We start from the raw sequence: 57,671 nt of genomic DNA, 5'->3' as shown, positions 1-57,671 counted from the left end.
GCCAGGACGAACAGGAGCGCCGCCACCGCGAACGGGATGCCGACGACCAGATGCCGCGGCCGCCGGATGAGAACCCCGAGGCCGAGGAGCAGCAGAACCGAGACGGCGATCGTGATGGGGTAGCCACGAGGCGAGGCGAGCACCGCCTCGCCGAACGCCTGGGCGGTGCTCTGCCACGGTCCCCACCTGGACATGTCCCAACCGGTCCGCGAGAACGTCCACAACGCGATTCCGACGGCAATGATTCCGAGCGCGATTGCTCCGTTCACGATCCACATTCGCAGCGCGTGCTCGCGAACGGCCGTGCAGAGGAGGATGTAGAGCGCGACGGCGGTGCCGAAGGCGAACAGGGCGAGGAAGGCATTTGGGTGGCCCAGGCCGACCGCACCGCACACGACCAGCAGGAGGACTGCTTGCCGAGTGCGCGTCGCAGCGGTGCGCGCGCGCAGAAGGAGGAGAACAGCGGCGATGCCTGCGCTCAGGTTGGCGTACCCCATCGTGTTGGGATAGAGCACCCCGAAGAAGAAGAGCAGGATCGGGAACGCTCCGAAGCCGGTCGACAGTGCAGCCGATGCCGCGAGCGCCGCGGCGCGCTCACGGAACAGGACGGCGGCGAGCGCCATCGCGGAAGCGGGCCAGACGAAGGCGCCGATCGCTATGTTCGTCGAGTTGACAGCGACGGGTACGGTTGCCCCGGTGAGTTCGGCGGCGAGGGTCACGAAACTGTGCCACGCGTTCGGGTAGAAGCCGATGTCGGAGGTCGCCCCGATTGTCAGTGCGCCCGCGCTGCCCGCGTCCAGCGCGTACCGGATCGAGTTGAGATGGACGATGTTGTCGAAGGTCTGCGAGATGTTGTCGGGCCCGACGAACACGTACGTCAATTGGAGGACGATCACCGTCCCCGCGAGGACCAGGCCGCCGACGAGAGCGACGATCCTGCGCGGATGCGGACGATGGACATCTTCTGGTCCGACCCATCGGCGCAGCGCATAGGCCGCGCCCGCGGCCACCGCGGTGACGATGGCGACCGGAATGAGCGACCACCGCAGACCTAGGAGCGGAGCGATATTCGCGGCCACGGCTACGATCGCGGTCGAGATCGCGGGCACGAAGAGATAATGCGCGATCGTCTGCGGACTCCAGCCCGCGAGGCGTACCGCGAGCCCGGGGACGATGAACAGCCCGATTGCGACAACGAATGATGGCACGGCGATCGCCCAGTCCGTGCTCATTCAAACCCCGTTCTGTTCTGACAACAGTCAGCCATCGTATCCGAGGCGGCTGAGCGCCTCCCGATCCGGAGGCCCGCCACGTCACGGATAGAATCGTCTGGGCTGTGTCCTCGCGCCCGCCCTGTCGAATCGGCGGGGCAATCTTCACGAAAGCATCCGTATGGACCTCCTCATCGTCGGCTCCGGCTTCTTCGGCCTCACCATCGCGGAGCGGGCCGCGGCATCCGGTCGCAAGGTCACCGTGATCGACCGTCGCCACCACATCGGAGGCAACGCGTACAGCGAAGACGAGCCGACGACGGGCATCGAAGTCCATCGATACGGCGCCCACCTCTTCCACACGTCGAACCCCGGTGTGTGGGACTACGTCAACCGATTCACCACGTTCACGAACTACGTGCACCGCGTGTACACCAACCACAACGGAGTGGTGTTCCCGATGCCGATCAATCTCGGCACGATCAACCAGTTCTTCCAGGCCGCGTACTCGCCTGCGGAGGCGCGAGCCCTCGTGCACGAGCTGGCGGGGGAGTTCGACGCGAAGGATGCTGCGAACCTCGAGGAGAAGGGCATCGCGCTGATCGGGCGACCGCTCTATGAGGCCTTCATCCGCGATTACACCGGCAAGCAGTGGCAGACCGACCCGAAGGAACTCCCCGCCGAGGTGATCAGCCGGCTTCCGGTCCGCTACAACTACGACAACCGCTACTTCAACGACACGTGGGAAGGGCTGCCCACCGACGGCTACACCGCATGGCTCGAGCGGATGGCCGATCACGACAACATCGAGGTCAAGCTGGACACCGACTTCTTCGACGAATCCCAGCCGCTCAACAAGAAGTCCACTGTCGGTCAGGTGCCGATCGTGTACACGGGACCTGTCGACCGCTACTTCGACTACACCGAGGGCGCGCTCTCGTGGCGCACGCTCGACTTCGAGCAGGAAGTACTCGAGATCGGCGACTTCCAGGGAACCCCCGTGATGAACTACGCCGATGCGGGCGTGCCGTACACCAGGATCCACGAGTTCAAGCACTTCCACCCGGAGCGCGGGGATCGGTACCCCACGGACAAGACCGTCATCATGCGCGAATACTCGCGCTTCGCGTCGCGCGACGATGAGCCGTACTATCCCGTGAACACACCGGAGGACCGCTCCGGGCTGGTCGCCTATCGCGACCTCGCGAAGGGCGAGAAGGACGTGCTGTTCGGCGGTCGCCTGGGGACCTACCAGTACCTGGACATGCACATGGCCATCGGCGCTGCGCTGTCGATGTGGAACAACCAGCTCGCGTGACCGCGCCCGCATAGACTCGTTTTCGTGAGCACTGCCGCCGTCGGCGCCCCCGGATCGCCCCGGCGCTACCTCCACTCGCTGTGGCTGCTGTCTGCGCGCGATCTCAAGGTGCGCTACGCCACCAGCGCCCTCGGGTATCTGTGGTCGATCCTCGATCCGCTCGTGATGAGCGCGATCTACTGGTTCGTGTTCACTCAGGTGTTCCAGCGCACGGTCGGGCACGAGCCCTACATCGTCTTCCTCATCACCGCGCTGCTGCCGTGGGTGTGGTTCAACTCATCGGTATCGGACTTCACCCGCGCGTTCAGCAAGGACGCGCGCCTCGTCAGGTCCACAGCGATCCCGCGCTCCATTTGGGTGAACCGCATCGTGCTCAGCAAAGGCATCGAGTTCCTGTGCTCGCTGCCGGTGCTCGCGCTCTTCGTCGTCTTCTCCGAGTTCTCCGAGCACCCCGCCCAGCTCAACTGGGGCCTGCTCTGGATTCCCGTCGCGATCGCCCTGCAGGCCGTGCTGCTCGTCGGGCTCGGGCTTCTCGTCGCTCCGCTCTGCGTGATGTGGACGGACCTCGAGCGCACCACGAAGCTCATCCTGCGCGCCTTGTTCTACGCGTCACCGGTGATCTACGGCGTCGAGGACCTCCCAGGCGCCTTCGAGACGCTCGCGGCGTTCAATCCGCTGTCGGGTATTTTCGCCCTCTACCGGGTCGGATTCTTCGCCGAGGAGTGGGATCCGTGGGTGATCGGCATAGGCGCGGTCATGTCGTTCCTCTTCCTCGCCCTCGGAGTCCTCGTCTTCCGGCGGCTCGAACGCCCCGTGCTCAAGGAGTTGTGATGACGGCATCCGGTCTCGCGATCGAGGTGCAGGGCCTCGGTGTGCGCTTCCGCCGCAACCGGCGGGGGCGGCGGAGCATCAAGGACCTTTTCTCCGACTCGACGCGCCGTTCGAAGCCGGGGGAGTTCTGGGCTCTCCGCGACGTCAGCTTCGACGTGAGGCCAGGTGAATCGATCGGCGTGGTCGGCCGCAACGGCCAGGGCAAGTCGACGCTTCTCAAGCTCGTCGCCGGTGTGCTTCTCGCGGACGAGGGCACTGTCTCGGTCAACGGCGGTGTGGCACCGCTCATCGAGATCACCGGCGGTTTCGTCGGCGACCTCACGGTCCGTGAGAACGTACGACTGACATCAGGGCTGCACGGGATGTCGAAGGCCGAAGTCGCCCGCCGCTTCGACGGCATCATCGACTTCGCCGAGCTCGAGGACTTCGTCGACACACCATACAAGCACCTCAGCAACGGCATGAAGGTGCGCCTGGCGTTCGCCGTCGTGTCACAGCTCGAGGAGCCGATCCTCCTCGTCGACGAGGTGCTCGCGGTCGGTGACAAGGCCTTCCGAGAGAAGTGCTACAAGCGCATCGACGAGCTCCTCGCCGATGGCCGCACGCTCTTCTTCGTCTCCCACAGCGAGCGCGACCTGCGTCGCTTCTGCACGCGCGGGCTCTACCTCGACAAGCACCGTCTGGCGATGGACGCGCCGATCAACGAGGTGCTCGACCGCTACAACGCCGACTACCCGACGGGCGTCTGAATGCGTTTCGTCTCGCTGGTTCCTCGCTCGCTCAACGACCGGTAGTCGTGGCGGCCTCAAGCGGCGGCATCGGCTGCCACGAGGCATCCTTCGCGATCTTGCGTCCGTCGCGAAGACCGCGGAACAGGTTCGACGTGCCGCGGAACGTGCGCTCGACGAACACCAGGCGGATGAGCTCCTTGCCGAACGTCAGGCTGGTCCCGAGACCGAACAGAATCGGGTTGTAGACGTCGAGTGAGCGGTAGTACTTCTTGATGTACGCGCGGTTGCGCATGATGTAGTACCGGTACGCGTTGCTTGAGGCGTTCATGTGGCGGATGCCCATGTCCCATTGCTTGATCTCGCGCGTGCGGCGCAGCACGAACTCGTCGACGATGACCGACTGGGTCTTGCGAGACGCCAGCCAGCCGTACATCTGGTCGTCCCAGTAGATGAAGAACCGCGGGTCGGGCAGGCCGATCTGTTGCACGATGTCGCGGTGGATGAACATTCCCTCGAAGCATCCGGAGTTCATGGGCTTGTAACCAGACTCGTCGAACTCGGCAGGAGCGAAGGGGATCGGGATGCCGAGGGGCTCTGCGACACGGTACTGCCAGTAGAACGCGCTGCCGTCGTAGTCGTAGCGGCGGCCCTGGATGCTCTTGAAGCGGGGCGCCCACTTGCCCATCTTGGCCAGCCCGTCGGGGAGGACCTCGACGTCGTCGTCCATGAGCCAGATCCACTCGGAGCCCAGCTCGTAGGCGACGCGCATGCCCTCGCTGAAGCCTCCAGAGCCGCCGGTGTTGGTGTCGAGTCGGCGATAGACGAGGCTCGAAGGTTCGAGGCTTTCGCGGAACGACTCGACGACGTCGGTCGTGTCGTCGGTCGAGGCGTTGTCGATGATCACGATGTGACCGGGCTTCGGGTCCATCGTCGTCATGCTCGTCAGGAGACGCGACAGGAGGCCAGACCGGTTGAAGGTCACGACGGCGATGGTCGCCGTCGACGGGTCGAACGTGCGAGCGTCGTTGCTCATCGGGTACCCGCCTCGAAAGTCGACCGCCAAGCTGCTTCGGAAGTCAGTTCGTCGCCGGCCGACCGGTAGCGTGCCGCCAGACTCGGCCAGTCGCGCTGCAGTCGACGGTGGAGGCGAATACTGTCGAGGAGCATCGACCGGAATCGGCGGCGGTCGCGCGTGTAGACGTTCTTGCCGGATCCGTCCGCGGAGTTCACCAGGGCGCTGTCATAGATAGGAAGGCGCCACCAGTGCGCGTCACCCTTGCCGAACTCCACTTCCGGCTGACGCAGGTTCTCGGGCTTCGGTTTGTGGAACCAATGAGAGAAGAGCGTCGTGGCAGTGAAGAGCCGCAGCCGGAGCCCGGTGGGACTGTCGAACTCGTTGCGCCGCGCGGTCCTGAACACGATTCGTCCGCGCCGGGATCGCATCGGCACGCCACTGTCGCGGTGTACGACCGTCTCGGGGAAGTCCTTAGCCGTCGCCCGCGCGCGGGGCATCGCGGTCGCCAGGTTGCCCCGCATGTGCTCTGGGCCCGAGAGAACGTCTCGCAGCGCCTGGTGCCGCAGCGCCACTGGGTAGTACTGCATCATCATGAGGTGCTTCAAGTCGACGCGGCGGCTGTGGCGGATGAGCGTCCCGCCGCCCGGCACGTCTGAGTGAAGAAGCCCCGCGACGATGCGATTTCGCGCGTGGAAGTACGCCTGCCAGTCGATCGAATCGTCCTTGCCGACCCATGACACGTGCCACAGGGCGACGCCGGGCATCGACACGGTGGGATAGCCCGCCGAGCGGGCACGGAGGCAGAACTCTGCGTCATCCCACTTGATGAACGCGGGGAGCGGCAGACCGATCTCGCGGATGATCGAGACGGGGATGAGGCACATCCACCACCCGTTGTAGTCGGCGTCCAGGCGCTGGTGGAGCATCGGGGTCTGCCGAAGATTCGCGACGCTGAAGTCGTGCGGCAGCTTCTCCTGATAGAGCGCCCGCCACATGAACGGCACATCGTCCACGACCTCTGCCCATGCGTGGAGCTTCGGGCGGTCGAGGAGGTCGAACATGTGCGCACCGACGATGGTCGGAACGCTGGCGTAGCGGCCGAACACGACCGAGCGCCGGATCGACTCGGGCTCGATGCGTACATCGTCGTCCAGGAGCTGGACGAAGTCGCTCTCAGGGCGCGCGAGCGTCTCGGACATGGCCCGGGCGAACCCCCCGGATCCGCCGAGGTTCGGCTGCGTGATGACCTGCAGAGTATCCCCGAGGCGCTCCGCGACGTCGGAGTACTCCGGCTGTCCGTCGACACGGCGATCGCCCTGATCGATAAGGAAGATGCGGTCGACGACATCGAGCACCTCAGGAGAGTCCGCGAGGTTCTGCAGCGTCCAGATGCAGTAGTCGGGCTTGTTGAACGTCGTGATGCCGATGGACGCCTTGCCCTCGCGGACCGGCTCCTGCTCGGTGGTCCACTCCGCGCCCTCGAAGATCACATTCTTCTCGTCGGCGACGATGTCGAACCAGATGAAGCCGCCGTCGCTGTACTGGTCCAGCACGAGGTCGAACGTCGATTCCGAGGCGCCGTCGACCTCGCGCGTCTCGATTCGCTGACGCACGCCCGAACCGTTCGACCGGTACACCAGTACGGTGGCAGGACCGGTCGTGCGCACGGTGAGCGTGACGTTGCGCACCGACGTCCAGTGCTGCCAGTACGAAGCCGGAAAGGCATTGAAGTAGGTGCCGAACGAGACGCGTCGACCAGCGACGATCCGCGCAGTGCTGCGGGAGAGGATGTTGCCCAGCTGAGCCCTGCTCGAGACGCGCACGGGCTCCTCGTCGATTACCGACCAGGTCTCCGGGTCGACATAGAGCGGAAGCAGATCAGGGTCGCGATCCAGGGGGAAGACGGCGTTCTGAAGGACGTGGGTCACGGGGATGATCTCCGGAGAAGGTTGGCGGGGCGCCGAGACGTCGGGCCGGAGAGAAGCCTACCCTGCTGTCCCTTGCTCTCCCTGGGCGTGCGGCAGCCCTGACCCCTCCGCAGAACCCCCATCCCCAGCATCCGTCCCGCGGTCCAGCGTCTCGCGCCACGAACGCGACTGGCCCGCGCGCACCGCGCACAGGACGAGCATGAGCCACCCGAGCCCTGTGAGCGTGAAGCTCTCGAACATCGAGTCCACGAGGAGCGCCACGAGCATCAACGGCGTCCACGCGTAGACGACCGACCGCCGCTCGCCGGCGACCAGCCACGACCGCCCGAGCGCCAGCGCCCCGAGCGCGAGGAACAGCACCAACCCGACCCAGCCGAGCTGCAGCGCGACATCGAAGTACGCGTTCAATCCGGTGGCGTGGTCCTTGTTCAACCAGAAGTTGATGGCGTTGAAGGGGTACTCGCCCCGGTCCCAGGCGCCGAACCAGCCGAAGCCCTGCACGGGCTTCTGGCGGAGGATGTCGACCATGAAGTTCCACAGCTCGACGCGCATCGAGAAGTCGGTGCCGGCGCCGAGCAGCGCGATGATCTGGTGCCGTGCCGTGTAGCCCACGACCACTCCGACCACGACAAGGGCGCCGAGAGCGAGCTGCAGGCCGGCGCGGCGCTCGGGGCGGGTGTGGCGCACGAGGGCGAGGGCGCCGACGGCGAGTCCGACGCCCAGGGCGAGCACGACGACAGTGGGGGAGTCGCTCAGAGCCGCGAGGCCCCCCGCCAGCACCACCGACGCCACCGAGACGCCGGGGCGCACCGACTGCGTGCGGTACTCGATGAGGAAGGTGATGAGCGCCATCACGGCGACGAAGCCGAGCAGGTTGCGTGTGCCGAAGATGCCCTGCACCGGTCCGAGCTCGGCGATCTTGCCCTGGATGCCGAGGAACGTGAACGGCACGTCGAGCAGGATGCCCGAGAGCACCTCGAGCGCGAGCGAGACGCCGAGGAGCACGCGCAGCACATCGCCGAGAGCGCGCACCGTCTGCAGCGTGTCACGGACGTGGCCGATGACGACCGCGAGGAACGCGAGTGCTGCCATCGACACCCAGTTCCAGAACGAGGTGGTGGCATCGCTCGACCAGAAGATGCTGGCGAAGGCCCAGGCGATGAACATCAGGACCGTCGTCGGCACGAGCCTCAGCAGCGAGAGCTCGCGGCGGCGCGAGATCATCACGGCGAGACCGAAGACGCAGAGCCCGGTGACGATGGTGACGTAGGTGACGCGGCCCGCGATCCGCTCGATCGCGTACGCCGAGAAGACGGTGGCGAAGACGACGAGAGTGAACGCGCGGGCGAAGGATGCCGAGGCCAGCAGTGTGCCCAGCCACCCGGGCGCTGCGGCATGCGGCGAGTCGGTCACGCGCCGCGCCCTGAAGCCCGGGGCCGGCGGTCCGCCGTGGCCGCGGTGGTCCCCGGCTCGCGTCCACCGGGTTCATCACGCGCGACGGCCTCGCCGCGCTCGATCGCGGCCGTCTCCTCGGCGGGGCCGACGCCGACGTGCGGCGACTGCTTGATCTTGGAGCCGAGCATCACGAGGAACAGCCAGCCCCACAGCAGCAGCGGGCTCGACTCGGCCAGTCCCTGAACCAGGAGGATGGCGCCCACCAGCGTGGGCAGCAGGGTCAGCGGCGAGTAGGGGCGATCGGCGCGGAGGTCCCACCGCGGCCTGTCGATCGCGAAGAACCATGCGCGCCACACGAACGCGAGGTAGAGGAGCGCGAGCAGCACGACGCCGATGATGCCGAGCTGCATCGAGACGTCGACCCACATGTTGTGGGCCTGCATGACGAGTTGCCCGTGGTCGATGATGCGGATGTCGAACGCCGGGTCGGCCGTGACCCAGGGAGTCGCGAAGCCCCATCCGGTCCACGGGCGCTCGCCGGTGCGCGCCAGCACCTCCTCCCAGATGCCCTCGCGGCCCGTGAGGTCGGCGCTGCGGCCCAGGGACGAGAAGATCAGGTCGCGCGTGAGCCACAAGGCCAGCAGTCCACCGACGCCCACGACGACGTAGGCGACGTAGTACTTGGTGCGCTCGCCGGGTTTCGTCGCCGTCCTCATCAGCAGCACCGTGACCAGCACGACGACCACCGCGGCGGCGGTGAGGTACGCGGTCGCCGACCCGGCGCGCACGAACAGGAAGGCCGACAGCCCGATCCAGATCCACAGGAAGGTGCGTCGCGGGGCACCGGAGGCGAGACGGATGCCGAACACGATGATCGCCAGCAGGGCCACCGGGGCGAGCAGATTGGCGTTGCCCATGATGCCCTGGATGCGCTTGTCCCACTCGAACAGGTTGCCGCGCGACCAGTACTCGATCGGGTCGTCGGCTTTCTCGATGATCCAGCCCGGCATGATCGGCCCGCGGATGAACACCCAGACCCACAGCTCGAACACGAAGGAGAGCGCCACCACCCATTTGAGGGCCGAGGCGGCGGCGCGCACGAGCTCGCGCCAGGTCAGCACGCTGCCGATGAAGAGCGCCTGCAGCGTGGTGATCCACAGGAGAAGCAGTGTGAGCGCGGTCGTTCCGGGCCAGGCCGACCACGTCAGCGAAAGCGTGGCCCACGCGACGTACGCGACCACGAACCAGGGCAGTCGCCGCCACTGCACGGGGGGCCGCAGCACGATCCACAGGACGGCAGAAAGAACGCCGCCCGCGATCGTGATGACCGTCGCCGCCGTCTGACCGAAGGCATTCACCCACGCGGTGCCCGACAGCGACATGAAGAGCACGAAGATGCACCAGCCGCGCAGCATGAGGTGGCCGGTGTTCTCGCGGACCGGCGGTTCCGGCGGCGCCGACGCCGGATGCTTCGAATGGACGGCCATCGCTCTCAGGTTACCCCGGGCGTTTCGACTCGCTTCGCTCGCTCAACGAGCGGGGGAGGACGGGGCAAGGTTCCCCCGGCTGGCTAGGCTGTTCGGGTGCTGATCCCGCTCGCGAACGACCCCCGTGATTACGCCTGGGGCTCGACTTCCCTGCTCGCCGATCTCGAGGGGCGCGAGGCGTCCGGTCGTCCCGAGGCGGAGGTGTGGTTCGGCGACCACCCCGGCGATCCGTCCGAGACCGCCGACGGTCGCACGCTCGACCAGTGGATCGCGGACGAGGGCGCCGCATCGGGTGTCGGCGAACCGCTGCCGTACCTGCTCAAGCTGCTGGCCGCAGCATCCGCTCTCTCCATTCAGGCTCACCCGTCGAAGGCTCAGGCCGAGGAGGGCTTCGCGCGCGAAGAGGCCGCGGGGATCCCGCGCGACGCCGGCGATCGCACCTACCGCGACGCGAACCACAAGCCCGAGCTCATCGTCGCGCTGAGCGACCAGTTCCGCGCGCTCGCGGGTCTTCGCGACCTGGCGGCGACACGACGGCTCGTCGCAGAGCTGGGGCCGGGTGCAGCGCCGCTCGTCGAGCGTCTGCAGGCGACGGATGCCTCACTCGCGACCGTCATCGGCTGGCTGCTGTCCGACGGCGCCGACGCCGCTCGCGACGTGATCGCCGCAGCCGTCGCCGCCGAGTCCGACGAGTTCGCCGCCGAGCTCGCACTCGCACGCACGCTGGACGCGGCGTTCCCCGGCGACCCCGGAATCGTCGTCGCGCTCCTCATGAACCTCGTGACCCTGCAGCGCGGCGAGGGCCTCTTCGTTCCGGCAGGTGTGCTGCACGCCTACCTCGAAGGCCTCGGCGTCGAGCTGATGGCGGCGAGCGACAACGTCCTGCGCGGCGGCCTCACCCCCAAGCACGTCGATGCGGCGGAGCTCGTCAGCGTGCTCGACCCGACGCCGGGCCTGCCGCCCGTGATCCGGCCTCGCGAGGTCGCGGCGGGCGTGCGCCGGTACGACGTCCCGGTCGCCGACTTCGCGCTGCTCGCGGTCTCGCCGAGCGCCGAGGGCGTCGAGGTGGCGCTCGAGGGTCCGGCGATCGCGGTCGCGACGGCGGGCGCTCCGGCGGTGGTGGGACTGACCAGCGCAGAGGCGACGACGCTCTCCCCGGGTGCCGCCGTGCTCGTCACTCCGAACGAGGGCGGCCTGCGCGTGCGGGGTGGAGGCGAGCTGTTCATCGCGCTTCCCGGACGCTGACACGCCGCGCCTCTCCGCCGCCTCATCGCTTTCTCATCGGACCGTTATGACAGAGCGACACGCCGTCGGCGCGTCGTGAAGGTTCAAGAGACGGTTGAGCATTTACTATCTGCGACTTGACCTCGTCGAACTACACGGGTGTAATTAGCCGTACAACACGCACCAGCGTGGAGCAGGATCACGGGGGGTGAGAACGACATGACGGTTTCGCAATTCCGTTCCGGCGTTCCCGACGACTGGTTCGTCGATCCGGTTCAACTGGGGGTTCCGGGGGTACGCCGCAACATCGATGCGGAAGAAGACAATCCGCTCGCCTGGCAGACCGACGCACTGTGTGCGCAGACCGATCCGGAGGCGTTCTTCCCCGAGAAGGGCGGCTCCACGCGTGATGCGAAGCGCATCTGCACGTCGTGCGACGTGCGAGGCGAATGCCTCGAGTATGCGCTGCAGAACGACGAGCGGTTCGGCATCTGGGGCGGTCTCAGCGAGCGCGAGCGTCGCAAGCTGAAGCGTCGAGCGGGCTGACGCGCACGCTGGGCGGCCGGTCGATCCGGCCGACCCGGCGCGTGCGCCCGGCGTGAGCTTCGAGCGCGACCTAGGCTGACCAGGACATGCCCACCGCCACGTCGAACACCGTCACCTCCAACCGCGTCCACGCCATCCTGGTGGTTCGTCCCGATGGTCGTACCCCGGCGGCATTCCATCTGAAGCGCACCCTTGCGGCGCTTCGCGAGCAGACGCGTCCTGTCGACATCCTCACGATCGTGGTGTGCGGGGGCGACGACCATCTCTTCGAGATCGCGGATGCCGCGGGCGCCGAGTTCGTCTTCCGGGCCGGCGCGTCGACCGCCTACGCCGCAGCGACCGCCCTGGTCGCGCCGCGTCTCGACGGCGACGCCGTATGGCTCCTCGCGCAGGACACCGCGCCGGAGCCCGACGCGCTCGCGCGCCTCGCCGGCGCGCTCGAGCTGTCGCCGTCGGTCGCCTTCGTCGCGCCCAAGCTGGTGCGCTGGGACGACCGCACGGAGATCGTCTCGCTCGGGGTCGGGATGACGCGGTTCGGCCGCACGGTCGGGCTCGCCGACGACGAACTCGATCAGGGTCAGCACGACGCGCGGGAGGACGTGCTCGGCGCCGACGTCCGCGGCATCCTGATCCGTGCAGACGCCTGGAAGCGGCTGGGCGGGCTCGATCGGGGACTCTCCGGCGCCGACGAGGGGCTGGACCTCGGCGTTCGGGCCCGGCTGGCAGGCGGGCGCGTCTCGCTCGTGCCGAGTGCACTCGTCGCCACGGCGGGCGACGGCGTCGCGGGTCTGCCGACACCCCTCACTCCTCAGCGACAGCGCCGCGCCGTGTATGCGCAGCGCGTCGCGCAGCTGCACCGCCGGCTCGTGTACGCGCCGGCGGTGGTCGCACCGCTGCACTGGCTCACCATCCTTCCGCTCGCGCTGTGGCGCTCGATCGTGGATCTGGCCCGCAAACAGCCCGGACGCATCGCCGCGGAGTGGGCGGCGGCGGCCGTCGCCGTCGTTCGCCTGGTGCCCGTCTGGCGCGCACGCCGTCACCTCGCGCACACGCGCACGGGGTCATGGGCGCAGGTGGCGCCCCTGCGCACGACGCGGGGCGAGCTGCGTGAACGACTGGACGACGACCCCGAGGTCATGCTCGGTGGTCACCGCCGCAGCGATCTGAGGTTCTTCGCGGGCGGCGCGGCGTGGCTCGTGCTCGCAGCGCTCGCCGTCTCGGTCGCGGCGTTCCCTGCGCTGCTGGCGTGGCCGGTCCTCGGTGGGGGAGCGCTCCAGCCGCTGGCGACCACGGTGGGGCAGCTCTGGGACGACGCGATGTACGGCCAACGGGCTCTCGGCATCGACACGATCGGTCCTGCCGATCCGTTCGCCGCCGTGGTCGCCGTGCTCGGCTCGCTCTGGGCCTGGGCGCCGTCCCGCGCGCTGGTGCTGCTCTGGGTGCTGGCTCTGCCCCTCGCCGCGCTCGGAGGATGGTTCGCCGCGACGCGGGTGACCGAACGGGCGAGCCTTCGACTTCTCGGGGGAGCGGTCTGGGCGCTGTCGCCCACGCTGCTGGTCGCCCTGACGCAGGGGCGCCCGACCGGCGTGATCCTCCACCTGCTGCTGCCGTGGCTGTTCTATGCGGGCGCGGTCGCGCACCGCTCATGGGCCGGCGCCGGTGCGGCGTCCATCTTGCTGGCGGGGGTGGCGGCCACCGCTCCTTCGCTCGCGCCGGCGATGCTGGTGGTGTGGGTGGGCGCGGTGCTCGCCGCCGTCATCCTGCGCGCGGGTCGTGGCATCGCACGTCTGATCTGGACGCTCATCCCCTCCGCCGCGCTGGCGGTCCCGCTCGTCTGGAACGCCCTCGCGAACGGCCAGGCGTGGAGCCTCGTCGCCGACCCCGGCGTGCCGTGGGCGGGCCCGCAGGTGGCCGCGGATGCCGCCGGGCGTGCGCTGCTGGCAGCCGGCATCCCGACCCCTGACCTCGCCGGGTGGGCGACGATCCTGCCTGACGGGCCCACGTGGTGGGTGCCGCTGCTCACCGTGCCGCTCGCGCTGCTCGCCCTCGCCGCACCCCTCACCCAGCGCTGGGCAGCCGGGATCGTGCTGCTCGTCGTCACGGCGCTCGGCCTCGGTACCGCGTTCGCCGCCGTGGGGATCTCGGTCGCGTTCGCACAGTCGATCACCGTGCCGCTCTGGCCGGGCGCCGGGTTGAGCCTCGCGTGGCTCGGCGGCCTCGGCGGTGCACTCGTGGCGCTCGACGCCGGGCTGGCGCCCCGCGTCGCGCTGGTACGCGGCGTTGCGGCTGCGCTCGTGTTCGCGGCCGCGGTGGCGCTCGCGGTTCCCTCGCTCACCGCATTCACGCGAGGGGTGGCCACCATCGCCGACGGTCCGGCGAGCACGCTTCCCGCGTTCGTCGCCGCGGAAGGGCGCGAGGATCCCGACGTCGGGACGATCGTGCTCACCCCCCAGGCGGACGCCGGGGTCGCCGCCCAGGTGGTGTGGGGCGCGAGCGAGACCATCGGCGGGCAGACGACGCTGCTGTCCACGCGCACCGAGCCGACCCCGCAGGACGACGAACTCGCGAAGCTCGCCGCCGATCTCGTCACCCCTTCCTCGGAGGACGTCGTCGGACAGCTCGCCGCCCGGGGAGTCGGCTTCATCCTGCTCGCACCGAGTACGCAGCCGGAGGCGGATGCCGCGCGCACGATGCGGCTCTCGGCCATGACCGCGCTCGGCCAGCGGGACACCCTCGTCGTGGTGGGCGACACCGCCAAAGGCGAGTTGTGGCGCGTCGTCGACGAGATCGCGCCGAGAGCCGAGGAGGCGGCATCCGTCTCGATTCTGGGCCGCTGGATCGCGTTCGGACAGCTTGCGATCTTCGGCATCGCGCTGCTGCTGGCCGTGCCGACTGCCGCTTCGATCCGCGAGGCGCGGCGCACCCCGCGTGTCGTGGGACCCCACTGGCAGGAGGGCCGATGAGCGACCGACGCGTGTTCCGGTGGGCGACGACGAGCGCCCGCCTGCTGATCGGCACGGCCGTATCGGTCATGGCCGTGGTCGCGGTGGTGACCGCGGTCTCGGTGCCGTGGCCGACGGTCGTGCGCGAACCCCTCAGCATCCCCGCGACTCCGGCACCGGCCGCATCGGTGATCGCCTGCGACGGCGGGTTGCTGTCGATCGGACGCAACCCCACCGCAGCGTCCACGGTGACCCTCGCCGCGCCCCAGTCGGTCATCGGAGGCACCGCCGACGGCGAGGGAGCCGCGGAGCAGCAGCTGCAGACGACCGGGGTCGGACCCGGCCCGCTCGCGTACACGGCGGAGCCTCGTGGCGGCCAGGCGGTCGACATCGCCGCGACCGGTGCGGCGACGGCCAACGCCGACGACCTCTCGGGCTTCGCGGTCTCCGCCTGCCGCCCGCCGCTCCTCGACTCGTGGCTGGTCGGCGGATCGGGAGCCACCGGCGCCGCGGATCTGGTGCTGCTCGCCAACCCGGGCGCGGTTCCCGCCACCGTGCAGCTGACGGTGTACGGGGTGGACGGAGCGGAGACGCCGCCCGGCGGCGCCGACCTCGTGATCGCACCGGGAACGCAGCGCGTGGTGCCGCTGGCCGGCCTCGCGCTCGGTGAGGAGACGCCGGTCGTCCGCGTTTCGGCGATCGGTGCGCCGATCCACGCATCGCTGCAGACGAGCATCACCCGCACCCTCACACCCGGCGGGGTCGATCAGGTCGGGCCGATCGCCCACACCGAGGACACGCAGGTGATCACGGGGATCACGGTCACGCGTCCGACCGACGAGGACGGCGCGACGAACGAGACGACGGTGCTGCGGATGCTGTCGCCCAACCTTCCCGCGACGGCGCGCGTGTCGGTCAACTCCGCGGGCCGCACCGAGACGGTCGGAGAGCCCCAGGAACTGTCCCTCGAGGCCGGCAAGCCGCTCGAGCTCGCCCTGAACGGGCTGCCGCCCGGTGCCTACACGGTCACGGTCGAGGCGGACGCCCCCGTGGTCGCAGCCGTGTGGCAGGCGACGGGCATCGCGGCGGGCGACGACTTCGCCTGGTACACCCCGGCCCCCGAGGTGACGGTGCCGTCGCTGTTCGCGACGCCCGGTGGCCCGACGCCCTCGCTCACGGTGGTGAACCCTTCCGGTGAGCCCGTGACGGTGAACGTGACTCCGACGGACGGCGGTTCGGCCATCAGCCTGACCGTTCCGGCGAACGGGTCGGTCGCGGTGCGTCTGGCGACCCGAACGCTGTACCTGTTCGATCCTGCGGCTCCGGTGCGCGCAGGATTGTCGTTCGCGGGCGATGGCGCGCTCGCCGGTGTGCCGGTGTGGCCGGCCGACGTCGCGACCCCGGAGATCGTCGTCTACCCCTGACTCGGAGCCCGACCCCGGGGAGTCAGAAGTACCTGAAGCGCTCCGGCCCGAGGTCCCACGGGTCGCGATCGAGATACTCCGCCGCCGCACGGAACACGGCGCCCTCCACGAGCATGCGCCGGTGCAGATCGTCGTCGCGATGCATGTGGCTGAGGCGCTCGATCGGCAGGCGATAGAGGATGATGCGGCCCTCGTCGGGCAGCACCGTCCACCGCGGGATCCCGTCGTCGCCGGTCGCGGCGGGCATGTCGGCGACCTCGAAGCGGACGTCGCGCAGCTCCGGCCAGGCCGACCGCAGGAATTCGGCCGCGGTGCCGACCGAGAGGTCGAACCGGTCGACGCGGGTGTCGAGCGGGGGCAGCGGCGGGCGGACGACGGAGCTGCGCCCTTCGCGTCCGTGGCGTCCGTGACGGGACGCGCGCCGCGGCGCACGCTCGCTGGTCTTGCTCCGACGCCACGCCATGCCCCCATCCTAGGTCTGGTAGGGGCGTCCTCAGCTGAGGGTCAGAGCCGAAATGAGGGGCGGCCCGCCGCGATCGGCTCCGCAGCTCGGCTCTCGTCCTCAGCTGAGGATCCGGCGACGCGGAACAGTCGCGACGTCGTGCGGCGCGGCATCCGTTCCCCTGTCGGTCGTGCGCGATAGCGTCTACCCGATGCGCGAGAGAGTCTGCTCCAAGGTCGGATGCGCCCGTGAGGCGGTGTCCACGCTCACCTACGACTACGGCGACCAGATGGCGGCTCTCGGCCCGCTCGGCGCCGCCGGCGATCCGCACGCCCACGACCTCTGCGCGATCCACACCGACCGCCTCTCCGTACCCAAGGGCTGGGTCGTCGTCCGGCACGAGACCCTCCGGGCCTGAGCCGGCGTGGGAGAATGGGCGGATGCCGACCCACACGCCCGTCGCCACGCCTGCTGCCACCGAGGTCACCGAGTCCCGTGAGGGCTTCGAGTACGAGGTCGCCGACCTCTCGCTCGCCGAAGCGGGGCGCCATCAGCTGCGCCTCGCCGAGAACGAGATGCCGGGGCTCATGGCACTGCGCGAGGAGTTCGGAGCGTCGCAGCCGCTGAAGGGCGCACGCATCGCGGGGTCGCTGCACATGACGGTGCAGACCGCCGTGCTCATCGAAACCCTCGTCGCCCTCGGCGCGCAGGTGCGCTGGGCCAGCTGCAACATCTTCTCCACGCAGGACGAAGCCGCCGCCGCCGTCGTCGTCGGCCCGGCAGGCACGGTCGATGCCCCCGCCGGCGTCCCGGTCTTCGCGTGGAAGGGCGAGACGCTCGAGGAGTACTGGCGTCTCGCCGACCGCATCTTCGACTGGACCGCGGAGGGCTTCGACGGCCCCAACATGATCCTCGACGACGGCGGCGACGCGACCCTCCTCGTGCACAAGGGCGTCGAATTCGAGAAGGAGGGTTCGGTTCCGGATGCTGCGGCCGACGACTCCGCCGAGTACCGCATCGTCCTCGAGACCCTGCGCGCCAGCCTCGCGCGCGATCCGCAGCGCTTCACGCGCATGGCCGAGGGTCTTCTCGGCGTCACGGAGGAGACCACCACGGGCGTTCACCGCCTCTACGAGCTCGCGGCATCCGGCGACCTGCTGTTCCCCGCGATCAACGTGAACGACTCGGTGACGAAGTCGAAGTTCGACAACAAGTACGGCATCCGCCACTCGCTGCCCGACGGCATCAACCGTGCCACCGACGTGCTGATGGGCGGCAAGGTCGCGTTCGTGTGCGGCTACGGCGACGTGGGCAAGGGCGCCGCGGAGGCCCTGCGCGGGCAGGGTGCGCGCGTCATCGTCAGCGAGGTCGACCCGATCTGCGCGCTGCAGGCCGCGATGGACGGCTACCAGGTCGCGCGGCTCGCGGATGTCGCCGACCAGGTCGACATCCTCATCACCGGCACCGGCAACAAGGACGTCGTGACCGTCGACGACCTGCTGGGGCTCAAGCACCTCGCGATCGTCGGCAACGTCGGCCACTTCGACAACGAGATCGACATGGCGGGCCTCGAGTCCCTCGCCGGGGTCGAGAAGATCGAGATCAAGCCCCAGGTGCACGAGTGGCGTCTTCCGAACGGGCGCAGCGTGCTGGTGCTGAGCGAGGGCCGTCTGCTGAACCTGGGCAACGCGACGGGCCACCCGTCGTTCGTCATGAGCGCGTCGTTCACGAACCAGGTTCTCGCCCAGCTCGAGCTCTTCACCAAGCGCGACGAGTACCCGACCGCGGTCTACGTGCTCCCCAAGCACCTCGATGAGAAGGTCGCGCGCCTCCACCTCGACGCGCTCGGCGTGCAGCTCACCGAGCTCACCCCCGAGCAGGCGTCGTACATCGGCGTGCCGGTCGAGGGCCCCTACAAGCTCGAGCACTACCGGTACTGAGCGCGGGCCCCCGTGCTCAGCGCTCGGGGAATCCGCGCGGCGGCGCCGACACCGGCCCCGCGAGGGCGTCCGCGCGTGCGGTCTCGAGCCGCAGCGCTCGCAGCTCGCGCTCCCGGCGTACGGCGACGACCCCGATGAGGAACGTCTCGGGGTCGACGGACGGCACCGGTGAGACGTGCTCGGCGGCTTCTCGGGCGAGGGATGCTGCCACCCGCGCGCGTGCGGACGGCTCCATGCTCGCCGCCGATCGGGCGAACTGCGCCAAGCGCCGAGAGAGGCGTTCGGGGAGTCGCGCGACGTCCGCGACGGCGGCCCATTCGGCGAGCTGAGGCGGGATCCCGAGTTGCGGGTCGGGCAGGCGCGGCGTGCGCGTGCGCTCGGAGTAGGTTCCGGCGAGGAGGTCGCCGAGGCGCTGCGAGCGAGGGGTGAAGGCACCGACGAGCGCGGCGACGGCGCCCACCGTGAACCACAGCTCGAACACGCCCACGAGGGCGCGGATGAAGGCGTGACGGAAACCCGAGGCGCCGCCGTCGGCCCGCACGATGCGGCCGCCGACGGCGAGCTTGCCGAGGCTGCGCCCATGGCTGGTGGTCTCGACGACGGTCGGGATCACCACCATGACGAGCACGAGCAGCACGATCGTGAGGATCGGCATCACCGCCTCGTCGACGGCGCCGATCCCCGCGAGCCAGGTGATGCCCCACACCACCAGGAGGAACACCACGACGCCGAGGATCATGTCGATGATCACCCCGAGTGCACGCATGAAGAAGCCGAGCGGCTGCACGTCGAGCGCGACGGCCTCGCCGGTGAGCACCTCGTCCTGGTGGATGTCGACGATGGCGGGCTGCTCGGCGGGCATGGCTACAGTAAAGCGCATGGACCTCGACGCGCTGACGGCGGCTCGGCGCGAGGAGTGGGCGCGCCTCGACGAGCTCAGCCGCGCCCGCCGTCTCTCGGGCGCCGAGGTGGACGAGCTGGTCACCCGGTATCGCGCGGCCTCCGCCGACCTCGCCGATGCGAAGACGTCGGCGGGACGCAGCGTCCAGGGTGATCACATCTCGACCATGCTGGGCCGCGCACGGCTGCGACTGACCGGCGCGCCCGAGAACGTCATGCGCCAGATCCCGCGCTTCTTCGCGCTGCAGCTGCCCGCCGCGCTGTACCGCGTGCGCTGGACCACGCTCGCGATCGCCGTCGGCTTCGTCATCGTGATGGTCGTCGTCGCGCTGTGGGTCTCCGGTGACCCTGCGCTGGTCGCGAGCCTCGGGAGTCAGGCGCAGCTCGAGCAGTACGCCGAGAACCAGTTCACGGACTACTACAGCGAGAACCCCGCGGCGGTGTTCGCCGGCACGGTGTGGACGAACAACGCCTGGATCGCCGCGCAGTGCGTGCTGTTCGGCATCACCGGCATCTGGCCGATCATGGTGCTCGTGCAGAACGCGGTGGGCGTGGGCACCGCAGCGGCGATCATGGCGGCGTTCGACCGCGGCGACGTGTTCGTGCTGTACATCCTCCCGCACGGCCTGCTGGAGCTCACGTGCATCTTCGTGGCCGGGGCTGCGGGGCTGCAGATCTTCTGGGCCTGGGTCGCCCCCGGGCCGCGCTCGCGCGGCGAAGCGCTCGCCGCGGCGGGTCGTTCCCTCGCGACCATCGCGATCGGCCTCGTCATCGCGCTGGGCGTGTCGGGCGTCATCGAGGGCTTCGTGACGGCACAGCCCTGGCCCTGGCCGGTCAAGATCGGCATCGGTGCTGCCGCGCTCGCCCTCTTCCTCGTCTACATGCTCGTGGTCGGCCGCCGTGCGCACCGGCTGGGGGAGACCGGCGACCTCACCGAGTACGAGGCAGGCACCCCGACGCTCGTCGCGGGCTGATTCCCGAGACGGATGCCGCATACCACTGTTTTGAGTCACTCAAAACAAAGCTAAGCTCAGCGTATGACCCCGCACACCGACGTCGATGCGCGCGCCGTCGACACGGCGGCGCGCCTGCGTGCCGCCGGCCTGCGGGTCACCGATTCGCGGCGCGCCGTCGTCGATGCGCTGATCGAGCGTCCGCACGCGAGCGCCGACGAGCTGTTCGCCGTCGTCGCCCGGACGCTCCCCGCCACGAGCCTGCAGTCGGTGTACAACGCCCTCGGCGACTTCGTCGACGCCGGCCTCGCACGCCGCATCGAGCCCGCGGGACGCCCCGGTCTGTTCGAGCTGCGCGTCGACGACAACCACCACCACCTCATCTGCTCGCAGTGCGGCGCCGTCGAAGACGTCGACTGCGTCGTCGGAGCGGCACCGTGCCTGACGCCCGCCGACGCGCATGGTTACGCCGTGCAGGTGGCCGAGGTGACCTTCTGGGGCATCTGTCCCGCATGCTCGACGGCCGACGCCGGCGCGGGCGCGCGGGCCGAGGCCGCAGCATCCTGATCTGTCCGATTCCCAGCCCATCCGATTGGAAGGAAGCCATGACCGACACCAACGACACGATCCCGGAGATCGGTGAGAACCCGACCGACGCCGATCAGGCGGTCACCCCGATCGACACGCCGGTCGACGAGCGCGAGGACGGCGAGACCCGCCCGCGCCCGAACGAGACCGAAGGCTGCCCCGTCATCCACGGCGGTCAGCCGCATCCGACCACGGGCAACGCCAACAGCGTCTGGTGGCCGAACCAGCTGAACCTCAAGATCCTCGCCAAGAACCCGGCGGTCGCCAATCCGCTGGGTGAGGACTTCGACTACAAGGCGGCCTTCGAGTCGCTCGACCTGGCCGCGGTCAAGGCCGACATCGCCGAGACCCTCACCACGTCGCAGGACTGGTGGCCCGCCGACTTCGGCAACTACGGCCCGCTCATGATCCGCATGGCGTGGCACAGCGCCGGCACGTACCGCGTGACCGACGGCCGCGGCGGTGGCGGCGCCGGCCAGCAGCGGTTCGCGCCGCTGAACAGCTGGCCCGACAACGTCAACCTCGACAAGGCGCGCCGCCTGCTCTGGCCGGTCAAGAAGAAGTACGGCCAGTCGCTGTCGTGGGCCGACCTCATGATCCTCGCGGGCAACGTGGCGCTCGAGTCGATGGGCTTCGAGACCTTCGGCTACGCGGGTGGTCGCGCCGACGTGTGGGAGCCGGACGCCGACGTGTACTGGGGTCCCGAGACCACGTGGCTCGCCGACGAGCGCTACTCGGGCGACCGCGACCTCGAGCGGCCGCTCGCCGCCGTGCAGATGGGTCTCATCTACGTGAACCCGGAGGGCCCGAACGGTGAGCCCGACCCGCTGAAGTCCGCGCGCGACATCCGTGAGACGTTCGGCCGCATGGCGATGGACGACGAGGAGACCGTCGCCCTGATCGCCGGTGGCCACACCTTCGGCAAGACCCACGGCGCCGCACCCGACACGAACGTCGGCGACAACCCCGAGGCTGCCGGCCTCGAGGAGCAGGGCCTCGGCTGGAAGAACGGCCACGGCACCGGCCACGGCGACGACACCATCACGTCGGGCCTCGAGGTGACGTGGACGTACCACCCGACGCGCTGGGACAACGAGTTCTTCCACATCCTCTACGCCTACGAGTGGGAGCTCATGCGCAGCCCGGGTGGGGGTCACCAGTGGCGCCCGATCAACGGCGGCGGCGCCGACATGGTGCCCATGGCGCACTCGAACGGCCGTCGCGAGCCCCGCATGCTCACCAGCGACCTCGCCCTGCGCACCGACCCGGCGTACGACGCGATCTCGCGGAAGTTCAAGGACGACCCCGAGGCCTTCGCCGACGCGTTCGCGCGCGCCTGGTTCAAGCTGACCCACCGCGACATGGGCCCGATCGAGCGCTACCTGGGCACTGAGGTCCCCGCCGAGGAGCTGCTCTGGCAGGACCGCGTGCCCGCGGTCGACCACGAGCTCATCGACGCGGCGGACGCGGCGGCGCTGAAGGCGCAGATCCTCGACAGCGGGCTGAGCGTGTCGGAGCTCGTCGAGACCACGTGGGCGGCAGCATCCTCGTTCCGCGGCAGCGACAAGCGCGGCGGCGTCAACGGCGCCCGCATCCGCCTCGCCCCGCAGAAGGACTGGGAGGTCAACAAGCCCGCCCAGCTCGCGACGGTGCTCGCGAAGCTCGAGCAGATCCAGGCGTCGTTCAACGACGCCCAGGCCTCCGGCAAGAAGGTGTCGCTGGCCGACCTCATCGTGCTCGCGGGCAACGCGGCGGTCGAGAAGGCGGCGAAGGACGCCGGCGTCGACGCCGAGGTGGTCTTCCACCCGGGCCGCACCGACGCCACGCAGGAGCAGACCGACGTCACGTCGTTCGCGTTCCTCGAGCCGACCACCGACGGGTTCCGCAACTACTACGGGCCGCAGGCGTTCATGCCCGAGGAGCACCACCTCATCGACCGCGCGAACCTGCTCACGCTGAGCGCGCCGGAGCTGACGGTCCTCGTCGGCGGCCTGCGCGTCCTCGGTGCGAACTGGGACGACTCGGAGTACGGCGTGTTCACCGACCGCAAGGGCGTGCTCACGAACGACTTCTTCGTGAACCTGCTCGACCTGGGCACGACCTGGAAGCCGCTCGACCGGGGTGCGCACGCCTTCGCCGGCGTCAAGGACGGCTCGGGCGCGCCGGTGGGCATCGGCACGCGCGTCGACCTGCTGTTCGCGTCGAACTCGGAGCTGCGCGCCGTCGCCGAGGTGTACGCCTCCGACGACGCGAACGAGAAGTTCGTGCGCGACTTCGTCAAGGCCTGGGGCAAGGTCACCGAGCTGGACCGGTTCGACCTCGTCTGACACTCGCTGAACAGAGAAGCGGCCCGTCCCCGGAAAGGGGGCGGGCCGCTTCTCGTGGTGCGTGCGGTGCCTACTTGACCCGCGCCTCGGCCTGAACCGGGGGCAGCGTGCCCTTGGGCTCGAAGAGCGCCCGGTGCAGGACACCGGCGATGAGGCCGCCGACGATCGGGAACACGATGAACACCCACAGCTGCGACAGCGGGCCGGGGCCGCCGTAGATCGCCGCCGCGATCGAGCGGGCCGGGTTCACCGACGTGTTGTCGATCGGGATCGAGATGAGGTGGATGAGCGTCAGCGTGAGCCCGATCGCAAGCGGCGCGAGAGCCGCCGTGCCGCGCGTGGAATGGGTGACGCCGAGGATGATGAGCACGAAGATCGCCGTCAGCACGACCTCTGCGATGATCGCCGCGCCGAGCTCGAAGCCGCCGGGCGAACCGAAATCGCCGGTGCCGTAGCCGTTCGACGCGAAGCCGCCGTCCTGTGCGTTGGCGAGCCAGTTATTCGTGCCGAAGATGCCGATCAGCACGATGAGCGTCGTGCCGAGGGCGCCGCCGATCACCTGGGCGATGATGTAGCCGATCGTGTTCTTCCACTCGAAGCGGCCGGCGGCGGCGAGCCCGAGCGTGATGGCGGGGTTGAAGTGGCCGCCCGAGATCGGTCCCCATGCGTAGGCGCCCGCGACGACGGTCAGTCCGAACGCCAGCGAGACGCCGACGAACGCGATACCGAGCGGGTTGCCCTCGTCTCCGGCCGGGAAGTTGGCCGCGAACAGCGCCGCGCCGACACCGCCGAAGACGAGCAGAAACGTTCCCAATGCCTCCGCGACGAGCCTGTTCACCGTGGTGGGCGGGATGGTGGTATCCGACATGGCGGACTCCTTTCCTCGCCGCGAGGCTAGCGGCATGTTCAGCGGTTTCCCAGGAACCGCGCGCGGAGTGTCCGCGTATAACGCCTGATCTCCGCAAGTTTCCCCCGTGGTTCAGGCAATGGTTGCCACCCGTTTGCGGTGTCGGATGCTGTCGCCCGCGGCATCCGTCCCCTCCGCTGGTCCGCTCTGTGTGTCGTCGCCCGCGGTTCGGGGCGCACGGGCTGCGTTCGGGGCGCATGCGGTGCGCCCCGAAGGCGCGGGGCGCGCCCCGAACCCGGAGAGGCGGCTCCTGGTGCGGCGAGTCCGGTGCCTCACAGGCGACCGGCGGCCTTCAGTGCGAGGTAGCGGTCGGCGATCCGCGGCGGCAGGTCTTCGGGTGTCGCGGCGATCGCCTCACCGCCGGCCCGGCCGATCGCGGCTGCGACGACGGCGGCGTCGTGGGCGCTCTGCTCGATGGCGGCGGCGCGGTACACGTCGGCGGCGCCGGGACGCTCCGGCAGCGCGTCCTCTTCGTCGGTGACGGTGCCGACCAGCACGTGCGCCCCGCGCGCGAGGGCGGGCAGCGACCCGAGGAATCCGCGCGCCGCCTCCGCCGCGTCCTGCGCGGTCAGGAGCACCACCAGGGACGGGCGGGAGGTGAGCACGCGCACCTGCGCGAACGCGGCATCCCAGTCGGTGTCGATCAGCTGGGGTTCGACGGGCGCCATCGCGTCCACCAGCGCGGGCAGCAGACCGGGTCCGTCCACGCGTGTGACGCGGGCGCGGATCTTGCGGTCGAACATCAGCAGGTGCACATGGTCGCCCGCCCGGGTGGCCAGCGCCGAGAGGAGGAGGGCCGCCTCCATCGCGGCATCCATCCGCACCCCGTCGCCGACGCGCGCGGCCGCCGTGCGTCCGGTGTCGATCACGATCACGACGTGCCGGTCGCGCTCGGGGCGCCAGGTGCGGAGCATGGTCGTGCTCGCCCGCGCCGTCGCGCGCCAGTCGATCGATCGCACGTCGTCGCCGCGGACGTACTCGCGCAGGCTGTCGAACTCCGTGCCTTGACCGCGCACCTGCACGCTGGTGTTGCCGTCGAGCTCGCGCAGTCGGGCGAGCCGCGACGGCAGATGACGGCGGGCGGTGAACGGCGGCAGCACGCGCACGGCGCCGGGCTCGTCGAGGCGGGCCTGGCGTCCGGCGAGGCGCAGCGGTCCGTCGGACCTTACGACGACGAAGCGTGAGCGCAGCTCGCCGCGGCGGCGGGGGAGGAGCGGGACGGCGATGGTCCGGGCCTCGCCGGGCGGGATGACGACGGCCGGCCGTTCCGCGGGAGCCCCCGCGGTCGGCTGCCACGCGTCGCGGATCCGGCCGCGCAGCGTGCGCTCGCCGCCGTTGCGCAGGACGAGTTCGGCGACCACCGACTGGCCGAGGAGCGCGCGCCCGGGCATGCGCCGCGTCACGGCGATCCGGCGGGGGTCCGGTGCCGCCACGGCGTCGCCGAGCAGCGCGACGAGGCACAGCAGCACCCACCCCGCGGCCGCGATCCACGCGTCGACGCCCGCCGCCGAGAGCAGCGCGACGGGCAGCGCGCCGAGGGCGACGAGCAGCGGCAGACGACCGGTGACGTACATGCGGCTCAGATCGGGACGCGGGTCTGCTGCAGCACCGAGCCCAGCACGGCGTCGACGGACACGCCCTCGAGCTCCGCGTCGGGGCGCAGCCGGATCCGATGGCGCCACGTGGGCAGCAGCATCGTCTGCACGTGGTCGGGCGTGATCGCGGGGTACCCGCCGAGCCACGCCCACGCCTTCGACGCCGCCAGCAGCGCGGTCGCCGCGCGCGGGCTGACCCCGAGCTGCACCGAGGGGCTCCGGCGCGTGGCCTGCGCGAGATCCACCACGTAGCCGAGCACATCGTCCGAGACGGTGACGGATGCCGCGGCCCGCTGTGCCGCGCGGATCTCGTCGGCGCTCGCCGCACGGCGCAGGCCCGCACCCGCGAGGTCGCGCGGGTCGAAGCCGCTCGCGTGGCGCCGCAGCACCGCGAGCTCGGCATCCCGTGCCGGCACCTCGACGATGAGCTTCAGCAGGAACCGGTCGAGCTGCGCCTCGGGCAGCGTGTAGGTGCCCTCGTGCTCGATCGGGTTCTGGGTGGCCGCGACGAGGAACGGGTCGGGCAAGGGGCGGGTCACCCCGTCGGTCGAGACCTGGCGCTCCTCCATCGCCTCGAGCAGAGCCGCCTGCGTCTTGGGCGGCGTGCGGTTGATCTCGTCCGCGAGCACGACGTTCGTGAAAACCGGACCTGCGCGGAACTCGAACTCGCCGGTCTTCGCGTCGTACACGAGCGACCCCGATACATCGCCCGGCATGAGATCGGGCGTGAACTGGATGCGCTTCGTGTCGAGACCCAGCGCTGTCGAGAACGCGCGTACGAGGAGGGTCTTCGCGACGCCGGGCACCCCCTCGAGGAGCACGTGACCACGCGACAGCAGGGCGATCAGCAGGCCCGTCACCGTGCCGTCCTGCCCGACCACGGCCTTGCCCACCTCCAGACGCACGCGGTTCATCGCCTCGCGCAGGGCGGCGTCGTCGAGGGGAGGGCGGTCCGTCGCGGCGGGCGCCTCGGTGCTCGCGGTGGCGGGCGTGTCCGTCATCGGGGACTCCTTTCGGGGCGGACGGCCGTACGCACGGCGTCCTCGAGGTCTCTCAAGCGGGTGCTCAGGGCGACGAGGTCCGCGTCGCTGCGGGGGATGTCGTCGATCAGGATGCTGCGCGCGATCCTCCGGTCGAGCCCGGTGCGGCCCGCGGCGGCGTCGGCGATCTCGGGGGCGGCGGCGTTCGCGCCGAGGCCGAGGAGAGCCGCGATGCGCCGCAGTGCGCCGATGCGCAGGCGGTCCGCGGCGTGCAGCGGATCGCCGGCGCGCGCGTAGAGGCGGGCGCGCCCCTCGGTCGTCTCGGAGGCGCGCACCGTCACAGGCAGGGTCTCCGCCACGAGCGGGCCGAACCGGCGGCCGCGCCAGACGCCCGCGGCGATGCCCGCGATCAGGAGGAGGACGATGACCGCGCTCACCCAGGGCGGCGTGAGGTCGCCGAGCGACGGGTTCGCGTTCGCGAGGTCGGTGTCGCCGGGATTCGGGACGTACCAGACGACGAGCGGATGCCGCCCCAGCAGGTTCACCGCGAGCGCCGCGTTGCCGTTCTGGGCGAGGTGCTCGTTGGCGAAGAGCGGTCGGGCATCGACCGCGGCGACGCGGCCGTCATCGGCGGAACGGACGAGGAGAGCGGAGCCGGCCTCCGCCGGGTAGCACGCCTCGGAATCGCCCGCGCTGTAGACCGCCCCCGGAGCGACGGACCCGGCGCGCAGCGCCGCGTCGACGTCGCAGTCGGGCTCGATCGCCGTGTCGGGGGCGACCCCGGCGGGCGCCGAGCCCGGGAGCAGGAGATCGAGCGTGCGGGCACGGGGCTCGATGAGCACGATGTCCGTGGCCTCGGCGGCGAGGTCGGCGATCGCGTCGTCCGAGAGCGCTGGCGCGTCGGGGAGGACGAGGGTTGCGGGCGCCGTGGCCAGGATCTCCGATGCGGCCGCGCGATCTCGCACCACCCGCACGTCGACGCCGTGGCCGCGCAGGATCTCGGCGAGAGCGCGGGTGCCGCCCGGGCCGGTCGAGTCCGGGTCGAGCGCGTCGCGCTGCGCCCACTGGTTCGCCGCCGACACCGCCCCGCCGATCCCGCCGATCACGAGCAGGGCGAGCCCGATCGAGACCCACGCCGCCCACCGGCGGCCGCGCCGGGGCCCAGCTGGACCCACGCGCCCGGAGGATCCGCCCGGCGCGCCGCCGCCGGGCGGAGGGGACGCGGGGACCGGAGTCGACGTGTCGAGCGCCGCCGCCGTCATGCGGTGCCTCGGCAGCCCGTGGCGGGTGCACAGAATCGGAGGCATTCGGCGACACGCCGCCCGGTGGTCGCGCCACACGGGGTGTCGACCAGAATCTCCGATTCTGTGTGCGGGAGTCTCATGCGGGGACCTCCTCCCGGGCGACCGGGCGGGCGGCGGAGACGGCGTCGTCGGCGGACTCGACGAGACGGTAGAGGTCTTCGCTCCCCGGACGCCGCAGGTAGCGGACGTCGTCGAACGCGGTGGCCGCAGCTTCGAGCCGGGCCTCGAGTGCGGGGAAGGCCGCGCCTGCGGCTCGAGCGAACGCGTGCACGGTCGCGCCGGGCGGCGGGTCGACGACACCGCGTTCGAGGCAGCCGCGGGCGAGGGCGCGGAAACGCAGCACGATCGCCGTGTCCCAGTCGGCCGCGCGGGCGCGCTCTGCGGCGGCCGCACGAAGCTCGGCGGCGGAGCGGTGCTCGGCCTCGCCGAACAGGAGCGGCGTCCGCGACGCGGCACGCCGGGTCACCCGCGGCACGCCCCACAGCAGGAACGCCGCGATGATGACGACGGCGACGACGATCGCGGCGACGAGCGCGAACGTCGAGCCCCATCCGCCGGAGAGGTCCGGATTCAGCAGCGACGCGATGAAGTCGCCGACGGCGCGCGCGATGCGGTCGAACGGCGTCGGTTCGGCCACGTCGTACGCCGGGTCCGACAGTTCCTGCTCCGCCCACCGCCGCGCGTCGTCACCGTCCGGCGTGAGCGGCGGGACGGCGTCGTACGCGCGCGCGAGCGCGCGCACAGCGGCGGGGATCAGGCCCACGGCGACTCGCGGTCGGTGCCGTCGGGTGCGGCGCCGGGGGCGGTCCAGCGGGTGGGGGAGGGCTCGTCCGCGGGCGCCGGCGGTGCGGGGGCTGCGTCGGCCGTGGCCGCGGGCGGCTGCGCGGGCGCCGGGGCCGCGGGGCGGTCGGCGGGCGCACCGTAGGCGGGTTGCGCGGGCGCACCATACGCCGGCTGCGCGGGCGCACCATACGCCGGCTGCGCGGGCGCACCGTAGGCAGGCTGTGCCGGGGCACCGTACGCAGGCTGGGCCGGCGCGCCGTACCCGGGCGGCACGCCGTAGCCCTGCTGGCCAGGTGCTCCGTACGCCGGCGGCACGCCGTGGCCCGGCTGCGGTCCGTATCCTGCGGGTGGCCCGTAGCCCGGCTGCGCCGGCGCCGTGGAGAACACCGCGCCGGCCGGCGCGGGCGGGTACCCCGGGATCGCATACCCGGGCGGGTACGGTGCGTGACCGGGCACCGGGTATGCCCCGCGAACACCCCGCGGCGCGATCTCGCGCCCGATGTGCTCGCGATAGGGATCGGCGAGAGCGGTGGCCCCGGCATCCCGTCGCTCCACGTAGGCCAGCAGGTCGAGGTCGAGCCCTTCGCGGCGCATGCGGCAGTCGATGTAGATGAGCGCCGTCGCGGTGGACTGCACGACGACGGCGACCGACTGCAGGAGCAGCGTGAGCACCTGCGTGAGCAGGGTCGCGGCGATGAAGCCGATGATGGCCGTCGGCTCGGGATCGCCCGTGGGGGCGATGATCGTCGTCAGCCCCATCGAGAGGAAGCTCATGGGCAGGCTCACGACCTGCGCGACGGCCGCGAAGATGACGCTGATCACGAGGATGATGCCCAGGGCCGGCCAGAAGCGCCGACGCGTGAGGGTCCACGAGCGCGACAGCGCCTGGAGGATCGTGGCGTGCTCGATGATGATGGCGGCCGGCACCAGCAGGAGCTTGATCATCAGCCACCACGTGAGAGGGATCGCGGCGAGGATCACGAGGATCGTCAGCAGGATCGCCGCCGGCGGCGCCGCCATCGCGATGCCCACGATCCCGAGCACGACCACCGCGACGACCGCGATGACCGCCAGGACGACGAGCAGCGAGTAACCGATGAGCCGCCACGCGATCGGCTTGACCTGACGCCAGAGCGCGCCGAGGGTCTGCTTCTCGGCGACGGCGGCGTGTGTCACCTCGACGACGACGATGCCCTGCACGATGACGCTGAGCGCGCCCGCGGCCAGCGACAGCACGATGCCGGCGACGGCGGTGAGCGCGATCGACCCCGCCATGACGGTGTCGTACTCCTCCGTGCCCGGCCGCAGTGTGTCAAGGCGCGAGAACGACGCCCACCCGATGGCGAGCACACCGCCGAGGACGACGATGTACGCGAGCGTCTGCACGACGAGCGCGAAGCCCAGCAGCACGCGCGGGTTCTGCCGCAGCGCCGAGAACGAGCGGCCCAGGATCGTGCCGAACGACAGCGGGTGCAGCGGGATGATCCCGGGGCGTGACGCCGGCGTCCAGGCCGGGTATGCGGACACGATTCCCCTCTCGGTCGGCGGCGCGTCGCGGGCTGTGCGGCGCGTCGGCCGCGCCTTCAGGACGGCGCTTGCCCCTATCGTTCCATATCGGACGGATGCCGCAGCCGCTGTGTGGATGAGCTTCTCGGTATGCGTTCGGGCGAGCTTCGGCCGGTCCACAGCCCTGGTCGACTACTCTGTGGGAAGCGCACGGGGACGCGCACGTCGTCCTCTGCGCCTGGACAGAAGGAACGAACGCGCGCGATGACTTCACGCATCCTGGTGGTCGACGATGACACCGCCCTTGCCGAGATGATCGGGATCGTGCTGCGCACGGAGGGATTCGAGACGGTCTTCTGCGCGGACGGTGCAGAGGCTGTCGACGCGTGGCGCACCGAGCGTCCTGATCTCATCCTCCTCGACCTGATGCTGCCGGGCATGGACGGCATCGAGATCTGCACCCGGATCCGCGCGGAGTCCGGCATCCCGATCATCATGCTCACCGCCCGCACCGACACCGCCGACGTCGTGAAGGGCCTCGAGTCGGGCGCCGACGACTACATCGTCAAGCCGTTCAACCCGAAGGAGCTCGTCGCCCGCATCCGCACCCGGCTGCGCCCGGCGAGTCAGCCGGCGAACGACTCGCTGCGGATCGGCGACCTCACCGTCGACGTCGCCGCGCACGAGGTGCGCCGCGGCGACGGGCCGATCGCCCTGACCCCCCTCGAATTCGAACTGCTCGTCGCCCTGGCATCCAAGCCGCAGCAGGTGTTCTCGCGCGAGATGCTGCTCGAGCAGGTGTGGGGCTACCACTACAAGGCCGACACGCGCCTGGTGAACGTCCACGTGCAGCGGTTGCGGGCGAAGGTCGAGATGGACCCCGACAACCCCAAGATCGTGACGACCGTGCGCGGTGTCGGATACCGCGCCGGCGCCGTCGTCTAGACGGCCATGACCGCGCCCATCACGGCCGTGACGCCGGCGCGCGCCCGCGTGCGGTGGTGGCGCCTCTGGCGGGCCTGGCCGGCTGACATCGCGGGCCTGTGGCGGCGCTCCCTCCGGTTCCGCACCCTCCTCGTCACGATCGGTCTCACGGCGCTCGCCGTCGTGGTCGCCTGCGTCTGGATGACCCTCGCCATCCAGAACGATCTCTTCGCCTCGCGCAAGGACCAGGTGCTGTTGGACGCCGAGCAGGCGCGCGCCGCGGCGCAGCGGACCCTCGACGCCTCGGTGCAGAACGACTCCATCCAGCTGCAGAACGTCATGGCTCTGGCATTCACGGCGCTTCGCGATCAGTCCTCGGCCGTGATCGTGGGCGCTTACCGCATCGGGCCGCTGGTGCCCAACGCGCCGCAGGACTTCAGCACGAACGAGGAGGTGATGAACGAGCTGCTCACCACGCCGATGCGTGCGCTCGTGCGCACCAACCCCGATCAGCAGATCTGGCAGCCGGTCGCCCTTCCCGACGGCGACGACACGACGGTCCCGGGAATCCTGGTCGGGCAGCAGCTCACCATCGAGGGCGTCGCGTCGTACGAGCTGTACCTCGCGTACGACCTCGCGAACGCACCCGAGACGCTCACCTTCGTGCAGCGCACGCTGTGGGTCGTCGGGATCGGCCTCGTGCTCCTGATCAGCGGCATCGCGTGGTTCGTGCTGCGGTCCGTGACCACTCCGATCAGCGAGGCCGCCGACACGAGCGCGAAGCTCGCGGCGGGTCGTCTCGACGTGCGTCTGGAGGTGCGCGGCGAGGACGAGCTGGCGACCCTCGGCCGGTCGTTCAACGCGATGGCCGACAGCATGGAGTCGCAGATCAAGGAGCTCGCCGACCTTTCGCTGGTGCAGCAGCGCTTCGTCTCCGACGTGTCGCACGAGCTGCGCACCCCGATGACGACGATCCGCCTCGCCGCCGACATGATCAACGACCAGCGGGAGGACTTCGATCCGGCCACGGCGCGCGCGGCCGAGCTGCTGAACGCGCAGGTGCAGCGCTTCGAGACCCTGCTCACCGACCTGCTCGAGATCAGCCGGTACGACGCGGGCTCGGTGCAGCTCGAACTGGAGCCGACGAGCCTCGCCCACCTCGCCGAAGACGTGATCGGGTCTATGCAGCAGCTCGCCGAACAGCACGGCACGGACGTGCGTCTCGTGGCTCCCGGGGGATATTCCCCGGTCGACATGGACCCGCGGCGGGTGCGGCGCGTGGTGCGCAACCTGCTGGGCAACGCGATCGAGCACGGCGAGGGGCGCCCCATCGTCGTCAGCGTCGACAGCAACCAGCAGGCCGTCGCCATCGGCGTGCGCGACTACGGCATGGGGATGAAGCCCGAGGACGTCGAGCACGTCTTCGACCGCTTCTGGCGCGCGGACCCCTCGCGCAAGCGCACGATCGGCGGCACCGGCCTTGGCCTGTCGATCGCGCTCGGCGACGCGAAGCTCCACGGCGGCGAACTGGCGGTGTGGTCGGAGGTCGGCCGCGGCACGAACTTCGTCCTGACCCTCCCGAGACAGGCGATACCGCTTGCGGGAGAGTCGCCGATCCCGGTCGATCCGGGCGACGACGCGGTCGCCGCCCTCGACGACCTCGGCCTCACCGCGCCGATCGAGCTGCCCCGCGACGGCGCGAGCGACACGGATGCCGGCACCCGAGGAGGATCCGCATGACCCGGGTTCGCGGCATCCTGGCCCTCGTCCTGGCGCTGTGCGCGGTCGTCGTGACCGGCTGCGCGGGCTTCCCCACGAGCGGGCCGCCGGAGTACGGGCTGGAGAACGGCAACACCGGCAACGGCTCGCAGAACGTGGTGTTCATCTCGAACCGGCCGCAGCCCGGCGCCACGCCGCAGCAGATCGTCGAGGGGTTCATCGATGCAGGCTCGGGTCCCGGCGTGCGTGGCAACTGGGCGGTCGCCCGCGAGTTCCTGGCACCTTCCCTCGCCGAGATATGGAATCCGGATGCGGGGGTGATCGTCGACGAGCGAGCCGAGCGGGACTACGTCGAGACTGGTGAGGGCATCGTCGATTTCGCCTCGGAGGTGGCAGGGACGGTCGACGACAGCGGCGCCTACCAGCGGGCGGACCTGTCTCCCGGGAACTGGACGTTCGAACTCGCACAGCAGGACGATGGCGAGTGGCGCATCACCGAGGCCCCCGACGGGGTCTGGCTCGACGAGGCGCAGTTCCCACAGGTGTTCCACCGCTACCCGCTCATGTACTTCGACCCGTCGTACCAGTACCTCGTGCCCGACGTGCGCTGGTTCCCGGTGACGAAGGCGGCGGGGAGCATCGCTCTCGCGCTGGTGAACAAGCCGAAGAGCGAGTGGCTGGCCGAATCGGTCGAGACCGCGTTCCCCGATGGCGTGTCAGCGGTCACCGTCGTGCCTACCGCCGAGGAGGGCGTGTCCGACGTCGCTCTCACAGGCGAAGCGATGCTGGCCGCGAGCAGTGACGCCCGCAACCGCATGCTGACGCAGCTCGAAGAGAGCCTGCGGGCCGCCGGCGTGGCCGAGGTCGTGATGACCGTGGACTCCGCCCCGATCGACGCGGAGCCCGTCGCCGTGCGTTCCACCCGCGTGCCGGCCACGCCCCTGGTGCTGACGGAGGCCGGATTCGGATTCCTCACGGGCGATGAGATCGACAAGATCCCCGGGCTCTCGGCTGCCGTCGAAGCCGCGTCGCCGCTGAGCGTGCAGGTCGGGGCCGAGCGCGACCTCGCCGCGGCACGCCTCGCCTCGGGAGCGGTGGTGAGGCTGAACTCGGCCGGGACCGAGCCCGAGATGCTGGACACCCGGCCCGGATTGGTCGATCCCGTGATCGACCCGTACGGAGTCGTATGGAGCGTCCCCCAGGACGACCCAGCCGCGCTGCGGGCGTACCTGCCCAACGGCGATGTGATCGAGGTCGCCGAGGCGTGGGGCGAAGGGACGGCCATCGCCGGCATGGCGCTGTCGCGCGACGGCACGCGCCTGGCCGCCCTGGTGAGCGCGGGCGGGCGCTCGGTGGTGTCGGTGGCGGGCGTCATCCGTGACGACATCGCGCCGGTGCGCCTCGGTCCGTCCATGCAGCTCGCCGTCGCCGGTGGTGCGGTGATCGGCGTCACACGGATCGGCGTCACGTGGATCGACGACGTCTCGGTCGGCGTGCTGACCAGCGGCGCCGACGCCGACTCGACGGTCATCGAGCAGGTGGTCGGCGCGCCGACCTCCACGTCGACGGCACCTTCGGGCATGGCCTCGATCGCGGGTGGCAGTGGCATCTCGAGTCTGCGGCTTCGGGCCGAGGACGGCACGCTCTACGTCAAGCGCGGCACGAGCTGGCAGCCCACCGCGACGGGCATCGGGGTCCTCGCGACCCAGCAGGGCGCCCCGCAGTAGGAGGTTCCTCCCCAGGCCGGCGCCGGCGACGGCGGTCCACCGATCCGACATGCCGGCACCGAGACCACCGCGCGTGCCCGCGATGCTGGGGCGGTGATGCCTGAGATCCTCGTCGCCGTGCGGGAGGCGTGCGCCGATGCGCTGGCGCTGCTGCTTCCCGTCTCGTGCGCGGGGTGCGACGAGCCCGACGTCGCCCTGTGCGAGCGCTGCGCGCTCGCCCTGGCTCCCGACCCCCGGAGGCAGTTCATCGAGGCGCCGGGCGGCGTCGTCGCGGTGTGGAGCGGCCTGGCCTTCGAGGGGGTTGCGGCGCGCGTCCTGCGCGCGATCAAGGAGGAGGGGCGCACGAGCCTCGCCGACGCGCTCGCTCCCGCTCTCGCGGCGGCGCTGGCCCGCGCCGGTGCCGGAGACGCCGTGCTGGTGCCCCTGCCGACCTCGCGCCGGTCGTATCGCCGGCGCGGCTACCGAGTGCCCGATCTGCTCGTGCGTCGCGTCGGCCGGCGGCCGAGCCGCCTGCTCCGGTACGCCCGGCGCACCGGGGACCAGCGCGGGCTCGACCGCGACGCCCGGGCGCGGAACGTCGCGCAGAGCCTCGTGGCCACGGGCGGCGCGGGGCTGCGGGTCGTGGTCGTCGACGACGTCGTGACGACCGGTGCGAGTCTCAGCGAAGCGGTGCGGGCACTGCGTGCGGGGGGCGCCGAGGTGATGGCCGCGGTCACCGTCGCAGCCACTCCGCGGAGGCGTGGAACACGTCGGTGAACGGCTTCCCGACGCAATCGAAACTCACAGGTGACAGAGTCCGAACGCCCGGCTAGCGTGGGGGAGACAAGGCGACTGATGGTCCGCCCTTGGCCGGGCGGACCGGAACAAGGAGGTCAAGGATGGAAACCAGCATCGTCGGCGTGGGAGTGGGGATCACAGATCGCTTCCGCGGTGTCGTCGAGGAGAAGGCCCTCCGCATCGAGAACCTCGCGCCCCGCGCTCAACGCGTGGAGGTCAAGGTGACGCATCGCGCGTATCACAACGGTCGCATGGAGGATGAGACCGTCGAGCTCACCGTCAACGGCAAGGGCCCTGTCATCCGGGCCGAGGCGACGGACGGCGACAAGTTCACCGCCCTCGACCTCGCGGTCGACAAGCTGTGCGAACAGCTGCGCCGCGCGAAGGACAAGCGCGTCGACGCGCGCAACCACCCCCGCGGCGCCAAGTTCGAGAAGGGCAGCGGTGCGCTCCAGGGGATCGATCTGCAGCCGGCATCCGTCGACGTGCTCCGCGCCGTCGCCACCGGCGAGATCCCGATCATCACGGGCAACGAGGAGGAAGAGGGCTACACACCCGTCGTCATCCGCACGAAGGAGTTCCACCCCGAATGGATGTCGGTGGAGGAGGCCGTCGACCGCATGGAGCTGGTCGGCCATGACTTCTTCCTGTTCATCGACGCCCGCACCGACCACCCCAGCGTCGTATACCGCCGCAAGGGCTGGGACTACGGCGTGATCTCGCTGACCACGCAGGCGCAGCCGGACGAACTGGCGTCCTGACACGTACTCCGAGGGGTGCGGCTGCTCCGGCAGCCGCACCCCTCGTGCATCTCCGGACGAGACCGGATGCCGCGACCCGGCCGGAGTGCCGATGGTATTCGGTATACCATCGACAATGCGACGCCGCTCCGGTCGCGGCATCCGCTCATTCGTCGAGAGGCACCCCACGTGATCATCCGCAACGCGCGCCCGTGGGGCGCCGAGTCCGCCGATATCGTTCTCGAGGGCGACCGCATCGCCGAGATCCGGTCGCACGACGCCTCTGCGCCGGCGGGCGCGGTCGACGTCGACGGTCGTGGCCGGCTTCTGCTGCCGTCGTTCAGTGACGTGCACGTGCACCTCGACTCCTCGCGCATCGGCCTGCCGTTCCGCCCTCACACGGGCGCGCCCGGCGTGTGGGGCATGATGCTCAACGACCGCAACAACTGGCGGAACACCGACGTGCCGCACGCCGAGATCGTCGCGGGCACCCTCGAGCAGATGATCGCCAAGGGCACGACGCGCGTGCGCACCTACGCGCAGGTCGACGTCGACTGCAAGCTCGAGAAGTTCGACTCCGTGCTCGCCGCGAAGGAGAAGTTCCGCAAGCACGCGGACGTGCAGATCATGACGTTCCCGCAGGCCGGCATCCTGCGTGAGGCGGGCACCGTCGAGTACCTCGAGGAATCGCTGAAGCAGGGCGCCGACGTGATGGGCGGGATCGACCCGAGCCAGCTCGACCGCAACCCGGTCAAGCACCTCGACATCGTGTTCGGCCTCGCCGAGAAGTATCAGGTCGAGATCGACATCCACCTCCACGAGCCCGGCGCCTTGGGTGTGTTCAGCACCGAGCTCGTGCTGGAGCGCACCCGCGCGCTGGGCATGCAGGGCAAGGTCACCATGTCGCACGCGTACGACCTCGGCTCGGTGTCGGAGGCGGTGAGCCGCCGCCTCATCGACGAGTTCGCCGAACTCGACATCGCCATGGCCACGGTCGCGCCGTCGACCACCGGTCATCTGCGACTCGTCGATCTCGTCGATGCCGGCGTGCGCGTCGGTCTCGGAGAAGACGGGCAGCGCGACTACTGGAGCCCGTACGGCAACTGCGACATGCTCGACCGCACGTGGCAGCTCGCCTTCGTCAACGGCTTCCGCCGCGACGACCACATCGAGCTCGCGCTCGCCGTCGCCACGATGGGCGGAGCCTCGATCATGAGCCACGCCTCGCCGCGTGTCGCAGGCGTGGGCGATCGCCCGGGTCTGGCCGCCGGCGACCGCGCCGACCTCGTGCTCGTCGACGGCGAGACGCCGGCGAGCGCGGTCATGGACCGCGGCGTCGACCGCACGGTGATCCACGACGGCCGGGTTGTGGCCGACGCGCTCCAGGTTCTCACCGTCTGAGCCCTCGGTTCCTCTGCCGAAACACGGGTCGGCGACACGACACGCCGGGAACGGATGCTGCGCCCCGGCGTGTCGTCGTGACCAGCCCGTGTTTCGGCAATCAGGCCTGGGTCAGAACCCGAGCCGGTGGTGCCGCGGTCAGTCGATGAAGCCGTCCAGGATGCTGCCGATCACGAGGCCGCCGAGGATGCCGCCCATGAGGTCGCTGCCGCCGCTTCGGCGACCGCCGCCCCATCCCTGCTGACCGTATCCGGGCCCGCCCCACTGGTCGGGCTGCGGGCGTGCGGCGTCGATGTCGCGTTGCGCCAGCTGCAGCGCCTCGCTCGCCAGGAACGCCGCACGGCGGGCCATCGCGAACGCCTGCTCGCGGTGGTCCTCGTCGATCGCGGTGACCGCGGCGGCCGATGAGCCGAGGTACCGGTCGAGGTCGAGGCGCACGCGCTCGGCCTCGGCGAACCGGGTGCGCGCGTCGGCGCCGATCCACCCGCGGTGCCCGGCGATCACGTCGCGCGAGACGGCGAGCTGCCGGTCGGCGTCGTCGATGGCGTGACGCACGTGCTCGAGGGGCGGGATGGGTCGGGCGGCGCGCTCGCGCGCGGCCGCGATCGCGGCATCCAGTCCTGCATTCGCCTCGCGCAGTCGCGAGAGCTGCTCGAAGGGGTCCGTGTTCACGCCCGCGGCGGGAAGAGCCGCCAGGGCCGCCTGCAGGTCCTCGATCGCGGTCTGCACCGCGGGGGAGTGCGGCTCCTTGAGGGCGACGACGAGGTCGCCGCGGGAGTCCTCGACGATCGCGGCGAGCGTGGACTCGGCGCGCAGCGCCTCGACCTCGAACGTCTCGACCGCGTCGAGCAGCGTCTCGGCGCGCCGCACGGACTCGGTCGAGGCCTCGAGCGCCATGTTGGCCTGCTCGCGCTGGCCCGCTTCGCGGCGGCGCTCGGCAACGCCGGCGCTGTGCTCCGCAAAGCCCAGCAGCTGCTCCGCCTCGGCGGGGTTCGCGTCGATCTGGGACAGCGCGTGCGACGAGTAGCGGATCGCCAGCCGGTCGACGGTGGAGCGCGCGTCGGGAAGCCGCAGGCGCAGGCGCGCAGCATCCGCCCGCACCTTCGCGATGATCTCGGGAGCCCGCCGCGCGCGCTCGATCGGCGCCGCGAGCGCCTCGGTACGGTCGTCGAGGAGGTCCTCGGCCCACTCGCACAGCTGCACGATGCGGGCGTTCCGGGTCCGCAGCTCTTCGGGGGTGTCGGGGATCTCGTCGTGGTTGAGCTGGTGGAGGTGGAACGCCTCCTGCAGGTGCGTCCGCACCGACCCGAGCGCGTCGCGCAGCTCCGTGGTGGGGCCCGGGCCCAGCTCGGCGTCGGCGAACGCCAGCTCGTCTGTCGTGAGGCGGATGCGCTCGTCGGCCGCCACCAGCGCCTGCTGCGCGCGGCGCGCCAGGTCGGCGTCCTGCGTGTTCAGTTCTTCCTGCTCGCGCTTGCGTCTGCCCCAGAATCCGGCCATGAATCGATCCTACGGGGGCCGCTGGGAGCAGGCTGAGGCGAGGGGCCGACCGCGGGGGGTGTTCGCGCAGAGCGTGGCTCTGGCGCACGCGCGCCCCGGTGCCCCAGTCCGCCGGGGTTCCCGTTCAGGCGGCGCAGCACGCGGGGTCCGTGAGGCGATCCCGCGTGTCGAGACGCACCTGAACAGCGGGACACGGATGCCGCGCCCCGGCGCGGCGGCCGGGTCAGCCGTCGCTGCGCTTGTGGCGGGGCTTGCGCGCCGCACGGTCGTCGCCGTACGAGCCGCGCGAACCGGAGTCGCGGTACGACCCGCGGCTCTCCGAGCGGTCGCCGGAGCCGCGGTTGTCGCGGTACGACCCGCTCGCGGCATCCTTGCGTCGCTGCGGACGCCCGGTGTCGGGACGCAGCTCGATGAGCTGACCCGAGATGCGCGTGTCGGCGAGTCGGTCCAGCGCGCCGGCGGGGAGGTTCGCCGGCAGCTCGACGAGCGAGAAGTCGGGCATGATCTTGATCGCGCCGAAGTCGTCGCGGCGGAGGCCCCCCTCGTTCGCGAGCGCGCCCACGATCTGACGCGGCTCGACGCGGTGACGCTTGCCGACGTTGATGCGGTAGGTCGCGAAGCCCTCGCGGGGCGTGCGGCGCTCGCCGCGCTCGGGCCGGTCGCCGTACGCGGGCCGGTCGCCACGATCGGTCCGCTCCGTGCGCTCGCGCCGCGGGGCCGGCTCGGGGTCGGCCTCGAGGAGCAGAGGGGTGTCGCCCTGCGCGACGACGGCGAGGGCTGCGGCGACATCCGCCTCGGGCACGTCGTGGTTGCGCACGTAGTGAGCCACGATGTCGCGGAAGGCTTCGATGCGCTCGGCTTCGCCGAGGGCCGCGGTGATGCGGTCGTCGAAGCGCGACAGGCGCGTCACGTTGACCTCGTCGACGCTCGGCAGCGGGATCTCGGTGAGCTCCTGGCGGGTGGCGCGCTCGATCATCTTGACCAGTCCGCGCTCGCGGGGCGTCACGAAGCTGATCGCGTCGCCCGAACGCCCGGCGCGACCGGTGCGGCCGATGCGGTGGACGTAGGACTCGGCATCCGTCGGGATGTCGTAGTTGACGACGTGCGAGACGCGCTCGACGTCGAGACCGCGCGCGGCGACGTCGGTCGCCACCAGGATGTCGAGCTTGCCCGACTTCAGCTGGTTGACCGTCTTCTCGCGCTGCGGCTGGGCGATGTCGCCGTTGATCGCGGCGGCGGAGTACCCGCGGGCGCGGAGCTTCTCGGCGATCTCCTCGGTGATCGAGCGGGTGCGGCCGAACACGATCATGCCGTCGAAGTTCTCGACCTCGAGGATGCGCGTGAGGGCGTCCATCTTCTGCTGCCACGCGGTGATCAGGTAACGCTGGGAGATGTTCGCCGAGGTCTGCGTCTTGGACTTGACGGTGATCTCTTCGGGGTCGTGCAGGTACTGCTGCGACATCCGTCGGATCGTGGCCGGCATCGTGGCCGAGAAGAGCGCGACCTGCTTGGTCTCGGGCGTCTCGGCGAGGATGGTCTCGACGTCCTCGGCGAAGCCCATCTTGAGCATCTCGTCGGCCTCGTCGAGCACGAGGTACTGCAGCGCCGAGAGGTCGAGCGTGCCCTTCTCGAGGTGGTCGATGATGCGGCCAGGGGTTCCGACGACGATGTGCACGCCGCGTCGGAGGGCCGACAGCTGCACGCCGTAGCCCTGTCCGCCGTAGACGGGAAGGACGTGTACGTCCTTCAGGTGGCCGGCGTACTTCTCGAACGCCTCGCAGACCTGGAGCGCCAGCTCGCGCGTCGGAGCCAGCACAAGGGCCTGCGGGGTCTTCTGCGACAGATCGAGCCGGTCGATGATCGGCAGCGCGAACGCGGCGGTCTTGCCGGTTCCGGTCTGCGCCATGCCCACGACGTCACGGCCGCCGAGCAGCGTCGGGATGGTGGCCGCCTGGATCGCCGACGGGGTCTCGTAGCCGATGTCCTTCAGCGCCTTGAGGACGGGCTGGCTCAGCCCGAGGTCGGAGAAAGTCATCGCTGCGGGCTCGGTCTGAGCCTCGGCTTCGATCTGGTCGGCGTTCGTGTGCACAGTCAACCGTAGCGCGGCGCGCCTGTGAGGCGACAGGATGCCGCTTCCCCGCGCACGTGGAGACGTCAGGTGATGGCGGTGCGGCGGGTCAGATCGGGGGTCCGCGGCGGCACGAGCCAGTTGGTCACCGCGATCGCGAGGGGAAGAGCGACGACCAGCGTGGCGATGAGCCACCACGGGATGTCCGAGACCTGCTGAGCGCCTCCGGACTGGATCGAGAAGCCGATCGGCGGGAGCACGCCGACGGCCGCCCCGGCGAGGGTGCCGAGGCCCGCGATGATGAGCCCCTGCCAGAAGCCGATCCCGCGTCGGAGCGACCTCGTGCCGCCGACGGCGGCGATGGTCGCGTCGTCGGGGCGGCGCTCGAATCGCGCGAGGCCCAGGGCGACCGCACTCGCGCCGAGCACGAGGACGGCCACGGCGGCGAGGAGAGGCACCATCCACGCGGCATCGCTCGGGGGACCTTCCTCGACGCCCGGCGCGAGAGTGAACGAGGCGCCGCTCAGGAGCTCCGCCTGCGCCTGCATGCGGTCCCGCTCCGCCCACGTGGGCGGTGCGGGTGTCGTCGCGACGACGCGTTCCGGCATCAGCACCATGTCCAGGCGCTCACCGGTGCTCGGCGCGACGGCGATCGCCACCGGCTGCAGCGGGGCGTCCACGACGATCGCCTCCAACCGCTCGGTGCGCTGCGGCTCGGCGACGATGGGAGCGTCCGGCCGGCGCTCCCAGATGTTGTCGGGGACGCGCCCCTCGTAGACGTCGGTGCCCGCGAACGTCGCGATGTCGATCGCCCCGTCCGAGACGAACCGATCGTCGGCGACGAGTGCGGCGCCGTCCCGGTATGCGGCGAGGGCGGATGCCGTCAGCTCCACTCCCATCACCACCGCCACGTCCTCGGCGGCCACGACGGAGATCGGATTGCTCGGGTCCTGGCCGAAGGAGGAGGAGTCCTGCACATCGGGGTCCAGCAGGTGCTGCTCGCCGAGAAGCGCGATGGTGAAGGTCACGTCGTCGGGCACCTCGTCGGCGGACGGGTACGCCCAGACGGTGCTCAACTGGCGGGACACGACGGCCGCTCGGTCTGCGCCCGCGTCGTGTGCGATCTGGAGGGCGGCGGCGGTGCCGGCCTCGGCGTCTTCGGCATCGAGCACGCCGGAGGACGAGGAACCGGGCCAGATCGGGATGGCGATGCTCCCCGGCGGCGCGTCGTAGTACCACAGCCGGGCGGTCTGGGCCGTCTGCATCGAGGACTGGGAGAGCGCGAAGACGCCGATGAACACCGTCGCGGCGATGGCGGCGAACGCCGGAACGGTCCGTGAGGCGTTGGCGGCGGCGTCCCTCGAGGCGAGCTTCGCCGCCATGCCGGTGCGGGAGAGCCCGCGCGAGGCGGTCCACAGCAGCCACCGGCCAGACAGAAGGATGCCGAACTGCGCGACGATCGGCCCGACCACGATGCCGTAGGCGGGCAGGTAGCGCATGAGCGAGTCGTAGCCGAAGAAGTTCGTGGCGTTGATCGCGGCGACCGCGAACGCGCTCAGCAGGGTGATCGCCACCCCGCTCACGATCAGCACCGACCCCCAGATGGGACGCGCGACGACGGGCCGCTGCGGGCGGCGCGCGCCGCGCAGCGCGCGGATCGCGTCGGTGCGCCCGACCGTGCGGGCCGGCATCCAGGCCGACACGGTGCCGACGATCACGGCGAAGACGAGCACCACGGCGATGAGTTCCCACGGCACGTGGAAGCCCCAGAACATCGTCGTGCCGCCGCTGCCCAGCAGGATCACCAGCGCGGCGATGCCGATCCCGCCGGCGATTCCGACGGCCCCGCCCACGAGACCCAGTGCGGTCCCCTGCAGCAGCACCACGCGCGACAGATCCCGGCGGTTCGCCCCGACGCTCGCGGCCACCGCCAGCGCGCGCTGCTGACGGCGTGCCGCGACGGCGAACGCGGCCCCGGCGAGCATCACCACCACGTAGCCCGCGAACAGCGCCGCGACCGACAGCATGAGCACGAGCGGCCACATCTTCGCCCACCGGTCCGTCGAGGCTGACGAGTAGTAGCGATTCGAGAACTCGGGCGGATCGAGCGCCACGGTGCGCGAATAGGCGACGACACCGCCGTCGTCGTTGAGTCGCTGCACGTCCGCCCACGAGAGCCGGAGCTCCGGGAGGTACCACTTCTGGGTGCCCCCGACGGCTCCTCGTGCGTGCTCGGGAAGGAACACGGCCGCGGCGCCGTCGGCGATGGTCGCCGCGTCGAGCGTGCCGGTCACCGTGAAGGACGGCCCGCCCGACAGCCGGAGCGTGCCGCCGATCTCGAGCCCGAGCCGTTCCAACGCGGCGGTGCTGACCATCGCGTCGCGAGCCGCCACCGGGCGATCGCCCGCCACCAGGACGAACGCTTCGCCGAAGCGCGGATCCCACGTCGTCCCGGCCCACGCAGGCAGGACCACGGAGCCGTCATCGGTGGCGACGGAGACCATGCCCTTCGAGATGGGCAGGATCTCGGTGCCGGCCGCCAGCAGCCCGGTCGGATCGTCCAGCGGCTCGCCGTCCGGCATCGTCATGACCCCGTCCGCGTCGATCGGGTACCCGTTCCACTCGGGCTCGGTGGGCACCTGCCAGAACCCCTCGCCGGGGACGCCGGACGGCGCGATCCACGCCTCCATGTCGCCGAGTTCGGCCGCCGTGCGCTCCTCGGGGGTTGCGATCGCGCTCGCGGTGAAGATGAGGAATCCCGTCATGCCCGCGATGGGAAGCGCCACCAGCGTCGTCACGAGCAGGCTCGACACCCACGCGCGTCGCAGCTGCCGCTGTGCCATCCGGACGGCGACCCTCCAGCGGGCCGCCCGCGAGAGCGGACGGCGGCTGCGCGGGGCGGCGGAAGGGGGCGCGTCGACGCTCCGCTCGAGGGTGTCGGTCATCGCGCCGCCAGCAGCGAGTCCGCGCCCGCGCGCCGCGACTCGTCGACGATGCGGCCGTCGCGGAGGAACACGATGCGGTCGGCGAAGGCGGCATGGCGCGCCTCGTGGGTGACGAGGATGCCGGCGGCTCCGGCATCCACTCGCGCACGCAGCATCTTCAGCACCATCTCGCCCGTCACCGAGTCCAGAGCGCCGGTCGGCTCGTCGGCGAGGATCAGCCGGCGCCCGCCGACGACGGCGCGGGCGATCGCGACGCGCTGCTGCTGGCCGCCTGACAGATCGTCGGGATAGGAGCCGGACTTGTCCTCCAGGCCGACCGAGGAGAGCGCGTCCCGTCCGGCGCGACGTGCAACCCGGGACCGGAAGCCGTCGAGCTCGAGCGGCAGCGTGACGTTCTCGAGCGCGGTGAGCGTCGGAATGAGGTTGAAGTCCTGGAACACGAAGCCGAGCGAGCGCCGCCGGAGGCGCGCGAGCTGTGCCGGCGTCTGCTCGCTGAGGTGCTGCCCCTCGACGACCACCTCGCCGGACGTCGGGATCGCCAGACCGCCGGCGATCGACAGCAGGGTCGACTTGCCCGAGCCCGACGGACCCATCACGGCGACGAGCTCGCCCTGACTCACGTCGAAGTCGACGCCCGACAGCGCCGAGACGGCCGTCGAGCCGCTGCCGTACTGCTGCGTCACGCCGATGAGACGCAGCACGGTACCGGTCATCGCGCCTTCTCGGGGGCGACGGATACCTCGGCTTTCGCCGGGCGCCCGCGCTTGGGCTTGTCGGTCGAGAGCTCGAGCGCCATGGCGTGATGCGGGTGCAGCGCCAGGCGCTGCTCGGAGTGGTCGAGCCAGCGCACCTCGGCTTCGGCCGAGAAGATCATGGAGTCGACGACGAGCGACCACGCGAGCTCCTCCGGACCGTCGGGGTTCGCGCCGGCGTACTTCGCCCGGTTCAGCTCCTGCAGCTGCGCGAGCGACGAGCGGCGCTGTGTCTGGATGATGTCCGCCACGTCCACACCCGGCAGGGTCGCGGCGACCGCGAGCTTGATCGCGAGCTCGTCGCGGGTGCCCTGCGCGCGCTGCACCGGCGAGGCCAGCCAGTCGCGCACCTCGGCGGCTCCGGCATCCGTGATCTCCCAGTAGACGTGACCGTGCTCGTCGACGGCGCCCTTCTCGACGAGTCCGTCGCGTTCGAGGCGGTCGAGCGTGTTGTAGATCTGGCCCACGTTGAGCGGCCAGGTCGACCCGGTGCGCCGGTCGAACTCGGCGCGCAGCTGGTAGCCGTAGCACGGGCCCTGATCGAGGATCGCGAGCAGACTCTGACGAACGGACATGGGGTTCTCCTTCGGGTGGAGGGTCAGAAGCCCTGAACAGCTAGAAGCGGAGTGCGTCGATGACGTTCGAGCGCACCGCCATGAGCGCCGGGATGAAGCCGGCCAGCGCGCCGATCGCGACGGCGGCGACGAGTCCGGTGACGGCGGCGCGCACCGGGAAGGGCGGGATGTCCTGCATCGCGGAGAACATGTCCATGACGAACGGCGCCTTGAGCACGGCCACCGCGATCGCGATGCCGACGACCCCCGCGACCGCGGTCGCCACGACGCTCTCGAGCAGCACCGACGTGAAGATGCGGCCCTGCGTGGCGCCGAAGCTGCGGCGCACGCCGATCTCGCGGATGCGCTGGCGCATCGCCACGAGCTGGATGTTCACCAGACCGAGGCCGCCGAGCAGCAGCACGAGGGCCGCGATGCCGCCGGTGACGAGCTCGAACACCGCCATCGAGCTCTGCGCATCGGGCCGCGACGCCCAATCGGTGCGCATGACCGAGACCTCGGTGCTGTCGTCGAGCCCCGCGCGCAGGTCGGCCGCGAGCACCGGGCCGAGCTCGGCGACGCCGTCCTCGGGCACCCACACCTCGTACATGACCATCACGTCGGCCGGCAGTGCATCCAGCCGCGCCGCGTACGAGTCGAACATCATGGTGATGCGCTTCTCCTCGTCGCCGTTGTACTGCCGCGGCGTCACGCCGATCACGGGGTACGTGCCCGCCGTGTCGCCGGTCGTGCGGAGGGCGAAGCCCGCGCCGAGGTCGGGGCGTCCGTAGACGTCCCACAGCGCCTCGCTGATCACCACGGGCGGCGCGAGCAGCTCGGCGTCCGCCTCCTGGAACCAGCGCCCTTCGAGCAGGGGAGTGCGGTGGATGACCGGGTACGCCGGGTCGACGAGCCGCGCGTTGACGGGGCGCACCTGCTCCGGCGTCTGCACCTGCAGCGGCACCGGGTCGACGATGCGCGTGAGGTAGTCGAAGGAGTACCGCTCCGACACCTGGGCGACGTGGGCGTCGAACGCGTCCCAGTCCATCGGGGCGCCGTCGGTGCGCGACACCGAGATCGACACCGTCGCGGGCCGCCCGCCGCTCTGGTCGGACTGCTCCTCCATCTGCTGCTGCTGATACTCGCTGAGCGCCACCACCGCGGTGAGGGCGCCGACCGACACCGCGATGCCGATGAGGCTGAGCAGCACCCGCAGCTTGTGGTGGCGCAGCTCCGACCACGCTTCGCCCAGCGCGCCGACGAGCCCGCTCATGAGGCCACCTCCGCCGGCTCGGCGTGCTCGGCCCGGGATGAGGGACGGACGGATGCTGCGTCCCCCGCGTCTGCTCGGGCGTCGGCGAGCGCCGCGCCCTCGGCGGTGGGTTCGTCCACGCTCTCAGCGAGCTCGGGTGCGCCGGCGGTCTCGCCCGCGGTCGCGCCGAGGTCGAACTCCGTGAGCACGCCCGCCTCGAGCCGGTAGTGGCGACGGGCGCGCGCGGCGACGTGGAGGTCGTGGGTGATCGTGACGAGCGCGGCGTCGGCCTCGGAGGCGATGTCGTCGAGCAGTTCCATGACGCTGCCGCCGGTCTCGACGTCGAGTGCGCCGGTGGGCTCGTCGGCCAGGATCAGCGCCGGCCGGCGCACCAGGGCGCGCGCGATCGCGACGCGCTGCTGCTCGCCGCCCGACAGCTGCTCGGGCGTCGACTCGAGGCGGTGCCCGAGCCCGACGCGCTCCAGCATGCGGGTCGCCGCCGCCCGCCGGGTCCAGAAGGCGCGGCCCGAGGCGTAGCCGAGCGGCATCTCGACGTTCTCGAGGGCGGTGCGCCCGGCCAGCAGATTGAACTGCTGGAACACGAAGCCGACGTTGCGGCCGCGCAGGCGATCGAGCTTGCCGCGGCGCATCTTCCGCACCGGCTCGCCGTGGAACCAGACGGCCCCCTCCGAGGGGGAGTCGAGCATGCCGAGCAGGTTCAGGAGCGTCGACTTGCCCGACCCGCTGCGCCCGACGATGGCGACGTGGTCGCCCGCCGCGACGGCGAGGTCGACGCTGCGCAGGATGTCGAGGCGCGTGTCATCGGGCAGCAGCACGTGCTTGGCCACGCCCTCCAGCCGGACGAGGGTCACCAGTTCCACCCCGCGGGCTCGCAGTACTCGCCGCCCATGCCGTCGTCGTAGCAGACCGGCTCGTCGGCCGCGGCGACGCCGGGCACGTACTGGCGCACCTGCTCGCCCTCCTCGACGCCGCTGGTCACCTCGACGATCGTGCCGTCGCTGACGCCGAGCGCGATGGTGCGCTCCTCGAGCTCGCCGTCGCCGCCGTCGATCCAGACGACGCCCGAGCCCGCGCCGCCCTTGACGGCGGTGGTCGGCACGACGAGCACATCGGTGACCGTGCCGAGGTCGATGTCGAGCTGGGCTTGCAGACCCGCGAACACGACCTGGTCGGCGGGCACCGCGCAGGTGACCGAGGTCGTGCCGTCCTCGGCGACCTCGACCTTGAGGCCGGTGCACGTGAACGGCGCCGGGCCGCCCTGGATCGTGACCGAGCCCTCCGTCGGCGCGCCCTGCAGACGGTAGAGCTGCACCGGCTCGACGGTCGCCCGCACGTGGTAGCGCGCCGGTGTCAGCTTCGCGAGCTCCGCGCCGATCGACGCCGGCTGCCCCTTCACGACGGCGAGCTCGGTGATGTCGCCGGCCTCGGGCGCCAGCACGTCGATGTTCTTGACCGGGTCGGCCTGCTTGATCGTGAAGAGCTTCTGCCCGGCCGCGACCGCCTGGCCCTCGCCGACGTGCACGGCGGTGACGGTGCCGTCGATCTCGGAGCGGAGGGGATAGGCCGCATCCCTCGCGATCGTCCCCGGGAGGCTCAGCGCGTTGGCGACCTGGGCGCGCTCGACGGCGACGACCGGATCGGCGATCTGCGCCGACGGCTGCAGCGCGGCGGTGGGCGCGGTGTCGGGGAAGAACGCGATCTTCACCAGGGCGAGGGCCGCGGCCCCCAGCACGAGCACCAGCAGGATCGGGAAGATCCATCGACGCCAGACCACCATGTCGCACCTCTCCGTCGGGGTATACCCAGTATGTAGTCACCGAGTATATGCATACCGGGAATCGCGGGGAGCGGCATCCTCTCCCCAGTCCCTATGGATGAGTGCACACCCAGCGCACACCAAGGTCACGGGTGGATAACATGGGCAGGTATGCCTGGGGTCATGCACCCCGGCGGCACTGGCGCCGTTGCGCCGCTCCCGAAAGCCAGAAGATGGAGACATTCCGTGGCCAACCCCCTCGAGAAACTGCTTCGCGCCGGTGAGGGTCGCATCCTCCGGCGGCTCCAGCAGGTGGTGAAGGCCGTCGGCGCGCTGGAGGAGGACTACGAGCACCTCACCGACGAAGAGCTCCGGGGCGAGACCGCCGAGCTCCGCGCCCGCTATGAGGCCGGCGAGACCCTCGACCACCTCATGCCCGAGGCGTTCGCGGCCGTCCGCGAGGCCGCGAAGCGCACCCTCGGGCAGCGCGCCTACGACGTCCAGCTCATGGGCGGTGCGGCACTGCACCTCGGCAACATCGCCGAGATGAAGACCGGTGAGGGCAAGACGCTCACCGGCGCGTTCCCCGTCTACCTCAACGCGATCGCCGGCAAGGGCGTGCACGTCGTCACCGTCAACGACTTCCTCGCGTCGTACCAGTCCGAGCTCATGGGCCGCATCTACCGCGCGCTCGGCATGACGACCGGCACGATCGTCGCGGGCCAGACGCCCGAGGTCCGTCGCGAGCAGTACAACGCCGACATCACGTACGGCACGAACAACGAGTTCGGCTTCGACTACCTGCGCGACAACATGGCGTGGCGCAAGGAGGACCTCGTCCAGCGCGGTCACTTCTACGCGATCGTCGACGAGGTCGACTCGATCCTCATCGACGAGGCGCGCACGCCGCTCATCATCTCGGGGCCGTCGTCGGGCGAGGCGAACCGCTGGTTCGTCGAGTTCGCGAAGATCGCGAAGTCGCTCGAGCCGGGCGTCGACTACGAGGTCGACGAGAAGAAGCGCACCATCGGCGTGCTCGAGCCCGGCATCGAGAAGGTCGAGGACTACCTCGGCATCGACAACCTGTACGAGTCCGCGAACACGCCGCTCATCTCCTTCCTCAACAACTCGATCAAGGCGCTGGCGCTCTTCAAGCGCGACACCGACTACGTCGTGATGAACGACGAGGTCATGATCGTCGACGAGCACACCGGTCGCATCCTGGTCGGGCGCCGCTACAACGAGGGCATCCACCAGGCCATCGAGGCCAAGGAGGCCGTGCCGGTCAAGGCAGAGAACCAGACGCTCGCCACCGTCACGCTGCAGAACTACTTCCGCCTGTACGACAAGCTCGCGGGCATGACCGGTACCGCCGAGACCGAGGCGGCCGAGTTCATGTCGACGTACCAGCTCGGCGTCGTGCCGATCCCGACGAACAAGCCCATGATCCGCAAGGACCAGGCCGACCTCGTCTACAAGAACGAGACGGCGAAGTTCGCCCAGGTCGTCGAAGACATCGCCAAGCGCCACGAGGTCGGCCAGCCGGTGCTCGTCGGCACCGTGAGCGTCGAGAAGAGCGAGTACCTGTCGCGCCTGCTCGCGAAGAAGGGCATCAAGCACGAGGTCCTCAACGCGAAGAACCACGCCCGCGAGGCCGAGATCGTCGCGCGGGCCGGTCGCCTGGGCGCCGTGACCGTCGCGACGAACATGGCCGGTCGAGGCACGGACATCATGCTCGGCGGCAACGCCGAGTTCCTCGCGGTGCAGGAGATGAAGACCAAGGGCCTCGACCCGGTCGAGACGCCCGACGAGTACGAGTCCGAGTGGGACGCGGTGTACGAGTCCACGCGCGACCGCGTCGCCCAGGAGAGCACCAAGGTCGTCGAGGCCGGCGGCCTGTACGTGCTCGGCACCGAGCGCCACGAGTCGCGCCGCATCGACAACCAGCTGCGCGGTCGCTCGGGCCGTCAGGGCGATCCCGGCGAGAGCCGCTTCTACCTGTCGCTCACGGACGACCTCATGCGACTCTTCCAGTCGGGCGCGGCCGAGGCGATCATCGCCCGGACGAACTTCCCCGACGACGTCGCGATCGAGTCGGGTATGGTCACGCGCGCGATCAAGTCGGCGCAGAGTCAGGTCGAGGCGCGCAACGCCGAGATCCGCAAGAACGTCCTCAAGTACGACGACGTCCTGAACCGTCAGCGCGAGGCGATCTACTCCGACCGTCGCCACATGCTGCAGGGCGACGACATCGCCGACCGCGTGCAGCACTTCATCGAAGACGCGATCAACGCCGTGATCGACGACCACACCGGGTCGGGTCACAGCGAGAACTGGGACTTCGACGCGCTGTGGACGGAGCTCAAGACGCTCTACCCCGTAGGTGTCACCATCGACGAGGTCGTGGCCGAGGCCGCGGGCCGCAAGGGCGGCATCACCGCCGACGGGCTCAAGCGCGAGATCCTCTCCGACGCCCGCATCGCCTACGACACGCGCCAGAACACGCTCGGCGAGGCCGCGACGCGCGAGCTCGAGCGCCGAGTGGTCCTCCAGGTGCTCGACCGTCGCTGGCGCGACCACCTCTACGAGATGGACTACCTCAAGGACGGCATCGGCCTGCGTGCGATGGCCCAGCGCGACCCGCTCATCGAGTACCAGCGCGAGGGCTACCAGATGTTCCAGGCGATGATGGGGCAGATCAAGGAGGAGTCGGTCGGCTACCTCTACAACCTCGAGGTCGAGGTGCGCCGCCAGGGCGAGGCCGGCGCCGAGCAGGTCACCCAGGTCGAGGCCAAGGGCCTCGGCGCCCAGCCCGTGGAGGCGCAGCGACTGCAGTACACGGCGTCCAACGACGCCGGCGAGGTCGAGGTGCGCAACGATCGCGGCCAGGTGCAGCAGGCAGCCACGCGCCTGCGCCAGGCCGCTGCCGCTGCCGCCGCCGCTCCTGCCCCGCAGCAGGCGCCCCCCGCCGAGCAGCAGCGCGGCGCATTCGGCCAGCGGACGGATGCCGAGGCACCGGCTGCGCCGGCGGCGCCGCTGAACCGCGCGCAGCGTCGCGCGGCCGAGCAGCGCAAGAAGTGACGCGGATGCCGCGACCCGCGGCATCCATCCTCCGTCTTCGTCCGTGAGACCACAGCCGGCGGACGAGACCTTGGGGTTTCCCCGGGGTCTCGTCCGCCGATTGGTGTTTCACGGGGCGGGCCACCTGGCGGCGATTGGCACCGGTCGGCCGCGGATATCCTGAAGCGATGAGTCCCCTCCGCCCCCTCGATCAGTCGAGCAAGCTCCAGAACGTTCTCTACGAGATCCGCGGGCAGGCACTGGCAGAGGCAGACCGGCTGGAGGACGACGGCCACACGATCCTGAAGCTGAACACGGGCAACCCCGCGGTGTTCGGGTTCGAGGCGCCGTTCCAGATCGTGCGCGACATGATCGAGGCCGTGCCGCACGCGCACGGGTACAGCGACAGCAAGGGCATCATGTCGGCGCGGCGCGCCGTCGTGTCGCGGTACGAGCAGGTGGCCGGGTTCCCGCAGTTCGACCCCGACGACGTCTATCTCGGCAACGGAGTGTCCGAGCTCATCACCATGACCATGCAGGCGCTCCTCGACGAGGGCGACGAGGTGCTCATCCCCGCACCCGACTATCCGCTGTGGACGGCGATGACGAGCCTCGCGGGCGGCACGCCCGTGCACTACCGCTGCGACCCTGACGCCGAGTGGCAGCCCTCGCTGGAAGACATCCGCGAGAAGGTCACGCCGCGCACCAAGGCGATCGTCGTCATCAATCCCAACAACCCGACCGGCGCCGTCTACAGCCGCGAGGTCCTCCAGGGGATCGTCGAGATCGCGCGCGAGAACTCGCTGCTGCTGCTCTCGGACGAGATCTACGACCGCATCCTCTACGACGAGGAGCAGCACATCCCGCTCGCGACGCTCGCGCCCGACCTGCTGTGCCTCACATTCAACGGCCTGTCGAAGACGTACCGCGTCGCGGGCTATCGCTCGGGGTGGCTCGTCATCACCGGACCGAAGAAGCATGCGGCGGGTTTCCTGGAGGGCATCCAGCTGCTCGCGTCCACGCGTCTGTGCCCCAACGTGCCGGCGCAGTACGCCGTGCAGGCCGCGCTGTCCGGCGTCCAGTCGATCGACGCGCTCATCGCGCCCGAGGGACGCCTCCATGAGCAGAGGGATGCGGCGTGGGAGGGCCTCGAGCGCATCCCTGGCGTGACGTGCCTGAAGCCCAAGGGTGCGCTCTACGCGTTCCCACGGCTCGACCCGGACGTGTACGAGATCCGCGACGACGCCAAGCTCGTCTACGACTTCCTCGTCGCCGAGCACGTGCTGCTGGTGCAGGGCACAGGCTTCAACTGGCCGACCCCCGACCACCTGCGCATCGTCACGCTGCCCGAGGCGCGCGTCCTCTCGGAAGCCGTCGAGCGGCTCGGCAACTTCCTCGCGTCGTACAAGCAGTAACAGACGACGTCGGCGGGTCGCGGCGTACGTCAACCCCCTCGTGTGACGGGGGATCGCGTCGTACTTTCTCCCCCATGTCCATCGAACTGAACCAGCCGGCGCTGCGCCATGCGCGTGCGCTCATCCGGGACGGCAAGGTCGTGCGCGATGAACGCGACGATTGGTCGGAGGCCGCGCCGACGGCTGACGAGGAGAACTCCTACATCGAGCGAGAAGGATGGACCGAGTACTCCCACTGGCACATCGGCATCGACCATCGTGAGAACGAGGAGACGAAACAGGCGTACTCGTTCCCGGTGGGCGACTTCACGAAGGTCCACCGGTCCGGGGTGATCTCGGCCGAGAGCCGCGCCGGACAGCACGACCACTACGAGATCCGCGACGCGCTGAGATCTCTGCTCGAACTCATCGACACAGACGACAAGAGCTGACGACGGGACCGGCCGCATCGTCGGGGCCGGTTCCGTCGCCGGGTCGTGGGGGCCTCGCATGCCGCGGCGCCGTCAGACGTTCGCGTGCGACGGCGGCTGCGTCAGGGCGTCGGTCAGAGCAGCGCGAGCGAGGTGGCGCGCCAGCGGCCGTCCATACCCTCGATCCGCACGGCGAGGGCTCGCGTGCGGGCAGGCCCTCGGACGACGACGACCGCCTCGATGATGCCGTCGGCGGGGGAGGACTCGTGCACCGACATGATCGTGTGCACGGGGCGCTTCGCTGCCACACCGCGGGCGCTGCGCGCCCGCGTCGCGAGGTTCGTGCGCGTGACGAGCTTGCGGTAGGCGTCCTCGGTGAGCCAGCGGGCGAGCTGGTCGACCTCGCGGACACCCGCGAAGACCTCGAGCACGCCGACCGTGAGGTTGCGCAGGAACGGCTCCGGAGCGGGGAGCGCTATGGACGGCGTCCGCTGCGGCGCGAAGAACTCTGCGACCTGCGCGCTGCTGCGGGACGCATAGGGTACGCGGGCGGTGCCCGCGGGCGTCGTTGCCATGGGTGCCAATCTCGACAGGGGGATGTCTTCCCGGACAGTAGACCACACAGCGAACTCTCAGGAAAATCCGGCCTGGTCGGCTGTGGATAACTCGCCGGCCGATGGGCCGCGGTGCCCTACTCTCGCTGAGTGCGCTGGGACCGCTTCTTCGACGACCTCGAGGATCAGCTCGCCTCCGAATGGGAGGCCGAGCGTGCCGCGCTCGACACCGAGGCCGAGCGCCTGCGGCTCTCGCGGGTGCAGCTGTCCGAGCGTCTGACGCTGCTCGCCGCCCGCGAGGGAGCGTCGCCGACCGTGGCGTCGTTCGACCTCGCCGATGGTACGACGGTGCGAGCGTCGGTGACCGGCGTGGGCGCGGACTGGGTCGCTCTGGCCCTCGCCGACGGACCGGGGGGTGCGGTGGTCGTGCCGTTCGCCTCGATGGGGGCCATCGGCCTCCCGCACGCCGACCTCCTGCGCACCGCGCGCCCTGCGCCGCCTCGATCGCCCCTGGCCGAACGGCTCACCTTCGGCTTCGTGCTGCGCGACCTCGTGCGCCGCCGGGCGGGGGTCGCCGTGCACCTGGTCTCGGGGCGGGTCCTCACCGGCACGATCGATCGCGCCGGTGCCGACCATCTCGATCTCGCGGTGCACGACCAGGGCGCGCCGCGGCGCGCCGACGCGGTATCGGGCTACCGGCTGGTGCCGTTCGGGGCCATCGCGTGGATCCGCGCCGACGAGGCGCCGGCGATCCCCTGACCGCCGGGTCGCCGCGCGAGGGATGCCGTGCTCAGTCCGGGTGGCGGACGATGCTTCCACCCCACAGCTCGGGGAAGCTGGCGGTCTGGGACTGACGCCAGAGCGCCATGCGCCGAGCCTCCTCGGCCTGGTCGTCGAGGTAGTCCCCGACGCTCGCGGCGTCGATCCGCCAGCGCGCGGGCGCGCCGACACGCAGGCCCCGGAGCCGTCCTTCGTGGACCAGAGCCATGACCTCGTCGACCGAGACGCCGAGCACCTCGCCCACCTGGGCGGGTGCGTAGAGCCGCACGTCGGACGTCGGGTCATCTGACATGCCCCCATTATGGACCTGCCTCCCCAGTGCGGGCTGGGCCCCCTCACCCCTGTGGATAACGCCCGACGGCCTCACGCCGAGTCGGCGACGATGGACGCATGACAGCCGCCCACGACCCCGTCCGCACCCCGCGCCGAGCCTTCTGGGGCGATGCGCGGTTCTTCCTCGGCGTGCTCCTCGTGGCAGCATCCGTCGTCGGCGTGTGGCTCGTCGTGTCGGCCGCGCGCCAGACCGTCCCGGTGTACGCCGCCGCCCACACGATCGTCCCCGGAGAGGCGATCGGGAGCGGCGACCTGAAGGTCGTCGACGTCGCACTCGGGACGCTTGCCGGCACCTACCTCACCGCGGACGACCTCGACGAGCCCGTCGTCGCGACCCGCACGATCGAGGCGGGCGAGCTCGTGCCCGCAGCATCCGTCAGCGATCCCTCCTCCGCGCGCACCACCAGCGTCGTCGTCCGCAGCGCCGTCGACGTGCCGGCGTCGGTCGAGGCGGGCAGCGTCGTCGAGGTCTGGTCGGCCCCGCTGCTCGAGCAGGGGGCGTACGACGAGCCGCGCGTCCTGGTCGCCGACGCCACCGTGGTCTCGGTGACGCGGGACGACTCCATGATCGGCGGCGGTGCGGCCGCCCTCGAACTCGTGATCCCGCGGGCGGACGTGCCGGCGACCCTCGCCGCGATGGCCGACGAGTCCGCGCTCTCCATCGTCCCGACGACGGGTTCCGGCTCGTGAGGGTCGTCGTCGCCGTCGACGACGCCCGGCTCCTCGTCGAGGGGCTGCGGCGCGAGGGGATCGACGTGATCCTCGAGGTCGCGGCATCCGCTCCCGCCCTCGCCGCCGCGGACGGGATGCTGGGCGCCGACGCCGAGACGATGCTCCGGGCCCTCGCCGACGCCGACGCGCTGGTGGTCGCGGTGTCGCGGGCCACGATGTCGCCGACCGTCGTCGCCCTCTGCGACCGTGCCGGCACGCGCGTCGTGCCGCTCGTCGAGGACGCGGCGGGGGAGCGGATCGCGGCGTCGTGCGGCCTGGAGGCCCCGCTGGATCTCCACACCGAGCCCTGGCGGATCGCCGCGGCCCTCGCAGCGACGCCGCGGCCGTCGACGCCGACGACGCCCGCGCGCCCGCAGCCGCGCGTGATCGCGGTGTGGGGTCCTGCCGGCGCCCCCGGGCGGTCCACCGTCGCGACAGAGCTCGCCGTCGAGCTCGCGCGCGGCGGACGCCACGTCGCTCTGGTCGACGCCGACTCGCACGCGCCGTCGCTCGCCCTGACCCTCGGGCTCGCCGACGAGGGCCCCGGATTCGCCGCCGCGTGCCGGCAGGCCGAGTTCGGCGGTCTCGACGCGCGCGAGCTCACCCGCATCGCGGTGCCGCTCGGCCGCACCGGTGTCGACGTTCTCACGGGCATCAACCGGCCCTCCCGCTGGCCCGAGCTGAGCGAGCGGCGTGTGGGCGCCGCCCTCGCCGCCTGCCGCGAGTGGGCCGACTATACGGTCGTCGACGTCTCGTCGTCGCTCGAGCGCGACGAAGAGATCATGAGCGACCTCGACGGGCCGCGACGCAATGCCGCCACCCTCGCCGCGCTGCGCGCCGCAGACCTCGTGGTCGCGGTGGTGGCGGCCGATCCGGTGGGCGTCGCGCGATTCCTGCGCGGGCACGCCGACCTCCGCGCCACCGTCGGTGCGACCCGGGTGGCCGTCGTCGCCAACCGGCTCCGCCCCGGAACCCTCGGCGTCGACGCCCGCGGGCAGGTGCGCCGCACCCTCGACCGCTTCGGCGGCATCGAGGACGTCTGGTTCCTCCCGCAGGACCCGAGATCCGCGGATGCCGCGATCCTCGCGTCTCAGCCCATCGCCGATGTGGCGCCCCGATCGCCCTTCACGCTCGCGCTCCGCCGATTCGTGGGCGAGGCGATCGTGCCCGCTCCTGCCCCGCAGCGCGCCGCGAAGCCGCGGCGCCGGGGCGTCCACCTCACCGGCGCCGGGCGACCCGTGCACACCGACGCCGACGACATGGCACGTGTCGGCGAACGAGTCGTGTGATCATCGCGCTCTAGGCTAGGTCCGTGTCGACCCTCAGCGATCTCGTTTACGCCCAGGGCCGCTCCAGTGAAGAGGACGTGGAGTGGCTGCACCGTCTCGCAGGAGACGGCCAGCTCCTCGCCGATCTGGCGTTCGCCGACATCGTGCTCTGGGTGCCCACCTCCGACGATTCCTTCGTCGCCGTCGCCCACACCCGACCCGGCGGTGCGGCGACGCTCTTCTACCGCGACATCGTCGGCGACCGCGTGCGGCCGCAGTGGCGCACGCAGGTGCGCGAGGCGTTCCAGACGGGCGGCATCGTCGACTCGGCCTCGCCCGACTGGTTCGAGGAGACGCCCACACGCGTGCGTGCGGTGCCGGTCGCGCGCAAGCACGGCAAGGACGCGACGATCATCGGGGTGCTCACCCGCCACACCAACCTCGGCGAGGCGCGCATCCCCTCTCGGCAGCAGATCACCTTCAACGACTGCGCCGACGACCTCTTCGGGATGATCGCGTCGGGGGACTTCCCCGACCTCACCGCACCCACCTCGCCGCGCCGTGGCGCGCCCCGTGCGTCGGATGGACTGGTGCGGCTGGACGTCGACGGGGTGACGACGTTCGCGAGCCCCAATGCACTGTCGGCGTTCAACCGCCTCGGGTTCGACGACGAGCTCGAGGGGGAGTCGCTGGTGGAGGTCGTCACCGGCATCCTCCCTGCGAAGCGCCA

Annotated in this window: 48 protein-coding genes (2 of these 48 only partly in view); 25 read left to right on the top strand and 23 right to left on the bottom strand. The window is 70.8% G+C overall.

Annotated elements, in window-relative coordinates; translation table 11 throughout:
- Positions 1-1,232: the 5' portion of a DUF6541 family protein gene (locus ASF40_RS15145; protein WP_056370514.1), read on the bottom strand. It extends 694 nt beyond the left edge of the window; only the first 1,232 of its 1,926 coding nucleotides appear in the window; its start codon is at positions 1,230-1,232; its stop codon lies beyond the left edge, outside the window.
- Between the two features lie 160 nt (positions 1,233-1,392).
- On the opposite strand from ASF40_RS15145, the gene glf reads away from it, so the two are divergent.
- The 3 genes from glf to ASF40_RS15130 are packed head-to-tail and all read left to right on the top strand — an operon-like array spanning position 1,393 to position 4,109.
- Positions 1,393-2,529: a UDP-galactopyranose mutase gene (gene glf, locus ASF40_RS15140; protein ID WP_056370512.1), complete on the top strand. Its 1,137-nt coding sequence runs from the start codon at positions 1,393-1,395 to the stop codon at positions 2,527-2,529.
- Between the two features lie 24 nt (positions 2,530-2,553).
- The gene (locus ASF40_RS15135; protein WP_056370510.1) at positions 2,554-3,360 is read left to right on the top strand and encodes an ABC transporter permease; all 807 of its coding nucleotides are present in this window, start codon (positions 2,554-2,556) and stop codon (positions 3,358-3,360) included.
- Positions 3,360-4,109 carry an ABC transporter ATP-binding protein gene (locus ASF40_RS15130; protein WP_056370508.1) on the top strand — a complete coding sequence of 250 codons (750 nt, stop codon included), beginning with the start codon at positions 3,360-3,362 and terminating at the stop codon, positions 4,107-4,109. Before ASF40_RS15135 ends, ASF40_RS15130 begins: the two co-directional genes overlap by 1 nt.
- A gap of 31 nt (positions 4,110-4,140) precedes the next feature.
- On the opposite strand, the gene ASF40_RS15125 is transcribed toward ASF40_RS15130, so the two are convergent.
- Genes ASF40_RS15125 through ASF40_RS15110 form a run of 4 tightly spaced genes read right to left on the bottom strand, consistent with a single transcriptional unit; the run spans position 4,141 to position 9,916 of the window.
- The gene (locus ASF40_RS15125; protein ID WP_056370507.1) at positions 4,141-5,124 is read right to left on the bottom strand and encodes a glycosyltransferase family 2 protein; all 984 of its coding nucleotides are present in this window, start codon (positions 5,122-5,124) and stop codon (positions 4,141-4,143) included.
- A complete protein-coding gene (locus ASF40_RS15120; RefSeq protein WP_056370505.1) occupies positions 5,121-7,034 on the bottom strand; it encodes a glycosyltransferase in 1,914 nt (637 codons plus the stop codon). The genes ASF40_RS15125 and ASF40_RS15120 overlap by 4 nt, the downstream gene beginning before the upstream one ends.
- A 57-nt stretch (positions 7,035-7,091) precedes the next feature.
- Positions 7,092-8,447 (bottom strand): O-antigen ligase family protein, encoded by a 1,356-nt coding sequence (locus ASF40_RS15115; RefSeq protein WP_056370503.1) that lies wholly within the window; start codon positions 8,445-8,447, stop codon positions 7,092-7,094.
- Complete coding sequence (locus ASF40_RS15110) at positions 8,444-9,916, bottom strand: O-antigen ligase family protein (protein WP_056370501.1); 1,473 nt, start codon at positions 9,914-9,916, stop codon at positions 8,444-8,446. The genes ASF40_RS15115 and ASF40_RS15110 overlap by 4 nt, the downstream gene beginning before the upstream one ends.
- Positions 9,917-10,012: 96 nt before the next feature.
- Between ASF40_RS15110 and manA the strand changes: the two genes are divergently transcribed.
- The 4 genes from manA (at position 10,013) to ASF40_RS15090 (ending at position 16,052) form a co-directional block, all read left to right on the top strand.
- On the top strand, positions 10,013-11,161 hold the full coding sequence (gene manA / locus ASF40_RS15105; RefSeq protein ID WP_056370500.1) for a mannose-6-phosphate isomerase, class I: 1,149 nt from the start codon (positions 10,013-10,015) through the stop codon (positions 11,159-11,161).
- 198 nt (positions 11,162-11,359) lie between these two features.
- Positions 11,360-11,686, top strand: a complete 327-nt coding sequence (locus tag ASF40_RS15100) for a WhiB family transcriptional regulator (RefSeq protein ID WP_082497093.1) — start codon at positions 11,360-11,362, stop codon at positions 11,684-11,686.
- An 86-nt stretch (positions 11,687-11,772) separates the two neighbouring features.
- Entirely contained in the window at positions 11,773-14,649 is a 2,877-nt protein-coding gene (locus ASF40_RS15095) for a glycosyltransferase (protein WP_056370498.1), read from the top strand.
- Positions 14,646-16,052: a DUF5719 family protein gene (locus tag ASF40_RS15090; RefSeq protein ID WP_056370496.1), complete on the top strand. Its 1,407-nt coding sequence runs from the start codon at positions 14,646-14,648 to the stop codon at positions 16,050-16,052. The genes ASF40_RS15095 and ASF40_RS15090 overlap by 4 nt, the downstream gene beginning before the upstream one ends.
- A 22-nt stretch (positions 16,053-16,074) precedes the next feature.
- Here ASF40_RS15090 and ASF40_RS15085 read toward each other — a convergent pair whose 3' ends face one another.
- Positions 16,075-16,515, bottom strand: coding sequence for a metallopeptidase family protein (locus ASF40_RS15085; RefSeq protein WP_056370495.1), 441 nt, complete (start codon positions 16,513-16,515; stop codon positions 16,075-16,077).
- Positions 16,516-16,705: 190 nt separating this feature from the next.
- Here ASF40_RS15085 and ASF40_RS15080 point away from each other — a divergent pair, with 190 nt between their 5' ends.
- Positions 16,706-16,912, top strand: coding sequence for a DUF3499 family protein (locus ASF40_RS15080; RefSeq protein WP_045301176.1), 207 nt, complete (start codon positions 16,706-16,708; stop codon positions 16,910-16,912).
- A 22-nt stretch (positions 16,913-16,934) separates the two neighbouring features.
- Positions 16,935-18,434 carry an adenosylhomocysteinase gene (ahcY, locus tag ASF40_RS15075; RefSeq protein ID WP_056370493.1) on the top strand — a complete coding sequence of 500 codons (1,500 nt, stop codon included), beginning with the start codon at positions 16,935-16,937 and terminating at the stop codon, positions 18,432-18,434.
- A gap of 16 nt (positions 18,435-18,450) precedes the next feature.
- On the opposite strand, the gene ASF40_RS15070 is transcribed toward ahcY, so the two are convergent.
- On the bottom strand, positions 18,451-19,296 hold the full coding sequence (locus ASF40_RS15070; RefSeq protein ID WP_056370490.1) for an RDD family protein: 846 nt from the start codon (positions 19,294-19,296) through the stop codon (positions 18,451-18,453).
- Positions 19,297-19,312: 16 nt separating this feature from the next.
- On the opposite strand from ASF40_RS15070, the gene ASF40_RS15065 reads away from it, so the two are divergent.
- From ASF40_RS15065 to katG, 3 genes are all read left to right on the top strand, one after another.
- Positions 19,313-20,308: a stage II sporulation protein M gene (locus tag ASF40_RS15065; protein WP_056370488.1), complete on the top strand. Its 996-nt coding sequence runs from the start codon at positions 19,313-19,315 to the stop codon at positions 20,306-20,308.
- 63 nt (positions 20,309-20,371) lie between these two features.
- Entirely contained in the window at positions 20,372-20,854 is a 483-nt protein-coding gene (locus ASF40_RS15060; protein WP_056370486.1) for a Fur family transcriptional regulator, read from the top strand.
- Between the two features lie 38 nt (positions 20,855-20,892).
- Positions 20,893-23,202, top strand: a complete 2,310-nt coding sequence (katG, locus tag ASF40_RS15055; protein ID WP_056370483.1) for a catalase/peroxidase HPI — start codon at positions 20,893-20,895, stop codon at positions 23,200-23,202.
- A 70-nt stretch (positions 23,203-23,272) separates the two neighbouring features.
- Here the strand turns inward: katG and aqpZ are convergent, their stop codons facing one another.
- The 6 genes from aqpZ to ASF40_RS15025 form a co-directional block, all read right to left on the bottom strand.
- Positions 23,273-24,070: an aquaporin Z gene (gene aqpZ / locus ASF40_RS15050; protein ID WP_056370481.1), complete on the bottom strand. Its 798-nt coding sequence runs from the start codon at positions 24,068-24,070 to the stop codon at positions 23,273-23,275.
- Positions 24,071-24,381: 311 nt separating this feature from the next.
- The gene (locus ASF40_RS15045; RefSeq protein WP_056370480.1) at positions 24,382-25,683 is read right to left on the bottom strand and encodes a DUF58 domain-containing protein; all 1,302 of its coding nucleotides are present in this window, start codon (positions 25,681-25,683) and stop codon (positions 24,382-24,384) included.
- A 5-nt stretch (positions 25,684-25,688) separates the two neighbouring features.
- Positions 25,689-26,705, bottom strand: a complete 1,017-nt coding sequence (locus ASF40_RS15040) for an AAA family ATPase (protein ID WP_056370478.1) — start codon at positions 26,703-26,705, stop codon at positions 25,689-25,691.
- On the bottom strand, positions 26,702-27,946 hold the full coding sequence (locus ASF40_RS15035) for a DUF4350 domain-containing protein (protein ID WP_157549704.1): 1,245 nt from the start codon (positions 27,944-27,946) through the stop codon (positions 26,702-26,704). Before ASF40_RS15035 ends, ASF40_RS15040 begins: the two co-directional genes overlap by 4 nt.
- A 118-nt stretch (positions 27,947-28,064) precedes the next feature.
- Positions 28,065-28,751: a DUF4129 domain-containing protein gene (locus tag ASF40_RS15030; RefSeq protein ID WP_056370476.1), complete on the bottom strand. Its 687-nt coding sequence runs from the start codon at positions 28,749-28,751 to the stop codon at positions 28,065-28,067.
- Positions 28,742-30,298: a glycerophosphoryl diester phosphodiesterase membrane domain-containing protein gene (locus ASF40_RS15025; protein ID WP_056370474.1), complete on the bottom strand. Its 1,557-nt coding sequence runs from the start codon at positions 30,296-30,298 to the stop codon at positions 28,742-28,744. The genes ASF40_RS15030 and ASF40_RS15025 overlap by 10 nt, the downstream gene beginning before the upstream one ends.
- 243 nt (positions 30,299-30,541) lie before the next feature.
- Here ASF40_RS15025 and mtrA point away from each other — a divergent pair, with 243 nt between their 5' ends.
- From mtrA to ASF40_RS14995, 6 genes are all read left to right on the top strand, one after another.
- Positions 30,542-31,222: an MtrAB system response regulator MtrA gene (gene mtrA / locus ASF40_RS15020; RefSeq protein WP_056370471.1), complete on the top strand. Its 681-nt coding sequence runs from the start codon at positions 30,542-30,544 to the stop codon at positions 31,220-31,222.
- Positions 31,223-31,228: 6 nt separating this feature from the next.
- A complete protein-coding gene (gene mtrB, locus ASF40_RS15015; RefSeq protein WP_056370470.1) occupies positions 31,229-32,941 on the top strand; it encodes an MtrAB system histidine kinase MtrB in 1,713 nt (570 codons plus the stop codon).
- Positions 32,938-34,647, top strand: coding sequence for a GerMN domain-containing protein (locus ASF40_RS15010; RefSeq protein ID WP_056370467.1), 1,710 nt, complete (start codon positions 32,938-32,940; stop codon positions 34,645-34,647). Before mtrB ends, ASF40_RS15010 begins: the two co-directional genes overlap by 4 nt.
- A 96-nt stretch (positions 34,648-34,743) precedes the next feature.
- A complete protein-coding gene (locus ASF40_RS15005) occupies positions 34,744-35,403 on the top strand; it encodes a ComF family protein (protein WP_056370465.1) in 660 nt (219 codons plus the stop codon).
- A gap of 122 nt (positions 35,404-35,525) precedes the next feature.
- Entirely contained in the window at positions 35,526-36,185 is a 660-nt protein-coding gene (hpf, locus tag ASF40_RS15000; RefSeq protein ID WP_045297400.1) for a ribosome hibernation-promoting factor, HPF/YfiA family, read from the top strand.
- A 168-nt stretch (positions 36,186-36,353) separates the two neighbouring features.
- The gene (locus ASF40_RS14995) at positions 36,354-37,565 is read left to right on the top strand and encodes an amidohydrolase family protein (protein ID WP_056370462.1); all 1,212 of its coding nucleotides are present in this window, start codon (positions 36,354-36,356) and stop codon (positions 37,563-37,565) included.
- A gap of 138 nt (positions 37,566-37,703) precedes the next feature.
- Here the strand turns inward: ASF40_RS14995 and ASF40_RS14990 are convergent, their stop codons facing one another.
- From ASF40_RS14990 to ASF40_RS14955, 8 genes are all read right to left on the bottom strand, one after another.
- Complete coding sequence (locus ASF40_RS14990) at positions 37,704-39,062, bottom strand: hypothetical protein (protein ID WP_056370460.1); 1,359 nt, start codon at positions 39,060-39,062, stop codon at positions 37,704-37,706.
- 223 nt (positions 39,063-39,285) lie between these two features.
- The gene (locus ASF40_RS14985; protein WP_056371501.1) at positions 39,286-41,097 is read right to left on the bottom strand and encodes a DEAD/DEAH box helicase; all 1,812 of its coding nucleotides are present in this window, start codon (positions 41,095-41,097) and stop codon (positions 39,286-39,288) included.
- Between the two features lie 119 nt (positions 41,098-41,216).
- Positions 41,217-44,075, bottom strand: a complete 2,859-nt coding sequence (locus ASF40_RS14980) for an ABC transporter permease (protein ID WP_082497092.1) — start codon at positions 44,073-44,075, stop codon at positions 41,217-41,219.
- Positions 44,072-44,788, bottom strand: coding sequence for an ABC transporter ATP-binding protein (locus ASF40_RS14975; protein ID WP_056370456.1), 717 nt, complete (start codon positions 44,786-44,788; stop codon positions 44,072-44,074). The genes ASF40_RS14980 and ASF40_RS14975 overlap by 4 nt, the downstream gene beginning before the upstream one ends.
- Complete coding sequence (locus tag ASF40_RS14970; RefSeq protein WP_056370454.1) at positions 44,785-45,402, bottom strand: PadR family transcriptional regulator; 618 nt, start codon at positions 45,400-45,402, stop codon at positions 44,785-44,787. The genes ASF40_RS14975 and ASF40_RS14970 overlap by 4 nt, the downstream gene beginning before the upstream one ends.
- A gap of 40 nt (positions 45,403-45,442) precedes the next feature.
- Positions 45,443-46,654: an ABC transporter permease gene (locus ASF40_RS14965; RefSeq protein WP_056370452.1), complete on the bottom strand. Its 1,212-nt coding sequence runs from the start codon at positions 46,652-46,654 to the stop codon at positions 45,443-45,445.
- On the bottom strand, positions 46,651-47,505 hold the full coding sequence (locus tag ASF40_RS14960; RefSeq protein ID WP_056370449.1) for an ABC transporter ATP-binding protein: 855 nt from the start codon (positions 47,503-47,505) through the stop codon (positions 46,651-46,653). The genes ASF40_RS14965 and ASF40_RS14960 overlap by 4 nt, the downstream gene beginning before the upstream one ends.
- A complete protein-coding gene (locus ASF40_RS14955; protein ID WP_056370448.1) occupies positions 47,502-48,431 on the bottom strand; it encodes an efflux RND transporter periplasmic adaptor subunit in 930 nt (309 codons plus the stop codon). Before ASF40_RS14955 ends, ASF40_RS14960 begins: the two co-directional genes overlap by 4 nt.
- A gap of 225 nt (positions 48,432-48,656) precedes the next feature.
- Between ASF40_RS14955 and secA the strand changes: the two genes are divergently transcribed.
- From secA to ASF40_RS14940, 3 genes are all read left to right on the top strand, one after another.
- Positions 48,657-51,491, top strand: coding sequence for a preprotein translocase subunit SecA (gene secA, locus ASF40_RS14950; RefSeq protein WP_056370446.1), 2,835 nt, complete (start codon positions 48,657-48,659; stop codon positions 51,489-51,491).
- A gap of 167 nt (positions 51,492-51,658) precedes the next feature.
- Entirely contained in the window at positions 51,659-52,885 is a 1,227-nt protein-coding gene (locus tag ASF40_RS14945; RefSeq protein WP_056370445.1) for a pyridoxal phosphate-dependent aminotransferase, read from the top strand.
- Positions 52,886-52,959: 74 nt separating this feature from the next.
- A complete protein-coding gene (locus tag ASF40_RS14940; RefSeq protein ID WP_056370443.1) occupies positions 52,960-53,316 on the top strand; it encodes a hypothetical protein in 357 nt (118 codons plus the stop codon).
- A 113-nt stretch (positions 53,317-53,429) separates the two neighbouring features.
- Here ASF40_RS14940 and ASF40_RS14935 read toward each other — a convergent pair whose 3' ends face one another.
- On the bottom strand, positions 53,430-53,870 hold the full coding sequence (locus ASF40_RS14935) for an Rv3235 family protein (RefSeq protein ID WP_056370441.1): 441 nt from the start codon (positions 53,868-53,870) through the stop codon (positions 53,430-53,432).
- 129 nt (positions 53,871-53,999) lie between these two features.
- Here ASF40_RS14935 and ASF40_RS14930 point away from each other — a divergent pair, with 129 nt between their 5' ends.
- Complete coding sequence (locus ASF40_RS14930; RefSeq protein ID WP_056370439.1) at positions 54,000-54,608, top strand: hypothetical protein; 609 nt, start codon at positions 54,000-54,002, stop codon at positions 54,606-54,608.
- A gap of 31 nt (positions 54,609-54,639) precedes the next feature.
- Here ASF40_RS14930 and ASF40_RS14925 read toward each other — a convergent pair whose 3' ends face one another.
- Entirely contained in the window at positions 54,640-54,921 is a 282-nt protein-coding gene (locus ASF40_RS14925) for an excisionase family DNA-binding protein (protein WP_056370437.1), read from the bottom strand.
- 98 nt (positions 54,922-55,019) lie between these two features.
- On the opposite strand from ASF40_RS14925, the gene ASF40_RS14920 reads away from it, so the two are divergent.
- The 3 genes in view from ASF40_RS14920 to ASF40_RS14910 are tightly spaced (at most 23 nt apart) and all read left to right on the top strand, a layout consistent with a single transcriptional unit that may run on beyond the window.
- The gene (locus tag ASF40_RS14920; protein ID WP_056370436.1) at positions 55,020-55,652 is read left to right on the top strand and encodes an SAF domain-containing protein; all 633 of its coding nucleotides are present in this window, start codon (positions 55,020-55,022) and stop codon (positions 55,650-55,652) included.
- Complete coding sequence (locus ASF40_RS14915; protein ID WP_082497091.1) at positions 55,649-56,962, top strand: AAA family ATPase; 1,314 nt, start codon at positions 55,649-55,651, stop codon at positions 56,960-56,962. The genes ASF40_RS14920 and ASF40_RS14915 overlap by 4 nt, the downstream gene beginning before the upstream one ends.
- Positions 56,963-56,985: 23 nt before the next feature.
- Positions 56,986-57,671 carry the beginning of a sensor histidine kinase gene (locus ASF40_RS14910; RefSeq protein ID WP_056370434.1) on the top strand. The gene runs 799 nt beyond the window's last position, so only the first 686 of its 1,485 coding nucleotides appear in the window; it begins with the start codon at positions 56,986-56,988; its stop codon lies beyond the right edge, outside the window.

This window comes from Microbacterium sp. Leaf288 (assembly GCF_001422925.1).
Taxonomy (GTDB): Bacteria; Actinomycetota; Actinomycetes; order Actinomycetales; family Microbacteriaceae; genus Microbacterium.
This window is presented reverse-complemented; position numbering and strand designations above follow the sequence as displayed.

What these genes read in the sequence shown, in the direction of transcription:
- ASF40_RS15010 (WP_056370467.1), top strand. Translation starts at nt 32,938, where the DNA reads ATGACCCGGGTTCGCGGCATCCTGGCCCTCGTCCTGGCGCTGTGCGCG.
- ASF40_RS15110 (WP_056370501.1), bottom strand. Translation starts at nt 9,916, where the DNA reads ATGGCCGTCCATTCGAAGCATCCGGCGTCGGCGCCGCCGGAACCGCCG.
- ASF40_RS14990 (WP_056370460.1), bottom strand. Translation starts at nt 39,062, where the DNA reads ATGGCCGGATTCTGGGGCAGACGCAAGCGCGAGCAGGAAGAACTGAAC.
- ASF40_RS14935 (WP_056370441.1), bottom strand. Translation starts at nt 53,870, where the DNA reads ATGGCAACGACGCCCGCGGGCACCGCCCGCGTACCCTATGCGTCCCGC.
- ASF40_RS15005 (WP_056370465.1), top strand. Translation starts at nt 34,744, where the DNA reads ATGCCTGAGATCCTCGTCGCCGTGCGGGAGGCGTGCGCCGATGCGCTG.
- ASF40_RS14940 (WP_056370443.1), top strand. Translation starts at nt 52,960, where the DNA reads ATGTCCATCGAACTGAACCAGCCGGCGCTGCGCCATGCGCGTGCGCTC.
- ASF40_RS15060 (WP_056370486.1), top strand. Translation starts at nt 20,372, where the DNA reads ATGACCCCGCACACCGACGTCGATGCGCGCGCCGTCGACACGGCGGCG.
- aqpZ (WP_056370481.1), bottom strand. Translation starts at nt 24,070, where the DNA reads ATGTCGGATACCACCATCCCGCCCACCACGGTGAACAGGCTCGTCGCG.
- katG (WP_056370483.1), top strand. Translation starts at nt 20,893, where the DNA reads ATGACCGACACCAACGACACGATCCCGGAGATCGGTGAGAACCCGACC.
- ASF40_RS14985 (WP_056371501.1), bottom strand. Translation starts at nt 41,097, where the DNA reads ATGACTTTCTCCGACCTCGGGCTGAGCCAGCCCGTCCTCAAGGCGCTG.
- glf (WP_056370512.1), top strand. Translation starts at nt 1,393, where the DNA reads ATGGACCTCCTCATCGTCGGCTCCGGCTTCTTCGGCCTCACCATCGCG.
- ASF40_RS15095 (WP_056370498.1), top strand. Translation starts at nt 11,773, where the DNA reads ATGCCCACCGCCACGTCGAACACCGTCACCTCCAACCGCGTCCACGCC.
- ASF40_RS15040 (WP_056370478.1), bottom strand. Translation starts at nt 26,705, where the DNA reads ATGACGGACACGCCCGCCACCGCGAGCACCGAGGCGCCCGCCGCGACG.
- mtrA (WP_056370471.1), top strand. Translation starts at nt 30,542, where the DNA reads ATGACTTCACGCATCCTGGTGGTCGACGATGACACCGCCCTTGCCGAG.
- ASF40_RS15080 (WP_045301176.1), top strand. Translation starts at nt 16,706, where the DNA reads ATGCGCGAGAGAGTCTGCTCCAAGGTCGGATGCGCCCGTGAGGCGGTG.
- ASF40_RS14970 (WP_056370454.1), bottom strand. Translation starts at nt 45,402, where the DNA reads ATGTCCGTTCGTCAGAGTCTGCTCGCGATCCTCGATCAGGGCCCGTGC.
- ASF40_RS15035 (WP_157549704.1), bottom strand. Translation starts at nt 27,946, where the DNA reads ATGACGGCGGCGGCGCTCGACACGTCGACTCCGGTCCCCGCGTCCCCT.
- ASF40_RS15100 (WP_082497093.1), top strand. Translation starts at nt 11,360, where the DNA reads ATGACGGTTTCGCAATTCCGTTCCGGCGTTCCCGACGACTGGTTCGTC.
- ASF40_RS15130 (WP_056370508.1), top strand. Translation starts at nt 3,360, where the DNA reads ATGACGGCATCCGGTCTCGCGATCGAGGTGCAGGGCCTCGGTGTGCGC.
- ASF40_RS15065 (WP_056370488.1), top strand. Translation starts at nt 19,313, where the DNA reads ATGGACCTCGACGCGCTGACGGCGGCTCGGCGCGAGGAGTGGGCGCGC.
- ASF40_RS14925 (WP_056370437.1), bottom strand. Translation starts at nt 54,921, where the DNA reads ATGTCAGATGACCCGACGTCCGACGTGCGGCTCTACGCACCCGCCCAG.
- ASF40_RS15125 (WP_056370507.1), bottom strand. Translation starts at nt 5,124, where the DNA reads ATGAGCAACGACGCTCGCACGTTCGACCCGTCGACGGCGACCATCGCC.
- mtrB (WP_056370470.1), top strand. Translation starts at nt 31,229, where the DNA reads ATGACCGCGCCCATCACGGCCGTGACGCCGGCGCGCGCCCGCGTGCGG.
- ASF40_RS15090 (WP_056370496.1), top strand. Translation starts at nt 14,646, where the DNA reads ATGAGCGACCGACGCGTGTTCCGGTGGGCGACGACGAGCGCCCGCCTG.
- ASF40_RS15085 (WP_056370495.1), bottom strand. Translation starts at nt 16,515, where the DNA reads ATGGCGTGGCGTCGGAGCAAGACCAGCGAGCGTGCGCCGCGGCGCGCG.
- ahcY (WP_056370493.1), top strand. Translation starts at nt 16,935, where the DNA reads ATGCCGACCCACACGCCCGTCGCCACGCCTGCTGCCACCGAGGTCACC.
- hpf (WP_045297400.1), top strand. Translation starts at nt 35,526, where the DNA reads ATGGAAACCAGCATCGTCGGCGTGGGAGTGGGGATCACAGATCGCTTC.
- ASF40_RS14980 (WP_082497092.1), bottom strand. Translation starts at nt 44,075, where the DNA reads ATGACCGACACCCTCGAGCGGAGCGTCGACGCGCCCCCTTCCGCCGCC.
- ASF40_RS15070 (WP_056370490.1), bottom strand. Translation starts at nt 19,296, where the DNA reads ATGCCCGCCGAGCAGCCCGCCATCGTCGACATCCACCAGGACGAGGTG.
- ASF40_RS14965 (WP_056370452.1), bottom strand. Translation starts at nt 46,654, where the DNA reads ATGAGCGGGCTCGTCGGCGCGCTGGGCGAAGCGTGGTCGGAGCTGCGC.
- ASF40_RS14945 (WP_056370445.1), top strand. Translation starts at nt 51,659, where the DNA reads ATGAGTCCCCTCCGCCCCCTCGATCAGTCGAGCAAGCTCCAGAACGTT.
- ASF40_RS14955 (WP_056370448.1), bottom strand. Translation starts at nt 48,431, where the DNA reads ATGGTGGTCTGGCGTCGATGGATCTTCCCGATCCTGCTGGTGCTCGTG.
- ASF40_RS14920 (WP_056370436.1), top strand. Translation starts at nt 55,020, where the DNA reads ATGACAGCCGCCCACGACCCCGTCCGCACCCCGCGCCGAGCCTTCTGG.
- ASF40_RS14975 (WP_056370456.1), bottom strand. Translation starts at nt 44,788, where the DNA reads ATGACCGGTACCGTGCTGCGTCTCATCGGCGTGACGCAGCAGTACGGC.
- ASF40_RS15045 (WP_056370480.1), bottom strand. Translation starts at nt 25,683, where the DNA reads ATGTACGTCACCGGTCGTCTGCCGCTGCTCGTCGCCCTCGGCGCGCTG.